Source organism: Salicibibacter cibi (assembly GCF_016495865.1).
Classification (GTDB): domain Bacteria; phylum Bacillota; class Bacilli; order Bacillales; family Marinococcaceae; genus Salicibibacter; species Salicibibacter cibi.
The window spans coordinates 1,264,285-1,321,955 of record NZ_CP054706.1 but is presented as its reverse complement, the minus strand read 5'-3'; the positions used below and the strand labels follow the sequence as shown (position 1 = coordinate 1,321,955).

The 57,671-nt window shown below is 46.7% G+C and carries 56 protein-coding genes, 1 other RNA gene and 1 other annotated feature (1 of these 58 running past the window's edge); of the genes, 13 read left to right on the top strand and 44 right to left on the bottom strand.

Annotated elements, in window-relative coordinates; all coding sequences use genetic code 11:
• The first annotated feature begins 87 nt into the window (after window positions 1–87).
• A complete protein-coding gene (locus HUG20_RS06710; RefSeq protein ID WP_200089458.1) occupies window positions 88–705 on the top strand; it encodes an NUDIX hydrolase in 618 nt (205 codons plus the stop codon).
• Here the strand turns inward: HUG20_RS06710 and HUG20_RS06705 are convergent.
• From HUG20_RS06705 to alaS, 10 genes are all read right to left on the bottom strand, one after another.
• Complete coding sequence (locus HUG20_RS06705) at window positions 700–933, bottom strand: YrhC family protein (protein WP_200089456.1); 234 nt, start codon at window positions 931–933, stop codon at window positions 700–702. The two genes, HUG20_RS06710 and HUG20_RS06705, sit on opposite strands and share 6 nt — an antisense overlap.
• Window positions 934–1,000: 67 nt before the next feature.
• A complete protein-coding gene (mtnN, locus tag HUG20_RS06700; RefSeq protein WP_200089454.1) occupies window positions 1,001–1,702 on the bottom strand; it encodes a 5'-methylthioadenosine/S-adenosylhomocysteine nucleosidase in 702 nt (233 codons plus the stop codon).
• Between the two features lie 399 nt (window positions 1,703–2,101).
• Window positions 2,102–2,791, bottom strand: a complete 690-nt coding sequence (locus tag HUG20_RS06695; RefSeq protein WP_200089445.1) for a YrrS family protein — start codon at window positions 2,789–2,791, stop codon at window positions 2,102–2,104.
• 67 nt (window positions 2,792–2,858) lie between these two features.
• Window positions 2,859–3,332 (bottom strand): transcription elongation factor GreA, encoded by a 474-nt coding sequence (greA, locus tag HUG20_RS06690; RefSeq protein WP_200089443.1) that lies wholly within the window; start codon window positions 3,330–3,332, stop codon window positions 2,859–2,861.
• A 137-nt stretch (window positions 3,333–3,469) separates the two neighbouring features.
• Window positions 3,470–4,108, bottom strand: coding sequence for an O-methyltransferase (locus HUG20_RS06685; RefSeq protein ID WP_200089441.1), 639 nt, complete (start codon window positions 4,106–4,108; stop codon window positions 3,470–3,472).
• Window positions 4,105–5,253, bottom strand: coding sequence for an endolytic transglycosylase MltG (gene mltG / locus HUG20_RS06680; RefSeq protein ID WP_200089439.1), 1,149 nt, complete (start codon window positions 5,251–5,253; stop codon window positions 4,105–4,107). Before mltG ends, HUG20_RS06685 begins: the two co-directional genes overlap by 4 nt.
• A 105-nt stretch (window positions 5,254–5,358) precedes the next feature.
• The gene (locus HUG20_RS06675; RefSeq protein WP_200089437.1) at window positions 5,359–5,679 is read right to left on the bottom strand and encodes a DUF1292 domain-containing protein; all 321 of its coding nucleotides are present in this window, start codon (window positions 5,677–5,679) and stop codon (window positions 5,359–5,361) included.
• A gap of 4 nt (window positions 5,680–5,683) precedes the next feature.
• Window positions 5,684–6,109 carry a Holliday junction resolvase RuvX gene (gene ruvX / locus HUG20_RS06670; RefSeq protein ID WP_200089435.1) on the bottom strand — a complete coding sequence of 142 codons (426 nt, stop codon included), beginning with the start codon at window positions 6,107–6,109 and terminating at the stop codon, window positions 5,684–5,686.
• Entirely contained in the window at window positions 6,106–6,375 is a 270-nt protein-coding gene (locus HUG20_RS06665; RefSeq protein ID WP_200089433.1) for an IreB family regulatory phosphoprotein, read from the bottom strand. Before HUG20_RS06665 ends, ruvX begins: the two co-directional genes overlap by 4 nt.
• Window positions 6,376–6,457: 82 nt before the next feature.
• The gene (alaS, locus tag HUG20_RS06660) at window positions 6,458–9,097 is read right to left on the bottom strand and encodes an alanine--tRNA ligase (RefSeq protein WP_200089425.1); all 2,640 of its coding nucleotides are present in this window, start codon (window positions 9,095–9,097) and stop codon (window positions 6,458–6,460) included.
• A 1,042-nt stretch (window positions 9,098–10,139) separates the two neighbouring features.
• On the opposite strand from alaS, the gene HUG20_RS06655 reads away from it, so the two are divergent.
• From HUG20_RS06655 to putP, 6 genes are all read left to right on the top strand, one after another.
• Entirely contained in the window at window positions 10,140–11,090 is a 951-nt protein-coding gene (locus HUG20_RS06655) for an alpha/beta hydrolase (RefSeq protein WP_200089423.1), read from the top strand.
• Between the two features lie 56 nt (window positions 11,091–11,146).
• A complete protein-coding gene (locus HUG20_RS06650; protein ID WP_425504099.1) occupies window positions 11,147–12,505 on the top strand; it encodes a sigma-54 interaction domain-containing protein in 1,359 nt (452 codons plus the stop codon).
• A 134-nt stretch (window positions 12,506–12,639) separates the two neighbouring features.
• Complete coding sequence (gene pruA / locus HUG20_RS06645) at window positions 12,640–14,187, top strand: L-glutamate gamma-semialdehyde dehydrogenase (RefSeq protein ID WP_200089414.1); 1,548 nt, start codon at window positions 12,640–12,642, stop codon at window positions 14,185–14,187.
• Between the two features lie 70 nt (window positions 14,188–14,257).
• Window positions 14,258–15,172, top strand: a complete 915-nt coding sequence (locus HUG20_RS06640; RefSeq protein WP_200090420.1) for a proline dehydrogenase family protein — start codon at window positions 14,258–14,260, stop codon at window positions 15,170–15,172.
• A gap of 54 nt (window positions 15,173–15,226) precedes the next feature.
• Window positions 15,227–15,916 (top strand): HAD-IA family hydrolase, encoded by a 690-nt coding sequence (locus tag HUG20_RS06635; protein WP_200089406.1) that lies wholly within the window; start codon window positions 15,227–15,229, stop codon window positions 15,914–15,916.
• 137 nt (window positions 15,917–16,053) lie between these two features.
• Window positions 16,054–17,580: a sodium/proline symporter PutP gene (gene putP / locus HUG20_RS06630; protein ID WP_200089404.1), complete on the top strand. Its 1,527-nt coding sequence runs from the start codon at window positions 16,054–16,056 to the stop codon at window positions 17,578–17,580.
• A 22-nt stretch (window positions 17,581–17,602) separates the two neighbouring features.
• Here putP and HUG20_RS06625 read toward each other — a convergent pair whose 3' ends face one another.
• A complete protein-coding gene (locus tag HUG20_RS06625) occupies window positions 17,603–18,667 on the bottom strand; it encodes an AI-2E family transporter (RefSeq protein ID WP_200089402.1) in 1,065 nt (354 codons plus the stop codon).
• A gap of 224 nt (window positions 18,668–18,891) precedes the next feature.
• On the opposite strand from HUG20_RS06625, the gene HUG20_RS19425 reads away from it, so the two are divergent.
• Window positions 18,892–19,023 (top strand): hypothetical protein, encoded by a 132-nt coding sequence (locus HUG20_RS19425; protein ID WP_281392430.1) that lies wholly within the window; start codon window positions 18,892–18,894, stop codon window positions 19,021–19,023.
• Window positions 19,024–19,425: 402 nt separating this feature from the next.
• Here the strand turns inward: HUG20_RS19425 and HUG20_RS19115 are convergent, their stop codons facing one another.
• The 7 genes from HUG20_RS19115 to HUG20_RS06595 all read right to left on the bottom strand — a co-directional run bounded on the left by HUG20_RS19115 (window position 19,426) and on the right by HUG20_RS06595 (window position 26,123).
• Window positions 19,426–19,656 (bottom strand): hypothetical protein, encoded by a 231-nt coding sequence (locus tag HUG20_RS19115; protein ID WP_246476566.1) that lies wholly within the window; start codon window positions 19,654–19,656, stop codon window positions 19,426–19,428.
• A 79-nt stretch (window positions 19,657–19,735) separates the two neighbouring features.
• Window positions 19,736–22,015 carry an SF1B family DNA helicase RecD2 gene (gene recD2 / locus HUG20_RS06620; protein WP_200089400.1) on the bottom strand — a complete coding sequence of 760 codons (2,280 nt, stop codon included), beginning with the start codon at window positions 22,013–22,015 and terminating at the stop codon, window positions 19,736–19,738.
• Window positions 22,016–22,040: 25 nt separating this feature from the next.
• Window positions 22,041–22,700 (bottom strand): tetratricopeptide repeat protein, encoded by a 660-nt coding sequence (locus HUG20_RS06615; RefSeq protein ID WP_200089398.1) that lies wholly within the window; start codon window positions 22,698–22,700, stop codon window positions 22,041–22,043.
• Between the two features lies 1 nt (window position 22,701).
• Complete coding sequence (mnmA, locus tag HUG20_RS06610) at window positions 22,702–23,823, bottom strand: tRNA 2-thiouridine(34) synthase MnmA (protein WP_200089383.1); 1,122 nt, start codon at window positions 23,821–23,823, stop codon at window positions 22,702–22,704.
• Window positions 23,807–24,991, bottom strand: coding sequence for a cysteine desulfurase family protein (locus tag HUG20_RS06605; RefSeq protein ID WP_200089382.1), 1,185 nt, complete (start codon window positions 24,989–24,991; stop codon window positions 23,807–23,809). The genes mnmA and HUG20_RS06605 overlap by 17 nt, the downstream gene beginning before the upstream one ends.
• A 78-nt stretch (window positions 24,992–25,069) precedes the next feature.
• Complete coding sequence (gene cymR / locus HUG20_RS06600; RefSeq protein WP_200089380.1) at window positions 25,070–25,489, bottom strand: cysteine metabolism transcriptional regulator CymR; 420 nt, start codon at window positions 25,487–25,489, stop codon at window positions 25,070–25,072.
• Window positions 25,434–26,123 carry a YczE/YyaS/YitT family protein gene (locus HUG20_RS06595; RefSeq protein ID WP_246476565.1) on the bottom strand — a complete coding sequence of 230 codons (690 nt, stop codon included), beginning with the start codon at window positions 26,121–26,123 and terminating at the stop codon, window positions 25,434–25,436. Before HUG20_RS06595 ends, cymR begins: the two co-directional genes overlap by 56 nt.
• A 263-nt stretch (window positions 26,124–26,386) precedes the next feature.
• Here HUG20_RS06595 and HUG20_RS06590 point away from each other — a divergent pair, with 263 nt between their 5' ends.
• Together HUG20_RS06590 and HUG20_RS06585 are read left to right on the top strand one after the other, a co-directional pair.
• Entirely contained in the window at window positions 26,387–27,673 is a 1,287-nt protein-coding gene (locus HUG20_RS06590) for a replication-associated recombination protein A (protein ID WP_200089378.1), read from the top strand.
• Window positions 27,674–28,077: 404 nt separating this feature from the next.
• The gene (locus tag HUG20_RS06585; RefSeq protein ID WP_200089376.1) at window positions 28,078–28,716 is read left to right on the top strand and encodes an RsfA family transcriptional regulator; all 639 of its coding nucleotides are present in this window, start codon (window positions 28,078–28,080) and stop codon (window positions 28,714–28,716) included.
• A gap of 67 nt (window positions 28,717–28,783) precedes the next feature.
• Here the strand turns inward: HUG20_RS06585 and ssrS are convergent.
• Window positions 28,784–28,964, bottom strand: a non-coding RNA gene (ssrS, locus tag HUG20_RS06580) — 6S RNA.
• A gap of 214 nt (window positions 28,965–29,178) precedes the next feature.
• On the opposite strand from ssrS, the gene HUG20_RS06575 reads away from it, so the two are divergent.
• Complete coding sequence (locus HUG20_RS06575) at window positions 29,179–29,469, top strand: hypothetical protein (RefSeq protein ID WP_200089374.1); 291 nt, start codon at window positions 29,179–29,181, stop codon at window positions 29,467–29,469.
• 270 nt (window positions 29,470–29,739) lie between these two features.
• Here HUG20_RS06575 and HUG20_RS06570 read toward each other — a convergent pair whose 3' ends face one another.
• The 15 genes from HUG20_RS06570 to HUG20_RS06500 form a co-directional block, all read right to left on the bottom strand.
• Window positions 29,740–30,450 (bottom strand): TetR/AcrR family transcriptional regulator, encoded by a 711-nt coding sequence (locus tag HUG20_RS06570; RefSeq protein ID WP_200089372.1) that lies wholly within the window; start codon window positions 30,448–30,450, stop codon window positions 29,740–29,742.
• Entirely contained in the window at window positions 30,440–31,960 is a 1,521-nt protein-coding gene (locus HUG20_RS06565; RefSeq protein ID WP_200089370.1) for a BCCT family transporter, read from the bottom strand. Before HUG20_RS06565 ends, HUG20_RS06570 begins: the two co-directional genes overlap by 11 nt.
• A gap of 62 nt (window positions 31,961–32,022) precedes the next feature.
• Window positions 32,023–33,171, bottom strand: a complete 1,149-nt coding sequence (locus tag HUG20_RS06560; RefSeq protein ID WP_200089368.1) for a M24 family metallopeptidase — start codon at window positions 33,169–33,171, stop codon at window positions 32,023–32,025.
• Window positions 33,172–33,463: 292 nt separating this feature from the next.
• Window positions 33,464–33,658 (bottom strand): hypothetical protein, encoded by a 195-nt coding sequence (locus HUG20_RS06555; RefSeq protein WP_211200012.1) that lies wholly within the window; start codon window positions 33,656–33,658, stop codon window positions 33,464–33,466.
• Window positions 33,659–34,253: 595 nt separating this feature from the next.
• A complete protein-coding gene (aspS, locus tag HUG20_RS06550) occupies window positions 34,254–36,038 on the bottom strand; it encodes an aspartate--tRNA ligase (protein ID WP_200089364.1) in 1,785 nt (594 codons plus the stop codon).
• A gap of 32 nt (window positions 36,039–36,070) precedes the next feature.
• Window positions 36,071–37,348: a histidine--tRNA ligase gene (gene hisS / locus HUG20_RS06545; protein ID WP_200089362.1), complete on the bottom strand. Its 1,278-nt coding sequence runs from the start codon at window positions 37,346–37,348 to the stop codon at window positions 36,071–36,073.
• 116 nt (window positions 37,349–37,464) lie between these two features.
• Window positions 37,465–37,697: a binding site (T-box leader), on the bottom strand.
• A gap of 95 nt (window positions 37,698–37,792) precedes the next feature.
• Window positions 37,793–38,233, bottom strand: coding sequence for a D-aminoacyl-tRNA deacylase (dtd, locus tag HUG20_RS06540; RefSeq protein WP_200089360.1), 441 nt, complete (start codon window positions 38,231–38,233; stop codon window positions 37,793–37,795).
• A 25-nt stretch (window positions 38,234–38,258) separates the two neighbouring features.
• A complete protein-coding gene (locus tag HUG20_RS06535) occupies window positions 38,259–40,433 on the bottom strand; it encodes a RelA/SpoT family protein (RefSeq protein WP_200089358.1) in 2,175 nt (724 codons plus the stop codon).
• Between the two features lie 109 nt (window positions 40,434–40,542).
• Window positions 40,543–41,058, bottom strand: coding sequence for an adenine phosphoribosyltransferase (locus HUG20_RS06530; RefSeq protein WP_200089356.1), 516 nt, complete (start codon window positions 41,056–41,058; stop codon window positions 40,543–40,545).
• Window positions 41,048–43,399, bottom strand: coding sequence for a single-stranded-DNA-specific exonuclease RecJ (gene recJ / locus HUG20_RS06525; RefSeq protein ID WP_200089354.1), 2,352 nt, complete (start codon window positions 43,397–43,399; stop codon window positions 41,048–41,050). Before recJ ends, HUG20_RS06530 begins: the two co-directional genes overlap by 11 nt.
• Window positions 43,400–43,479: 80 nt before the next feature.
• The gene (locus HUG20_RS06520; protein ID WP_200089352.1) at window positions 43,480–43,776 is read right to left on the bottom strand and encodes a LapA family protein; all 297 of its coding nucleotides are present in this window, start codon (window positions 43,774–43,776) and stop codon (window positions 43,480–43,482) included.
• Between the two features lie 17 nt (window positions 43,777–43,793).
• On the bottom strand, window positions 43,794–44,693 hold the full coding sequence (locus HUG20_RS06515) for a cation diffusion facilitator family transporter (RefSeq protein WP_200089351.1): 900 nt from the start codon (window positions 44,691–44,693) through the stop codon (window positions 43,794–43,796).
• A gap of 68 nt (window positions 44,694–44,761) precedes the next feature.
• Complete coding sequence (secF, locus tag HUG20_RS06510; RefSeq protein WP_200089348.1) at window positions 44,762–45,706, bottom strand: protein translocase subunit SecF; 945 nt, start codon at window positions 45,704–45,706, stop codon at window positions 44,762–44,764.
• Window positions 45,696–47,000, bottom strand: a complete 1,305-nt coding sequence (gene secD, locus HUG20_RS06505; protein ID WP_200089346.1) for a protein translocase subunit SecD — start codon at window positions 46,998–47,000, stop codon at window positions 45,696–45,698. Before secD ends, secF begins: the two co-directional genes overlap by 11 nt.
• Before the next feature lie 128 nt (window positions 47,001–47,128).
• Entirely contained in the window at window positions 47,129–47,464 is a 336-nt protein-coding gene (locus tag HUG20_RS06500) for a post-transcriptional regulator (RefSeq protein ID WP_200089344.1), read from the bottom strand.
• A 356-nt stretch (window positions 47,465–47,820) separates the two neighbouring features.
• Between HUG20_RS06500 and spoVB the strand changes: the two genes are divergently transcribed.
• Complete coding sequence (gene spoVB, locus HUG20_RS06495; protein WP_200089342.1) at window positions 47,821–49,374, top strand: stage V sporulation protein B; 1,554 nt, start codon at window positions 47,821–47,823, stop codon at window positions 49,372–49,374.
• A gap of 13 nt (window positions 49,375–49,387) precedes the next feature.
• On the opposite strand, the gene HUG20_RS06490 is transcribed toward spoVB, so the two are convergent.
• Window positions 49,388–50,041: a DUF421 domain-containing protein gene (locus HUG20_RS06490; RefSeq protein ID WP_246476564.1), complete on the bottom strand. Its 654-nt coding sequence runs from the start codon at window positions 50,039–50,041 to the stop codon at window positions 49,388–49,390.
• 397 nt (window positions 50,042–50,438) lie between these two features.
• On the opposite strand from HUG20_RS06490, the gene HUG20_RS06485 reads away from it, so the two are divergent.
• Window positions 50,439–50,816 (top strand): TIGR04086 family membrane protein, encoded by a 378-nt coding sequence (locus HUG20_RS06485; protein WP_200089340.1) that lies wholly within the window; start codon window positions 50,439–50,441, stop codon window positions 50,814–50,816.
• Between the two features lie 220 nt (window positions 50,817–51,036).
• Here the strand turns inward: HUG20_RS06485 and yajC are convergent, their stop codons facing one another.
• The 9 genes from yajC to safA form a co-directional block, all read right to left on the bottom strand.
• Window positions 51,037–51,291 carry a preprotein translocase subunit YajC gene (yajC, locus tag HUG20_RS06480; protein WP_142091317.1) on the bottom strand — a complete coding sequence of 85 codons (255 nt, stop codon included), beginning with the start codon at window positions 51,289–51,291 and terminating at the stop codon, window positions 51,037–51,039.
• Between the two features lie 88 nt (window positions 51,292–51,379).
• Window positions 51,380–52,525, bottom strand: coding sequence for a tRNA guanosine(34) transglycosylase Tgt (tgt, locus tag HUG20_RS06475; RefSeq protein ID WP_200089338.1), 1,146 nt, complete (start codon window positions 52,523–52,525; stop codon window positions 51,380–51,382).
• Entirely contained in the window at window positions 52,522–53,565 is a 1,044-nt protein-coding gene (gene queA / locus HUG20_RS06470) for a tRNA preQ1(34) S-adenosylmethionine ribosyltransferase-isomerase QueA (protein WP_200089336.1), read from the bottom strand. The genes tgt and queA overlap by 4 nt, the downstream gene beginning before the upstream one ends.
• Window positions 53,566–53,568: 3 nt before the next feature.
• Window positions 53,569–53,787 carry a DUF2905 domain-containing protein gene (locus HUG20_RS06465; protein ID WP_200089334.1) on the bottom strand — a complete coding sequence of 73 codons (219 nt, stop codon included), beginning with the start codon at window positions 53,785–53,787 and terminating at the stop codon, window positions 53,569–53,571.
• Window positions 53,780–54,793 carry a Holliday junction branch migration DNA helicase RuvB gene (ruvB, locus tag HUG20_RS06460; RefSeq protein WP_200089332.1) on the bottom strand — a complete coding sequence of 338 codons (1,014 nt, stop codon included), beginning with the start codon at window positions 54,791–54,793 and terminating at the stop codon, window positions 53,780–53,782. Before ruvB ends, HUG20_RS06465 begins: the two co-directional genes overlap by 8 nt.
• A gap of 12 nt (window positions 54,794–54,805) precedes the next feature.
• Complete coding sequence (gene ruvA, locus HUG20_RS06455) at window positions 54,806–55,408, bottom strand: Holliday junction branch migration protein RuvA (protein ID WP_200089325.1); 603 nt, start codon at window positions 55,406–55,408, stop codon at window positions 54,806–54,808.
• A gap of 135 nt (window positions 55,409–55,543) precedes the next feature.
• Entirely contained in the window at window positions 55,544–56,272 is a 729-nt protein-coding gene (locus HUG20_RS06450) for a YebC/PmpR family DNA-binding transcriptional regulator (RefSeq protein ID WP_200089323.1), read from the bottom strand.
• A 176-nt stretch (window positions 56,273–56,448) separates the two neighbouring features.
• On the bottom strand, window positions 56,449–57,126 hold the full coding sequence (locus HUG20_RS06445; protein WP_200089321.1) for a YhcN/YlaJ family sporulation lipoprotein: 678 nt from the start codon (window positions 57,124–57,126) through the stop codon (window positions 56,449–56,451).
• An 81-nt stretch (window positions 57,127–57,207) separates the two neighbouring features.
• Window positions 57,208–57,671 carry the 3' portion of a SafA/ExsA family spore coat assembly protein gene (gene safA / locus HUG20_RS19420; RefSeq protein WP_200089319.1) on the bottom strand. It continues 697 nt past the right edge of the window, so 464 of the gene's 1,161 nt are visible here — the last part of the coding sequence; the start codon falls outside the window, past its right edge — the gene reads right to left on this strand; its stop codon occupies window positions 57,208–57,210.

Below are 57,671 nucleotides of genomic sequence, written 5' to 3'. Positions count from 1 at the left end.
CAATTCCACGAATCGACGTATTTCAAACATGAGACATGCTAAACTAGAAGCAGAGATAAAGAACAATGTGAAGGGGTGTTCATCAAAATGACCACAGACATCAACGAGGTATTTTCTCGCCTAAAACATAGGGAACCGGGGATCATCGGTGAACGTGAAGCCCAGCATGCTGCTGTTGCCATTCCTATCGTACATGAAAAAGAACGGCCATCCATCCTTTTTCAAATCAGAAGCTACCGGTTAAAACAGCAACCCGGCGATATCAGTTTTCCGGGAGGAAAAATGGAAGCAGACGATTTGACTTCAGCAGAGACAGCCGCTCGGGAATTATGTGAGGAAACCGGGATCAAACGCTTCAATGCCGCCCACATCGCACCGATGGATAAATGGATGACCCCATACGGCGTCGTCATTTACCCTCATGTTTTCTCTGTCAGTGAAACGTCTTTCGCCCCTAATGAAGAAGTGGAAGAATTATTTACCGTTCCCCTTCATATCTTAATGACACAAACGCCGGAAACGTATCACATTTCTTCAACAGCGGATGTCCCTGAAGATTTTCCGTATGAAAAAATCGCCGGTGGCAAAAATTATCAATTCCGACGCACAGTCATCCCCGAAGTTTTCTATGAATATGAAGGGAAACACATTTGGGGACTTACCGCCCGAATCCTCCGGCATTTTCTTCGTATCGTAGAATCATGAGTTCCCCCATTCCCGGGTCCATTTGAGGCTGAGCGATAAACAGAAAACAGAGGCGCCAATCAAGCCGAACCATAAAGAAAGGCCAAAAATGGTGCCCATCTGCTCTGCCTGCTCAGGAATAAGCCAACCGATGGACATGAAAGCGGCAATCAGTAAAAAAATATTGGAAAAAGATCGATAATCATTTATTTTCATGGCTAAATGTTCGTCTTGTTTAGATGGTTCCATAACGATCGCCCTTCCCTTTTTCTACTATTCTATCATGGGCAGAGATCGATCGCAGAAGGTAATTCTTTCATCTGTATGCACTTGTTTCTTCCAAAAAAGCTTGCACGACGTTCGCTGATTGATTAGCGGCCTTTTCCAAAAACGTTTCATACGATTCTAAAGCGTCTTTCCCAACGATATCGCTTAACGCTCGTATAATGACAAAAGGTGTTCGAAAACGATGACAAACTTGCGCAATAGCTCCGGCTTCCATTTCCGAGCATTTCGCATCAGGAAATGCAGCGCGAAGATCAGCGACCCGCTTTTCATCACTCATAAACGAATCTCCGGAAAGAATCTGCCCGCTTGTTGCCTTCGCTCCCGTTTGTAGAGCCGCTGTGTTCGCATGCTCGATTAAATCTGCCTTTGCATAATATTCGCTTGGCATGCCGGGAACTTGCCCGAATGTATACCCGAATGCCGTAGCATCCACATCGTTGTAGCTGACATAGGTGGAAATAACAAGATCACCGATCACCATCTCCGTGTCAAATCCCCCCGCAACACCGGTATTGATGACAATGTCAGGAGCATGCATATCGATCAGTAACGTTGTGCCAATAGCCGCGTTTACTTTGCCGATCCCTGATTGCATAAGGACCACTTCATGGCCGTTAAGTTGCCCCTCATAAAATACACACCCTCCCTTTTTGATCGTCGTTGCGCGCTTCATTTTCGCCGCCAATATCTCAACTTCTTCTTCCATGGCACCGATAATTCCGTATTTCATTTTCCAGCTCCTCCATGTAAGGGTTTTATGTACTGTTCAGGACGAGATAAGAAAAGCAAAGACAAGCCTACATGCTTTTTTGTTATTCACAAGCCATTATGGATGGCGACCGTTTGATGGTTTTTCGAATGGTCTCGTGCTCCATGAGATGTTCATAAAACTTTTTTCAGCGCTTCCTGCCAGTTTTGGGCGCCATGAACCATCCATGAGGGCTTTATTCAAGGCTTTCTGACGGTTCCAGGTGCCATGAGCCATTCATGTAGACCTTTCCCGACACTTCCTGCCGAATTTCGGGCGTCATGAGGATCACACAGAGGTTACTTGTCCTTTCGATCCTTATAAACCGTACAGCGCTTTTCAATCATACGCCAAGCCCGGGCAATTGAACCCGGGCTTGGATTAATTCTCATCCACATTCGTTGGCTGCCAGCCTTCATCATCTTCCCACTCCATCGTAACGACATATTCCGTGCCATCTTCATGGACGAAAGTGCCTTCTGCCCCTTCCGGTCCATCATTGCCAAGAAATTCGATGTGTGACCAATCTTCTTCCGATGTGTCTGTGGCGTATTCCATGGCCATTACCATCTCGTCCCAATTTTGGCTATCACGTTCAAAACTGTCGGTAAATTCCTCTTGCTCTGTTCCGATCGGTTCATATTCTCCGTCTTCAGGCGGGGAAGGGGCAGAATCGCCGTTGTCCTCCGCCTCATCATCCGTTTCTGTTCCCTCTTCGGATTCTTCGTTTTCTTCACTTGCTTCATTTTCCTCGTTGTCTTCACTTGCTTCATTTTCCTCATTTTCTTCGCTTTCTTCGTTATCGTCCTCTGGAACGTCTTGACCGTTATCCGGCGCTTCTTCCGGCTCCGAAGATTCCTCGTCTTCAAACCCTACCTCAACATCATCTTCTTCTCCATCCTCAAATTCATCATCAGCAACCGGTTCGTCGTCTTGAAACAACAACGCAAACAAGAAAAAACCGATCAAGACAACGACAACGCCGATGGCTGTATTCAACAACCGATTTTTGGTTTTACGTTTGCGTAATTCCCTGCGACTATCCGCATTAAATTGATTAGGATTGTCCATTGCAATCACCTTTTTACTTATACTGGTTACATTCCTTGTCCGATACCATACGGGAAAAAACGATGCTTTATTGAATATTGACGATTTCCACTTCCATATCTCCGCCGGGGGTGCTTACCGTTACTTGTTCACCGACACGGCGGCCCAACAAGCTTTTTGCCATCGGGGAATCATTTGAAATTTTCCCTTCCAACGGATCGGATTCAGCGCTTCCGACGATTGTATATATTTCTTCATCCCCATCCGGCAATTCTTTAAAAGTAACGGACTTTCCCAGATTGACCTCATTCGTATCTCCGTTATCTTCAATAATAACAGAATTTCGAATCATATTTTCAATTTGTACAATCCGCCCTTCCACGAATGCTTGATCATCTTTGGCCGCATCATACTCCGAGTTCTCGGATAAATCGCCAAAGTCCCGAGCTACTTTTATTCGTTCAACGACTTCTTGCCGTCTCGTTGTTTTCAGATAGTCCAATTCCTCTTCCAACTTAGTCAGGCCATCTTGTGTCATGTAATATTTTTTTGGTTCCGCCATTTTCTTCACTCCTCCACCTAAGGTGAAAACATAATCAGAAGCAATATGTTGATTTTCTTTGCTCTATCATACGCAGGTCATTAAAAAAATACAATTCTTTTTTCTCCAATTTAAGCTAAAACACGTAAATTTGTTTGTTAGAAGAGAGTTTTCCGTTTTATTCCAACGGCCAGTCCATCTCCGACAGCATGAAACTTGGTAGCGAAGTCGGGATGGTTTTGAAACCATTCATTAAATGCGTGAATGTTTCTCGCAAGCTTTTGCAAACGCTTCGGGGCCTCCGTCGGATTGGCTGCCCATCCTTTAAACAAAACGTTATCGACGACGATCACTCCCCCTCGTTTCACATATGGAGCAAACGTGTCGATGAACGATTGATTATGGCTTTTAGCGGCATCGACGAACAATGCGTCATACGACGGGCCCTTTGCAATATCTTCAACATAATCAAACGCATCACCATATAGCAACGTAATCGATGGTCGATAATCGGAACGAGCCAAAAAGAACCGGGCTTGTTCGTAGCGTTCCCGTTCCCTTTCGACCGTCGTTACTTTTCGATGGCGACTGTCCGATGCCATACGCAGGGCAGAATAACCGATCGCGCTTCCGATTTCAAGCACGCGTTCGGCATTTGTCAATGCCAGGACTTGTAATAACAACTGCATGCTTTCTTCTTCCAAAATCGGAACATTTTCTTTTTCCGCGTACGAACGCATTTCGTTCAATTCCGGAAGGTCATTTTGTTTTCGCAGCATCTCTAAATACGCATTCATTCGCCTGATTCCTCTTCTTCCTGTGCATCAATCCACTCATCCCGATAGGTTTCATGAACATCCTGATGTTCCTCGTACGTCTGAGAGTAAATGACCTCTCCGGTTACACGGGCATAGAAAAAGAGATAATCGGTATCCTCGGGTTCAAAAACAGCTTTTATTGAATCTTCCCCTGGGCTCGCGATCGGCCCGGGAGGCAATCCGTCATTTTGATACGTATTAAACGAATCGTCGATCTCCGTATCCTCCAGGGAAGTCATGTATAGATGTTCGCCTTGCGCATAAGCCACAGTCGGATCCACTTCCAACGGCATCCCTTCCTCGAGACGGTTGAACAATACGCCCGAGATCAATCTGCGGTCTTCCTCTGTTTGTGCTTCCCGTTCCACAATCGAGGCCAACGTCAACGCTTCATGTAAATCATCTACTTGTTCGCCATCCACGTCATCTGCAGCTTGTTCGTAGATATCAAAGGTTTGTTGCAACATGGATTCCACCATCCATTCAACCGAAACGTCTTCGTCTAAAAACTCGTACGTAGCCGGGAATAAATAGCCTTCCAACGGATAGCGTATATCTTCGTCTAAAATTTCTTCATTTAATAATTCGTGTTCTTCAATTAGCCCTTCCGCATATTCCTCGCTATCGAGCACATCCATCACCTCATCTATATCATGAAGTGATTCTTCCGCAATTGTTGCTGCAATATCTTCCAGCCACCACCCTTCCGGAATCGTATAAGAAATCGCATACGATTCCCTGTGCGGCCCTTCTTGCATGGCATCGATGATTTCATCAAGATCCATCGATCGATTCAATTCGTAGACACCTGCCTGCAAACCGGATGCGTTTTGCAATCGTGAGTAATAATGAAAAAAAACGCTGTTGGAGATCAAACCTTCATCTTCCAAAACCTCGCCGATGTCTCTCATCGACGAATTATTCGGTATTTCAACTTCAATCGTTGAATCATCACGCTCGTCCATCGGAGCGATCGTTGCCCGAACGAAGAAATACCCGGATACCAAACCGATGATCACGAGTGTAACGAAAACAAGCACAATCCCAAGTACAATCCGGCGTACCACTCGCGCATTCAATGCCCGTTGTTTCTTTTGGTCGTTCAATTCCTGATTATCGTTCAAGGAAACCTCCTCTTCGAGAATAATTTAGAAAAAATCATCCCCAGATTAAAAAGAATACCCGGTCCGTGAATGCATCACGGTCCAGGTGGTATTTCCCTATCATCATTAGTGGTTATGGTCGTCTCCCTCAACATGAAGGGTTTCATCCTCGTCGAGCATCGTGGCAATCATTTCTTCAACCATTTCCCATTCTTCATCGGATTCAATCGGATAAAGCGCAAATCCTGATGGTTCATCACTTGATTCTTCATATTGAAAGGCAAAAATTTCTACCTCTTCATCTTCATCCGTTTCTTCAACGATGGGGGTGACAACCATATAGGACTTCTCTGTTTCATCAATATCAAACGTAAACAGAATTTCAAATACATGGTCATTCCCGTCTTCATCGGGAATAATCACGCGTTCGTTTTCTTCTTCGGCCATCTTTTCACCTCATTTTAGTCGCATGGGCATGATCAAGGTATCCTTGTAAGATCAGCACTGCGGCAAGTTTATCAACGACTTTTTTTCGTTTTTTGCGGCTCACATCTGCGGATATTAACGTTCGTTCTGCCGCTTTCGTCGTTAGCCGTTCATCCCAAAACTGTACAGGAATCGTTGCGTTCTTTTCAAGGGAAGCAGCAAATTGTTGCGATTTTTCTGCACGAGGGCCTAGCGTCCCGTTCATATTTTTTGGCAAGCCTACCACAATTTTTTCAACATCATGTTCACAAACGACCTTTAAAATCTTTGCGATCGTCGACTCATGCCCTTTTACAGCAATTGTCTCAAGTCCTTGCGCCGTCAATCCCAACGCGTCACTGATCGCTACTCCGATTCGTTTATCTCCCACATCCAGACCGAGAATCTTCATGCGCGACGCTTGGCTTTCTGCAAGTACGTACGAACGAGTTCTTCAATGAGCTCGTCTCTTTCAAGACGGCGAATCAACGTGCGTGCGTCGTTATGTCGCGGAATGTACGCCGGATCCCCGGATAATAAATACCCGACGATTTGATTAATGGGATTATACCCTTTTTCTTCAAGAGCTTGATGAACATTGACCAAAACTTCTTTGACGTCTGCTTGCGCGGAGTCTTCCTGTACATTAAATTGGACGGTGTTATCTTTTGAGCTCATCCTCTCTCACCTCGCAATCAAATTCACGGATCGTTATTGCCCGCTTCCTGTATTTGACCTTATTGTACATGATTTGGTGAAATTATGAAACGGAGGCGACGATTTCATCGACCGCTGCCAACGCTTCCGGTAACTTTTCCGGGCTTTTGCCCCCGGCCTGGGCCATGTCCGGACGGCCTCCTCCGCCACCATCACAAATGGCCGCAACTTTTTTGACGATGTCGCCGGCCTTATAGCCGTCGGAAACCAAGTCTTTGCTCACCGTAGCGACAATGTTGACTTTGCCGTCTCTCGCTGTACCGAGAACAATAATTCCTGTAGGGAGTTTTTGTTTTAACCGGTCCGCAGTCGTTCGAAGGGTGTCCATATCACTGTTATCCAGTTGACCCGCCAACACCGAGATGCCATTGATATCATGCACATCGTCCAATAACTGCATAGCCTCCATGTTCCCCAATTTTGCCGCGATTGATTCGTTTTCCTTTTCTTTTTCGCGGACATCCTGTTGAAGTTGGTCCACTCTTTGAGGAACGTCTTCCGTCGATTTTGCTTTCAGCTGTTCTTTTACTAGTCCCAATACTTGCAGTTTCTGCTCGATATAATGGTATGCTGCTTGGCCGGTAACGGCTTCAATTCGTCGAATACCGGCGCCAATCCCCGTTTCGGAGATCCATTTAACGATGCCAACCTCTGCGCTGTTGGCCACATGTGTTCCTCCGCATAGTTCAATGCTATAGTCCCCGATATGAACGACACGAACGTTGCTGCCATATTTTTCGCCAAACAGGGCCATGGCTCCTTTCGCTTTTGCGTCTTCCAAGGTTGTTTCTTCAATAACCAGTTTTGTAGCGTCAGCGACTTTTTCATTGACGATGGCCTCAATGTCCTGTAACTCAGCGTTTGACACTTGTCCAAAATGGGAGAAATCAAAACGCAAACGATCCGGTCCGACATACGATCCTGCTTGATTCACGTGATCGCCGAGCACATCTTTTAGCGCTTGATGGAGCAAGTGGGTGGCAGTATGGTTTTTTTGAATCGCGGCACGGTCTTTTCCATTGATCGAAGCAGTGATCGGCTTGCCCGTTGTTAACGTGCCTTCGACGACGGTTACCCTATGTAACGGTTGTCCATTGGGCGCTTGTTGGACATCGATCACTTCTGCTTTTGCCCCGTCGGAAAACAGTAGTCCTTGATCCGCCACTTGCCCGCCGCTTTCTGCGTAAAAAGGAGTTTCTTTTAACAGGACAAACGCTTCTTCCCCGGCGCTCGCCGCTTCCACACGTGCATCATTTCGCACGATTGCTTGTATTTTCGTAGCAATCTCGGCTTGTACATATCCAACGAATGTGCTAGTTTCGTGAAGCGAACGAAGCGCCTCATTTTGGCTTTGCATCGAGTCGCCTTCTTTGCGAGCGGCTCTTGCCCGTTCCCGTTGCGCTTCCATTGCGCTTTCAAATCCTTCAAGATCCACATGGAGACCGGCATCCGTTACGTATTCCTCCGTCAAATCGACCGGAAATCCATACGTATCGTAAAGGCGGAAGACATCGTCCCCGTTGATTTGGGTTGCTCCTGCTTGCTTGGCGCCTGCGATTAAATCATTTAAAATCGCCAATCCATCGCTTAAGGTTTCATGAAAACGCTCTTCCTCATTCCGCACGACTTTTTGAATAAACGCTTCCTTTTCCTTCACGTTCGGATAGTGACGTTCCATAATGCTCGCAACGACCGGAACGAGACGATACATGAACGGATCATGAATACCGAGCGATTGCGCATAACGAACCGCGCGCCGCAACAACCTGCGTTGCACATACCCCCTTCCTTCATTTGACGGAAGAGCTCCGTCGGCGATCGTGAACGAAACAGTACGGATATGGTCAGCAATGACTTTAAAAGCCGTATCATACGTCTCTTTTTTCCCATAAGAAGCATTCGCCAACGTTTCCGTCTCTTTTATTATCGGCAAAAACAAGTCGGTTTCGTAGTTTGTTTTTGTATCCTGAATAACCGAAACGAGACGCTCGAGCCCTAATCCGGTATCGATGTTTTGATTTGGAAGCGGTGTGTATGTCCCGTCGGGATTGTGATTGAACTGGGAAAAAACAAGGTTCCAAATCTCCAAATACCGTTCGTTTTCGCCCCCCGGGTAAAGTTCCGGGTCCGACGGATCGTTGCCGTAAGCAGGCCCACGATCATAAAAAATTTCTGCGTTCGGTCCGCTCGGCCCTTCTCCGATATCCCAGAAATTTTCCTCCAGGCGAATGATCCTCTCTTCCGGAAGCCCAATATCCTCTTTCCAATAACGGTACGCCTCATCGTCCTCCGGATGAACCGTTGCGGATAAGCGTTCCGGATCAAATCCGATCCACCGCTCATCGGTCAGAAATTCCCATGCAAATGCAATGGCTTCTTTTTTAAAATAATCGCCGATCGAGAAATTGCCTAGCATCTCAAAAAACGTATGATGGCGTGCCGTTTTGCCTACGTTTTCAATATCGTTCGTCCGAATCGCTTTCTGAACGTTGACGATCCGTGGGTTTTCCGGAACGATTCGTCCGTCAAAATATTTTTTTAACGTCGCCACCCCGCTGTTGATCCACAACAACGAGGGGTCTGCATGAGGCACGAGAGAAGCGCTCGGTTCTATGTCATGGCCTTTTTCTTTAAAAAAATCAAGAAAAAGCTGACGCACGTCAGCTGACGTTAAGCGTGTCATTTCGTTTTTCCTCCTTTTTTCCACATATAAAACCCCGCCCCAAAAAAGGGACGAGGTTGTTTATTTACTCGCGGTACCACCCTTGTTAACGCATTCGCTTATATCGATATCGCGAATGGTTCGCTTGGATGCCTTAACGCGGCGAACGGCAGGGGTTAGCTGCACTCCGGAATAGCCTTCAATCAATCCATGTTTGGATCCTCTCAGCCGTGAGACCCTTTTCTGTACAACAGGGGTTGATTTACTCGTTCCATCAACGTATCTTTCATTTGTGTTAATGTGTTATTTTCTTTCTTTATATCGGATTTATTGTGGGATGTCAAGGGTGGGCGTTGTGATTCTTAAAGTGTCTGCGTTCATGACAGTTACATCGGTCGGTTATTGTTGATGAATTCATTCTCGGAAGTTACAATTAAATTCGTTTCTTGTCGTCAAAGGCATCCAATTGAATAATTACGTCAAGTAGCCTAATCATTAAGTGAAGACCCCAAACTTTTAAATAAAGGTCTCGAGTAGAGTAAACCCCCATTCCACTCTATTTTCTCTCCTAACACTGGGGAAATTGGGAGAAGCCAAACGTGATGCTCCGGATGCATTTGGTACACGCTTGATGCATGGCAGGCGCGAGCGCTTGGTAAGAATCCAAATCCGAAAGCTGCGTCCGTTGGTAACCGACGACGCCAAGGTTCCCGTCATTCCCGTTTCATGAGGTTCATCCACCATATTTAAGACATTATTCTTGCCCACATTTGAAGAATAGTCGGAATTATGCTGTTTTGCGCCGGCTGAAATGTTCGTCAGCCCATGCTCGGCCGATCCGTACGTGCCTTTATTTCATTCACATTATTCCTCCGTCCGTTCGATTGATCTAATCCCTAGCGTAAAATACCAACCAAAGAATGAAAAGAGTTGAAAAGGAATTATCTATTGGTTTTATCAGACCTGCGGATAAAATTCGGCAGCACAAGCGTGATGATAGAACTCATCACTTCAGAAACGATATAATGAATCCAGACGCGTATCGTGAGGAGGGAGCCGACGCATGAAAAAGAAAATTTTCCTTTTTTCAGGTATCTTTATCGGGATTATGATCGTTGGACTACTACTGGCGAGCAACTATTTTTATCAGGAAAGTGTGCAGCGGAGCGGTGATGTTGAACTGCACAGCGAGGATACGGATACGGATGCGTTGGCTGATCCGGAAGATCAACAATTGCTTGAAGAGGCACAAGATTGGTATGACGAGCAAGAACAAATCGAGGTAGCGCTCACCAGCTTTGATGATCTGCAATTGGCCGCAAGTTTCATGCCGACTGAGGGTTCCGATGGCAATGCCGTCATCCTCGCCCATGGGTACCGCAGTCAAAAAGAAAATATGGATGAATACGTGGAATTTTATCACGACCAAGGCTTTGACGTCTTAAAACCGGACGCACGGGGGCACGGGGAAAGTGAAGGCGATTATATCGGTTTTGGTTGGCATGACCGTCTCGATTATCTTGACTGGATCGATATGCTCATCGACGAGCATAATGCTGAAAACATTCTTTTGCACGGAGAATCGATGGGAGCGGCTACCGTTTTAATGGCGAGCGGGGAAGATCTTCCCGACGAAGTTCGGGGGATTGTGGCTGACAGCGCCTACACAACCGTGGAAGAAGAACTGACGCATCAACTGCAGCATTTATACGGCCTGCCTGCTTTTCCGCTATTGAATATTACCAGTCTCGTCACCAATATTCGGGCCGGATATACGTTTACGGAAGCTTCTACGATTGAGCAAATAAAAGCTAACACGCTCCCTTTATTTCTCATCCATGGCAGTGAGGATGAGCTCGTTCCGACGGACATGGCCGATGAACTCTACGAGGCTGCCGGGGGTGAACCGGAATTATGGATCGTCCCGGATGCCGGTCATACGGAAGCGTATACGGTGACGACGATGGAATTTCAGGAACGGCTGCAGACTTTCATCGAAGACATAGGAATGTAGCAGGATGAAAGCCGCAAAACATTTTGCTACGATGCTCTTAGAAGGGAGGGCTAATGATGGCTAATTCCATTTATGAGCAATTGTTCGACAAACTCGACCTCGGCATACGGGTCATCGACCAAGAAAGAAAGCCGCTCATTTATAACGAAAAAATGCGCGCGATTGAATCAATGACCTTTTCCGATTTTACCGACCGCCCGTTTATGGATGTCTTTAACTTTCGCACCGAAAAAGAAAGCCGGCTCATCCAAGCCTTAAACTATGCTCGTGTCGTTGAAAACAAAAAACAAACGTATTTTAATGCCAAAGGGGAGATCATCACGACGATCAACCACGTTTACCCATTAATGGAAAATAATAAAGTAATCGCCGCCGTGGAAATCGCCAAAGATGTCAGTCAAATGGAACAAATTCTGCGCGACAAACGCACAAACGAGGAAGGGACCCGTTTTCAGTTTTCGGATTTACTCGGAGAGTCCCAAAATTTCCTAGAGGTCGTTGAGCAGGCGCGACGTGCCTCACGCACATCTTCTCCCGTCATGATTATCGGTGAAACCGGTACCGGGAAAGAACTGTTCGCACAAAGCATTCATAACGAGAGCGAACGCGAAGGCAAGGCGTTCGTTACCCAAAACTGCGCCGCCCTTCCGGAAAGTCTTGTGGAAGGCATTCTGTTCGGAACAGCAAAAGGCGCGTTTACCGGTGCGATTGACCGCCCCGGCTTATTTGAACAAGCGGATGGCGGAACATTGCTCTTGGATGAAGTGAATGCCCTACCGCTTCATTTGCAGCCTAAGCTTTTGCGCGTCCTCCAGGAAAAGAAAGTCACTCGCGTCGGTGAGGCGAAGGAACGTCCCTTTGACGTTCGCTTGCTGGCGACGTTAAATGAAGACCCGCTGGAAGCGATTGAAGCTGAACGCTTGCGGAAAGATCTTTATTACCGCTTAAGCGTCGTCAGTTTGTTTATTCCCCCGTTGCGCGAACGCGAGGATGATGCGACCACGCTCGCACACTTTTTTTTACGAAAATATAATAACCGCTTTCATTTAAACGTACAACAATTTTCCGATGAAGTTTTCAGAGTGCTGCGAGGCTATCACTGGCCGGGAAACGTTCGGGAGCTCGAACACATCATTGAAGGGTCGATGAATTTTTTAAGCGAGGAAACCGTTTTTGATATTCAGCACTTGCCAACCCATATTCGCGAGCGCCAGTCACATTCATATCCCGCCCATACAGGATTATCTAAACACTTGCATCAGGAAGAATCCTTGCCGGAGCGCCTAGCCCTCATCGAACACAACTTGATCTTCCAGGCGATGAAAGCGAACAAAGACAATGTATCCCAAGCAGCAAAATCTCTCGGTATTAGTCGACAGAATTTGCAGTACAAGTTGGACAAATATAGCAAATAATTTTGCGTATCCGCCGAAAATTATTTTGCATTTATGGATCTTCATTTTTTAGATGCTGCTCTCAAACACCCTTTTATTTTGGCATACAAATTGCATATGTTTATGGTGTACCTTAATTTAAAGGAGTGATCGCAATGGTCGTCTCGTACACCCACGAACCATTTACAAATTTTCAAAATAGCAATAACATAGCCGAATATGAAGCAGCGCTTCATTTGGTGAAAAGTGAGCTCGGCAAAGAATACCCGCTTATCATTGGCGGAGAGCGGGTGACGACAGACGAAAAAATTGTATCGATAAATCCTTCCGACAAGAACGAAGTCGTCGGCACCGTTTCCAAAGCTAATCAAGCGCTTGCGGAACAAGCGATGGAAAAAGCACAAGAGGCATTTAAAGTGTGGAGTGGCTGGGATCCGGAAGCTCGCGCGAACGTACTCTTCCGAGCAGCAGCCATCGCTCGCCGTCGCAAACATGAATTTTCGGCCTGGATGGCTTATGAAATCGGGAAAACACGAACAGAAGCAGACGCTGATTCAGCGGAAGCGATCGACTTTCTGGAATATTACGCCCGGCAAATGATCGAGCTTAAAGATGGTGAACCGGTGAACAGCCGTTGGTTTGAAAACAACCAGTATGCGTATCAACCCCTGGGCGTAGGTCTCACCGTTTCCCCGTGGAATCTGCCATTCGCGATCATGGCGGGGACAACTGTAGGTCCGATGGTAGCCGGAAATACGATCTTGCTTAAACCTGCGAGTCTCACCCCGGTGATCACGTATAAATTCATGGAAGTGCTCGAAGAGGCCGGAATGCCGGCAGGCGTCGTCAATTACATCCCGGGAAGCGGGAGCGAAATCGGCGATTATCTCGTTGAACATCCGCAAACGCGCTTTATCAATTTCACCGGATCCAAAGAAGTGGGCATCGGCATTTACGAGAAAGCGGCAAAAGTTCAGCCTGGCCAAAATTTCCTGAAAAAGACTGCGATTGAAATGGGCGGAAAAGATACGATTATCGTTGATGATGATGCTGATCTAGCCCTTGCCGCGGACGCCATCGTGCAATCGGCGTACGGTTTCAGCGGCCAAAAATGTTCTGCATGTTCACGCGTCGTCGTTCACGAAGACGTTTACGATGAGGTTCTCGACAAAGTGACAAAAATAACCGAAGAACTGACCGTCGGCGATCCGGAAAGCGCGGAGACGTACATGGGTCCTGTGAGCGAGCAAGCCGCCTATGATAAAATTCTCGATTACATTGACATAGGAAAACAGGAAGCACGCCTCGTGACCGGTGGAACCGGCAATAATGAAGAAGGCTATTTCATCCAGCCGACGATCTTTGCCGACGTGAATCCACACGCGCGCATCATGCAGGAAGAAATCTTCGGACCGGTCGTAGCCTTCGCAAAAGCGAAAGATTTTCAGGAACTTATCGACATCGCCAATAACACCGACTATGGATTAACCGGATCGGTCATTTCGAACGACCGCGCCCACCTGGAAAAAGCTCGTCGGGAATTTCATGTCGGCAACCTCTACTTCAACCGTGGATGCACGGCCGCGATCGTTGGTTATCAACCATTCGGCGGTTTTAAATTATCCGGTACCGACTCCAAAGCCGGTGGCCCGGGCTATATTCTCCACTTCATGGATCCAAAAACCGTTTGTGATCAGTTTTAATGGAATCAAAAATAGGCTCTGTCTCAGCGACAGAGTCCTTATTTAAAAACCGTAATGAGGGGTTACCATGATGATACAGAAACTATCCCGTAATTTCTTTAGCTCGTTATCAAACAATAAAGTCTTGAATAGAGGAGCAAAACGATGGGGATTGAAACTCGGGGCTTCGAAAGTCGTTGCCGGTTTGACCGTCGAGAGCGCGATCGAAAAAATCAAAGATTTGAATGACAGCGCTCGCTTGGTCACCCTTGATCATCTTGGCGAGTTTGTCAATGAAACCCAGGAAGCGCGCGAGTCCTTGCAAGAAGGCTTGCATACTCTGGATGTTCTCCACGAGCATGGCGTCCATTGCACCCTTTCCGTTAAACTCACCAAACTCGGACTGGATGTTGATGAAGCGCTTTGTTGGCAACAGATCTCAGCGCTTTGCGAACGTGCAGCCATCTATGACAATACGATTAACATCGATATGGAAGATTACGCTCATTATGACCAGACACTGGATATCTTAAGAGCCTTACGAAAAAAATATGACAACGTGGGCACCGTTTTGCAATCCTACCTGCATAGGGGCATCGAGGATACCGAACAGTTAGCGGGGATCCCGCTTCGCATCGTCAAAGGAGCGTATAAAGAATCACCAACTATCGCCTATCAAGATAAAAAAGATATTGGCAAAAACTTTGTGAACATGGTGCAAACGCATCTGCTTAATGAAAGCTATACAGCCATCGGCACCCATGACCATGAAATCATCGCGGAAATTAAAGCGTTTACAGAAAAAAACCATATCCCGAGAGACATGTTCGAATTTCAAATGCTCTACGGTTTCCGCAACGATTTGCAACAAGCCCTCGTCGATGAAGGCTATCGTTTCCGCACTTACGTTCCATTTGGCAGGGATTGGTACGGCTATTTCATGCGACGATTGGCGGAGCGACCGCAAAACGTTACATTTGCCATTCGGGGAATGTTTTCGAAATAAAGCACCATGACAAGGCATATAGTAACGATATACATTTATCTAGGGAGGTTAATCATGGCGATACCCAAAGCAATCACTTTCGACTGTTATGGAACGATCATCGACTGGGATCGGGCCGTGCAACATTATTTTAAGAATATTTTGAGTCAGTATGATATAAACGAGGCTGATGTTGTCGCTCTTCAAAAACATTGGGAAAGCATCCAGTTCACCTATATCCAAGATCACTACCGTCCATATAAGGAAGTCTTGAAACATACAATGGCGATGGCGTTTCGGGACTATGGTTATTCTTTTAGCACGGATGATTGTATCGCATTTTCTGAATCCATGGGAAGCTGGGAACCTTTTCCGGATGCGAAAGAAGCTTTGCTGGAACTAAAAAAACTCACCAAAATAGCTCTGATTACGAATACGGACGACGCTATTATTAATGAAACCGTGAAGCATTTAGAGGTTGATTTTGATGAAATCATTACGGCTGAACAGGCGGGCGCTTATAAAGCCAATCACCATGGGTTCCATTTGGCGCTTGAACGATTGGGTATCGAGCGATCAGAGCTTCTCCACGTCGGATTCGGTTTCAAATATGATGTCGTCCCTGCCAACGAATTAAACATTCAATCCTGCTGGGTGAACCGCTACGGGGAAACTCGGCCTGCCAATGTAAAAGAAACCTTTTTAGTCGGGGATATGGCCACACTTGCTTTATTAATCAAAGGGATGGCTCATTCCGCACGATAAAGGGAGGAAAAGTGATTCTGAGAGGTAGTAAGGGAGGGGTACGATGTCATTTGCCACCTGGTTCTGGTTACTCGTTCCGATGTTAGCCACGGTCGTTCTGTCTTTCATTAGTTTGTTAAGGGTAAGGAGGGGCGAGAATGGATCTTGATATTCCTACGTTAATCACCTTTATCATCTATATTGTCGGTATGGTGATCATCGGGATTATCTTTTACCGTACTACTTCTACTTTATCGGATTATGTGTTGGGCGGCAGAAGATTGAACAGTTGGGTGGCGGCTTTAAGCGCCGGAGCCTCTGACATGAGTGCGTTCATGATCCTCGGGCTTCCCGGCGCCGTCTACTTGTCGGGGATGAGCGAAATGTGGCTGCCGATAGGGTTAACGATCGGTGCTTACCTGAATTGGCAATTTCTTGCCAAGCGGCTGCGCCGCTATACGGAAATCGCCCGTAATGCAATTACGCTTCCCGACTTTCTGGATAAACGTTTTCGTGATGAAACAATGATCGTGCAAACAAAAATCTTGCGCATTGTATCTGCTTTTTTCATTCTGCTGTTCTTTACGTTTTACACCTCTTCGGGGCTTGTCGGAGGGGCAACGCTTTTCGCCAGCACATTTGGGTGGGAGTATCATACCGCCTTATGGATCGGTGCGATCGTCGTTATCTCCTATACGTTTTTAGGTGGGTTTCTTGCGGTCAGTTACACCGACTTTATTCAAGGTATCCTGATGTTTTCGGGTCTCATCATCGTTCCGATTGTTGCCGTGATCGAAATGGGAGGATGGGATAGTACTGTTTCCAGTATTGCCAACGTCAACCCTGTTTATCTGGATGCTTTCGCAGGCACCTCGGCGATCGCGATCATTTCTTTGCTCGCCTGGGGCCTTGGTTACTTTGGGCAACCGCATATCATTACCCGTTTTATGGCCATTCGTTCCGAAAAAGACATCCCCGCTGCCCGTTTTATCGGCATCACATGGATGACTTTCGGCCTTCTGGGAGCAGTTTTTGTGGGCCTTGTTGGGATCGCTTACTTTGAAGGGGGAGGCGCAGGTTCGTCATTAGCGGATGAAGAAACCGTGTTCATCTTTTTTTCACAAGTACTCTTTAACCCTTGGGTTGCCGGGATTTTACTTGCCGCCATACTGGCAGCAATTATGAGTACGATTGATTCACAACTGCTCGTGTCATCAAGCGCGCTTACCGAGGATTTCTACCGAGGTTTCCTTAAACCCAATGCTTCTGCCGCTGAACTCGTTTGGATCGGCCGTGCCGGTGTCATCGTAATTGCACTCATTGCCACCTTTTTGGCGTACGACCCAGAGAGCACGGTGCTGGAACTGGTGGAATATGCCTGGGCAGGTTTCGGCGCGGCCTTTGGACCGGTGATGTTATTCAGTGTTTTCTGGCGCCGAATGACTGCATGGGGAGCCATTGCCGGCATCGCCACTGGAGGGCTCACCGTTATCGTATGGAATTTCTTTGAAGGCGGGTTTTTCGACCTTTATGAAATTGTTCCCGGGTTTGTGCTGGGCAGCTTGGCAATTATCATCGTGAGCTTACTCAATCAGCGACCGGCCGATCATATTCTGGAAGAATTTGATTTCGTGGAGAACGCAACTTACGACGAAGAAAAGAAAAAATATGTACGTAAAGACTGATTAAACAAAGAAAATGAGGAACTCAATAAGCTTCCTCATTTTCTTCTTTTTTACGGAAGACCCGCACGACTTCACCGATGATGACAAATAACGGAACGGCAATGAGGAGTCCGATGAACCCCGCGAATTCGTAACCGATCAACAGTGCGAGTAAAATCAACAGTGGATGAAGGTGGGCACTTTTCCCCATGATATAGGGCGACAGGACATTGCTTTCCAACTGCTGCACAATGGTAATGGCGATAACCGTGAATAAAACAGTTTTCCAGGACATGCCAAGCGCCACAATAACAGCGGGAACCGCACCGATATAAGGCCCGACATAAGGGATCAAGTCGGTCATTCCCATGAAGATCCCAAGGATCAATGGATAAGGGAGCTGAACGATCCACAGTGCGACAATCGAAAGCACACCTACGCAAAGAGAAACGACGATTTGTCCCCGAATATAAAAGCCGAGCGCGTGATCCACAGCCTGTACAAATTTTTTTCCATTTTTCTGCCACCGTTCAGGGATGACATACGTGGCCGCTTTTTCAAAGGCATGCAAATCCTTCAGCAAATAGAAGACTAAAAAAGGAAGCAAAAAAAGCATGACCACCCCTTCAACAATCGCCGGCCATTGCTCCACCACCCTATCCAGCATATCTTCTCCGTTGGTTTCCAGTTGCACGACGCCCTCTTCGACCTGATCGTGAATGACGGGAGGCAGTGTATCGATCTGGCGGTGCATGGATAGCCATCCGGATTCGAAGGCTTGAATCCACCCCGGCAATTCATTGACGATCTCCCGATATTGACGAGCCAAAACGGGAGCCATTTCAATCAATAGCCAAATACCCCCGCCAAAAAACAGCAGGTAAATGAGTAATACTGACGCCCACCGTGGTAACCCCTTTCGCTGCAAAAAGGCAATGACAGGATGCAAGAGATACGCAAATAATCCGGCAAGCAAAAACGGTAAGAGTATTTTTCCAATACTGAACAACACCGGTTTCCATACAGGCGCAAGTAAGTACAAAAAATATAAACAAGCCAACAATATTAGTAAAAAAAGTGACCGAAGCAAGCCTTTCCGTGATGTCATCCCTACCTCCACAGCGTCTTATTATGATTAGCATTTACTGTTGAGGAGTGATTATTCGAGAAAGTGGACGACCGCTGAGAATTTCGGCATATTTAGGGACTGCTGAATAACGGAAAAAGACTGGCACATAAGCATTTTCCGTTGGTGTTGTCAAAGCTGGATGCAAGGAAATCCATCCTATAAGCAAAAAAACCCTTGCACTTCTGGCAACGTACGGAGAGATGGTGCTGCAATGGCGAGACTCCAGCGGAAAAACGGACGCGTCAAGACCCCGCAGCGCCGGTTTTGCGCGAGGAGGCTTGACCGTTCGTCCGCGGAAAGCGAAGCCATGGAAGCGGCATCCCGGCTTCAGCTGATGGCTGCACGTTGTTCAGCAATCCCTATTTACTATGTGGCATGGCGACATTTGCTCCGGGATTCGATCCATTCGGTCGCCATAATCCTTTCATGACGACCGCATACTCTTTTTTTCACCGCTTTCGAGCTCCATGAACAGAGAACTCCTACGTGAAAATCGCCCGTTTTCGTGAGACGGGCGATTTTCACGCTAGAAAGTGCGCCTGTATGCTCTGCGCAATTGTTTGTAGTACCTGTTTTTCTTAAGTTTTGACATCCAATTAGGGTTTGAGCGTCGTTGCTGAGCGTTGTACATATAAATGGCTGTACCGACAGATCCGATTCCTGCAATAAGCAGTGAAGAGGCGGCTTTGTTATTCATGGGCGACCCTCCATTCATACATCATATTGGCAAATGGCATTTACCGTCCTGACGCTTTTTGTATGAGCTGGGGACGCTCCTCCATCTTTATCCGTCGCTCCTCATTACTAAAGAGGTCATCCAATGAACTAAGCGACCCGTCTTCCTCGACTTGGAAAACAGCTAAATGTTCCCCTTGAATGACGATTTCTATGCAACAGCGCCCACAATAATATTGTGAGCTTCCAATTTTCCCTAAATCTTTTAAATGGCAATTGGGACAATGAACCATACAGACCCTCCTGTAAAAAATCACCTTTTTCACAGAATGGTCAAATCATCCTCCAGCTATACATAAAAGGCCAGGAGGCTTAGTATTGTCCTTCCTTGACGTTTTCATGATTGGTACTTGCTTCCTGTATACGATGGTACAAATGGGAATAGCGGCTGTATTGGTCATTTTTCTCCACAGCCAATGCAAATGCCCGCTGTTCGCCGACCATGATTAATGAATCACGCGCCCTCGTGATCGCTGTATAAAGCAAATTCCTTTTTAACATCCGTCGGTAGGACATGGATAAGGGAACGATAACAATCGGGAATTCGCTTCCTTGGGCTTTATGAATCGAGGAACAATACGCAAGTGTGATTTGTTTTAAGTCCTGTTTTTCATAGTACACCTCAATGCCGTCAAACGTAACGACGAGTTTTTCTTTTCCATCTTCGGTTTCTTTTTCTTTTAAAAGAGCGATGATTTCGCCGCGGTCTCCGTTAAAAACATTGTCCTCGGGATTATTGACGAGTTGCAGGACGATATCGCCACTGCGAAAGACGACATCGCCATACGTCATAGACCGCTTCCCTTGTTTCGGCGGATTAAATAGGGCTTGCAGTTTTTCATTCAGCAAATGAATGCCCGCCGTCCCTTTATACATCGGGGCGAGCACTTGAATTTCACGCGCAGAATAGCCTTTTTCCATCGCTTTTTGGCATATTTGAAGAATAACGTCAGGCATGCTCGTTCCTTGGCATGCAATGAACGATCGATCCGGTTTCGTTTCTTTAAAATCAGCGGATAACTGACCCTCTTTTAAATCGTGGGCCAAATCGATGATCGAGGAACCTTCGGCCTGGCGGTAAACCGACGACAACGATATCGACGGAATTTTTTCCGATCTAAGCAAATCCCCGAGCACTTGCCCCGGTCCTACGGATGGCAATTGATCTTCGTCGCCGACGATAATCACTTGCATCCCGGCCGGTATCGCCTTAAATAGTTGATTCGCGAGCCATAGGTCAATCATGGACGCTTCATCGATGATCAACAGCTCCCCTTCGAGCGGATTTTCTTCATCGTGTTCAAGAAATTCCTCTTCTTCGCCGCGCCAACCAAGCCATTTGTGAATAGTAAACGCTTTCAGTCCGGTTGTCTCTGCCATTCGTTTCGCAGCTCTTCCCGTAGGCGCGGCAAGCAGAACCGGAAGCTTTTTTTCTTTTCGTTGGTTCCAACCGCGCAAGCGTTTGAACATCTCCACAATTGCGCGAATAACCGTTGTTTTCCCCGTTCCTGGTCCACCGGTTAAAATCATGAGCGGAGACTTGAGGGCGAGCTCTACCGCTTCTTTTTGACGATCGGCGTATGTGATCTTGAAATCATTTTCCAACTCACCCAACATTTTCAAATACAGGTCTTCAGCAAACGTTTCCTGAACTTCCGTGTCCAACAAACGATTCACGTTCGTTGCCAGCCCCTTCTCCGCAAAAAAGAGCGATAATAAATAAGCTCGTTCGTCCGGAACAGCAACCGTACCTTCCTCGTCAAGTTCAACAATTTCTTTTTGCAACATTGTGGCATCCACTTCAAGGTTTCGATAATTCAGCACTTTCAACGCCTCTTCAATCCATACGTCTACCGGCAAATAGACGTGTCCGATGCTTTGGGACATTTGCCACAAAGAAAATAGCAACCCTGCCCTAAGCCGCTTCTTTTCCGTCGGTGCAATGCCTAATTGAACGCCAAGTGCATCGGCCTTTTGAAAACCGATGCCTTCAATATCCTGAACGAGTTGATAAGGGTCTTTTTCAACTACCTCTAGCGTCTCCCCTTTATACGCCTGAATAATTTTTGTGGCCAATTCCGTACCGAACCCATATGTAATCAAGCGGCTCATCACACCGGCGATCTCTTGTTCTTCCATTAACCGCTCGGTGAGCACATCCGCTTGTTGACGCTTAATATCGGGAATGTCATACAAAAGGCTAGGCTGGTGGAGGATTTTATCAATCGCCGATTCGCCTAATTCAGCAACGATACGGGAGGCGGTTTTCTTTCCTATGCCGGGGAAGCGATCGCTGGATAAATACTGGATTACCGCCGGTTTTCCTTCGGGGATATAAGGTTCGTATAGTTCCATGTTGAACTGTTGACCATAACGTTCATGTTCGCGAAATTGCCCGTAAAACGTCAATAGATCTTCTTCGGGGGGGTAAGGAAAATGGCCGACAACAGAAATGGAGGAGGCGTCAACAGCAGGAGTTGCGTCATCGACACGGATGTTTAAAACCGTATAGCCATTTTTTTCATTCCGAAAAATAACATGGCTTACCGTTCCGGTGATTTTATCCATCGATGACTTCCATTCCTCGTTCATGATTGGCCTCCTCATCAATCAGCGCTTAATTCTCCGTCGCTTTTTTCACTTGCTTTTTCCCGTGTGCAGCCAAATAATGATCCGGTTGCAACTCTAATGTCTTGTTGAAATAATCAAGCGCCTTCTTATTTTCCGCTTTGGAAAAATAGGCAATCCCCAAATTATAATGGGCGTCGGCGTGGCCTTCATTTTTGCCGATAACCGTCTGAAAAGCTTCGATGGCTTCGGCTATGAGCTCTGATTTTGCAAGCGTCAACCCAAAATAAAAGCGTGCATCTTCATCGTCGGGGTCCAATTCCACCGCCCGTTGCAAGCGAGCCATCGCAAACGGAAGGTTGTCTAACTGGTATTCGCACATTCCGATCATCATGTGCAGACTCTGGTCATCCATGCCCACCGCCTCAGCTTGCCTATAAAACTGTAGTGCTTCCTGATAATTTTCGACGTTATAGGAGATATTTCCTGCCCCGTAGTATGCGCCTGCCTGCTTGTCATCCAACTGGATCGCGCGCTGATAACAGGCAAGTGCCTGTTTATATTCCCCTGCACGCGCAAGCAAACTGCCCATGTTTGTATAAAGCAAAGGATTGTCAGGGGCGCTTTCAAGCGCTTGCCGGAAATGAGTGATCGCTTCTTCGTAGTTTCCGGCTTGCATTGCGTCCATCCCTTTTTGGTATGCGTTCACCTTACCCACTTCCCGATAGCATTTCGACTTCTTCATTTACGGCGGTTGACTCAATCGTGCCCCCGCCTAAACATACGTCTCCATCGTAAAAAACGACCGCTTGTCCGGGGGTAACCGCTCGTTGGGCTTCTTTAAACGCCACAAAGAATTCATTTTCATCGTTCACGTACAACGTAACTTCTTGATCCGCTTGTCGATATCGAAATTTCGCCGTGCATGGAAAGGCCTCCGTTGGCAATGAGGAAGAAAGCCAATTTAAACCGGATCCATAAAGCCCGTCAGACATGAGTGCGGGGTGTTTACTTCCTTGAGCAACGATTAGTACATTTTCCTCGAGATCTTTATCGACGACGAACCAAGGTTCGCCGGCGCCGCCGATGCCAAGGCCTTGGCGTTGCCCGAGCGTATAATACATCAATCCTTCGTGACGCCCTTTCCGCTCGCCTTGGGGCGTACGCATTTCCCCCGGTTGCGCGGGCAAATATTGTTGGAGAAAAGATTTAAAATCACGTTCGCCGATAAAGCAAATGCCGGTACTGTCTTTTTTCGACGCCGTCGCCAGCGCTCGTTCTTCCGCCATGTTTCTTACTTCTTTTTTATCATAAGAACCAAGCGGAAACATGACTTGCGAGAGCTGCTCCTGGGTTAGTTGGCTCAAAAAGTACGTTTGGTCTTTGTTGCCATCAACGCCGCGCATAAGTTCCACCGTGCCATCCCTAGACTCAGCCAGACGTGCATAATGGCCGGTAGCTAAATAGTCGGCACCGAGCAGCAACGCATAGTCCAAGAACGCTTTAAATTTAATTTCTTTGTTGCACACGATATCCGGGTTTGGGGTGCGCCCTTTCCGGTATTCTTCCAGAAAATACGTAAACACGCTGTCCCAATATTGCTGTTCAAAGTTCACCGAATAATAAGGGATACCGATTTGGTCACACACACGTGCCACATCTTGGTAATCAACAGTCGCTGTGCAGACGCCGTTTTCATCCGTGTCATCCCAATTTTTCATAAAAATGCCGACGACGTCATAACCTTCTTCTTTAAGCAAAGCCGCGGCCACTGATGAATCAACGCCTCCGGACATGCCCACGACGACACGGGTATCATTGTTTGTTGCCATTGGTTTCACCTCGCTTTTTTGCCAACAGACGACGGTGTTGATCGGCAATGTTCGCGATCGCTTTCGCTGCTTCGTTCAGTTGTTCCTCATCATTCCCATAGCCAACACTAACCCGAACGGAAGAGCGTACTCGGCCATCATCCTCGCCATACATTGCTTTCAATACGTGCGATGGCTGAAAGCTTCCCGCCGTACAGGCAGACCCACTCGAGACCGCGATTCCCTTCAGATCAAGTTGCGTCAAAAGGGCTTCCGTCGATATGCCGGGAAGATGGAGGTTGATAATATGGGGCAGCCTTTGTCCTTGTCCATTTATTTCATATGCCACATTTTCATCCTCAAGCGCGGACAACAGGTGATTCACAAGCCTTGTATACGTTATTGCCCGTTCCCGTTTTTCGTTCATCAGCAATTGAACGGCTTCGCCGAAACCGGCAATTGCCGGGACATTTTCAGTCCCCGGGCGCAATCGTCTTTCTTGTTCTCCTCCGAAAAACAACGGATGAAGCTGTGTTTCTTTTTTTACGTACAAAAAACCCGACCCTTTAGGTCCGTTGATTTTATGGGCGGAAGCGGTGAGCAAGTCGACTTGAAGGGACGCTACATCGAGGGGTAATACCCCATAAGCTTGTACCGCATCGGTATGGAACAGCGCGTTGTGCACGCGCAAATGCTCGCCGATAGCCTTGATCGGATTAATGGCTCCCGTTTCATTGTTTCCGTACATAATTGTCACTAAAATGGTATCTTCCCGCAAAGCTTCCTGCAAAGCGTCCATGCGAACTGTTCCGTCCGACATGACCGGTAAATATGTGACATCATATCCTTCCCGCTCCAACTGCTTGCAAGCGTGAAGCACCGCGTGGTGTTCGGCTTCCGTCGTAATTACGTGAGTGCCTTCATGCTTTCGGGATCTGGCAACACCGGTGATGGCAAGGTTATCCGCTTCCGTTCCACCGCTCGTAAAGATGATTTCCTCTGTGTTTGCTCCCAAGCTTTCAGCTATGCTCATCCTGGCGGCATCCACTGCTTTTCGCGCTTCTCGTCCAAAATGGTGAATGCTGGATGGATTGCCCGCTATCGTCCCATCAAGATAAGGTTTCATCGCTTCCCATGCTTCCGGTCGCACAGGCGTTGTCGCGGCATGGTCCAAATAAATATCCGTCATGCTTATCACCTTTAATTCCGGATACGAGAGAAATAGGAAATCCCAATCTATAAATCTTCTCTCTTTGTGTTCCCCCGGCTAAATATAAAACATATAGTCTTCCATATCGCCTGTCTCTTCATAGTTCGCCAAATCATCGAGCGTCGTGGAATCGAGTACGTCTTTTACAGCATCCCTGATCTTAATCCAAAGGTCACGTTTGGCCGGCTCTTCATCCTCCACCACTTCTACCGGGCTGATCGGCCCTTCAAGGACGCGGATAATGTCTCCCGCGGTAATCTCTTTCGGATCTTTTGTCAGCATGTAACCGCCATAAGCGCCGCGGACACTTTTTACGTACATCGCATTACGGAGCGGCGCAATTAATTGCTCGAGGTAGTGCTCCGATAAGTTATACTCTTTCGCGATCGATCGTAAAGAAATCGGTCCATCTCCATGCTTTTTAGCTAACGCGATCATGATGGTAAGTCCGTATCGACCTTTCGTCGAAATTTTCATTTTCGCCCCCTCTTTCTAGCCAAGCATTAAATAGTCGTTGGCAGTAAGGCAATGTATAGCCAACGACCGGCCCAATTGTCAATGAAAAAATAATGGTGCCGATAAAAACCGGTCCGCCCAACATCCAGCCGCATAGGAGAATCGTGATTTCCATGAATAAACGGACACGGCCAATCGGTATTTCTGTTTTATTTGCGATTGACAGCATAAGCATATCCCGTGGGCCGGCACCGCATTTTGGTGCAATATAAATGCCGATGCCTGCCCCCATAATGAGTACGCCCATGATTAACATGAAAAATTGTATACCTAAGTGATCCGGTGTGGAAATGACATGAAGAAAAAGGTCAATAAACACACCGACAAATACCATATTAAGGACGCTTCCCAATTGTGGAAGCCTGCGGTCCAACAGCGCCGATGTCGCTATAATTGCCGTTCCGACGATAATGCTCCAACTTCCCACCGTTAACCCTAGGTTCATCATCAAGCCAATGTGAAACACGTCCCAAGGTGCAGCGCCAAGATCCGCCCGAATCATTAAGGCAATCCCTGCCGACATGATCATGATCCCTGCGGTAAATATTCCCCAACGCAAGAAGTCTCTCTTCACTCTCCCAAGTGAGTGTTGCACAGTTATTCCTTCTCTCTTTTTGTTTAGCAGGTAAGAAAGTATAAATCAACTTTATTACCTGCATAAGTGCAACTAAAGCTTTTCGCCATAAAAGCTTGGCGAAAAGCCAAGTTTTCTAAAAGACCCAATAATCCTATAGTATTATAGCATATTTTCCATACCCATGCATTCGAAGCGGTTTTGTTGTTGATTGCAAGTATCTGTGTTACTCTAATGAAAAAGAACGTGTATTCCCTGTGTAAATACATGCCAGGAGGTCAACGATGAGCAGCCCACCACTTGCCTATCGCATGCGTCCCAAAACCGTTGATGAAGTTTACGGCCAGAATCACCTGTTAGGAGAGGGAGCCCTTATTCAAAGAATGGTGCAGGCGAACAAGTTGCATCCAATGATTTTGCACGGTCCGCCCGGCACCGGGAAAACGTCACTTGCGACCGCACTTGCCGGGAGCACAAACATTCATTATAAACTGCTGAATGCTGCGGAACATCAAAAAAAAGATCTGCAAACCGCGGCGGAAGAAGCACGTATGTACGGAAGCTTAATTCTCATTCTTGACGAGTTCCATCGATTGGATAAAAGCAAACAGGATTTCTTGCTCCCCCATCTGGAAAGTGGGGAATTACTTGTGATCGGCGCAACGACCGCCAATCCCTATCATTCGATTAATCCCGCAATACGCAGTCGTTGCCATGTTTTCGAACTTCATAAACCCGAAACAACAGACATTCGTAAAATGCTCGAAACCGCGCTTGCAAACGACGACAAAGGGTTGGGTGAACATCTGACAAAAGTGGATGAAGATGCACTTGAACATATGGCCGCCTCTTCCGGCGGCGATATGAGAGCAGCCCTGAATGCGCTTGAACTCGCTGTTTTATCTACCCCTACGGGCGATGATGGTATCATTCACATTGATGTAACGATTGCCGAAACATGTACACAAAAGAAAAATTTCGATCATGACAAAGACGGCGATCATCATTACGACGTACTTTCCGCCTTCCAAAAATCCATCCGCGGAAGTGATGCGGATGCTGCCCTTCATTATTTAGCACGATTAATCAAGGTAGGCGACCTCACGAGCATTGGGCGCCGACTGCTCGTCATGGCATACGAAGATATCGGACTTGCCAATCCGCAAGCCGGGGCACGGACGTTGGCAGCTATTGAAACGGCAGAACGTTTGGGATTTCCGGAAGCACGGATCCCACTTGCAAATGCCGTCGTCGAACTCGCGCTCTCCCCAAAATCCAACGCTGCTTACCGGGCGATGAACACTGCTTTGCAAGACATTGACAAGCACGGATCAGCACCGATTCCCGCGCATATCCGGGACAGCAGTTACCAAGGGGCAAAACATTTAAATCGAGGAATCGGATACCTCTATCCGCATGATTACAAAGACGGGCTAATCCAACAGCAATATCTTCCTGACCCGTTAAAACACCACCGTTATTTGCGCTTCCAAGGCAACAGCAAATTTGAACAAGCATTTCGGGAAGCGCAAACGAAGATTAACCAGACGATTAAACCTTCACAGCGATAACGTGGAACTTTCATCAGAGGAGAGGGTTACCCCCTGATGGATTAAGGGTACGCTGGCTAAATTGGCCACGTCCTGTGGCAACGCCGGCACTAGCCCGTCCTGGGCGTCGCAATCCAGATAACAGAAATCAGATAGCCAGAGAACAGATGACGATAGATCGCAGAAGCGAAGGGATGCTGGGAAATAACTTTCATCTGACTTCCGGCTTCCGATGTCTGACCTCCAGAATAGCGGGCGCCTACCAGCGGGATAATTTCGATTTCTTTTCCTTCTTTTCATTTTGGGAAGTATAGAGATTATGAATATGGTCCATATTAATACCAGAAAGTAAAACTACCATCAAAGGCATCGCCCATTGATGGGATAAGGTAAAAACTATGAACCTCAAGGAAGAAGGGATAGAAATGACGAAAGTACGCCAAGATGCTTGGTCACACGAGGACGATGTATTACTGGCCGAAACAGTATTAAAACACATAAGAGAAGGAAGCACGCAATTAAAAGCCTTTGAAGAAGTCGGCGATATATTAAATCGCACGGCTGCTGCCTGCGGTTTCCGTTGGAATGCAGTTGTACGAGATCGTTATGAAGGGAAAATAAGCGAAGCAAAACGGGACCGGAAAAACTTTCAACGGCGAGATGCCGCAAACGCCGTGCAACAAACGCTAGGAATGAAAACGGCGAACGCGATGGAAACATCCTCCGAAAACAAGGCAAATCCCGGTAATGACGAAGACTTGTCACTCGAGCAGGTGATTGTCTTTTTGGAAACATTGAAAAACAAACGGGAAAATACCGGTATCGACGAAGAGAAAGTGACGGTGTTAGAAGAAGAAAATCAGCAACTGCAAACAGCGGTAAACGCTTGGCGCTATAAACACGAAGAACTGGAAAAAGAATATCAGTCTTTGCTCACCGTCATTAACCGTGCACGAAAAATGACGTTTATGGATGAAACCAACGCTGAGCCTTTCATGAGATCCAACGATTTTCGACTGGACCATGACGGTAACATTGAAAATATCGCCAAAGATTCAGTCTGAGAAAATTTTGCTTTTAACGGGAAAAGGCTGCCAATCATTCCTTGGCAGCCTTACTTATGTAATAACAAGAAGTCCCGTTGTGCCGTAAAGATCACCAAGTTTTGAAGCCTGCAATGGCAGGTGGGTGCCCTGCTCAGCCTTCCGTAAGTCCCTGTGAAGGGCATTTACTTCCAGTTGAAACGTCAGGCTCCCTATCAAAAAGTGTTGGCTTTAAAACGAATAGTGTTGTACGCACACTACAGGACCTCTTTATAATGTGATTATAGCATGATTGGAACACCTCTGCAAGAACGGAAGTCAGATTTCAGAAGCCGTAGGAAATCGAAAAGTGATGGCTGACCACCCGAAATAACGGCACTTACATCTGGATTAAATTAAACTGCTAACAGCAAAACGACATTAAAAACAGTGTTTTTAATTTAACCGTTTGCTGGTTATAATGAGAAACAGGAGGGATTCTTCATGGATAATCAACTGGTAAACAGCCAACCGATCACGCACATTGAACAAAAAATCGGGGCCATTGAAAAACATACCGAGCAATATAAGACCGATATGAATTTGTATCGGGATCGAATAGATATTGACGGAGATAGTTACCCGCTCGCTGAAATTTTCGACATTTCTTACCGTTATAAAGAAAACGAGGTCGGGTTTCTTTATTTACACACGTCTCACGGCGTACGTTCTTATTTTATCACGGAAAACCCCGAACCTTTTATTTCCTCTTTTCGCGAAGTTGAACAAAAATAACATGCGCCTGGGGACAGACCATAACAATGACTAAACCGCATGAAATCAAATGTAAAAACTTTTCTTGATTTCACGCGGTTTTATTTTCACGATTTGTACTAAAATCATAATTGCTCAGCAGTGATATTTCTGTGCACGCGCGACGGGTACTGCCATAAACAATACGCTACACTAATTGACAGTTAGCACATCCCTTTAAGTGTCGTATAAAATAAACGATTCTTTTTAAAAAACCAAGGGGTGCCGGCAACGAAATTACCAATGATAATTTCACACACATGCTTCATGATCAAAATGAAATACCACCTTTACATCATTTTGTTTTTCTTCCGGAACAACCTTCATTACCGTTTTTTGGATAAGTTGAAGTGTTTGTTGCATCGCTTCTGTTTCCGAATATGTCCTACGTTGATTTAACACATTCATCATCATGCCTTTCCAAATTAAAAGGGTGACTTCTGAAATATAATTCACATCTCCTTGACTTAGCATTTCTTCATCCACCGCTTGCTGTACATATAGGGAACTTCGTATGGAGAGTGTATGCTCCAATATAATGGATTGAAGATGTTCAGGTAATCTTACGAGATCATTTTTGTATATACTGTAGTAATGATTGAGCAAATTTTCAGGAATGGAACCTAAATGATTAATAAAAATACTTGCATAGATCTGTGGGTGTTTAAACGATTCTTTGCAAAAGCATTCCCACCCGTACAACCATTTTTCTAGCGTATTCCTTCCTTGAGCCATATACAGCGGCAAATGTTCAAGATACGGTTTTGTGTAACGCATAGATGCGAAAAATATAACATGGGAAAGCTCTTGAAAATAATTATAGATCGTGGAAGTTGTAAATCCTGCTCTCTCGGCAACTTTACGAGCTGTGATTTTTTCAATCCCTACTTCTTCTATCAAATCAGCCGCCGCATTAATAAAATAGTGCCACATTCGTTCTCTTTGTATTTCTTTACTCGACATGGTTTTTTCTCCTTTTCTTTTCATCTTCATGAAGCCAACGATAGAGAGAGGAAGCTAACAATACATACATGATTAACACCGGTACGGAAACGAGTACGGCTGATGATTGAACGACTTGCAATTCCCCTGCGAGCGTTAAGCTAATGGCCAGTGTGGCTAAGATAAACCCCCATAACAAGCGGTTCCATCGTGCTGGCTGCTCAGTCCCTCCTAACCTTTCCGTTGTAATCCCCGCGAGTACGTATGCAGCAGAGTCAATAGAGGTTGACAAGAAAATAAAACCGAGAACCGCAAAGAAGATGAGAAACAGTGAAGCCAAAGGCAAGGAACTTAAAACTTCTACGATAACAGCCTGCTCACTTTCCTGAACGATTTCTGAGAAATTAAGTTGTCCCGTAAGTTCTAAATTTATGCCATAGCCACCGAAGACCCCAAAATAAAGCCAACTTCCAAATGACCCCCATAATATAACGGTACTCAAAAGATCACGAATGGTACGACCTTTGGAAATACGGGCCACAAATAGACCAATAAATGGGGCCGTCGCCGCGAACCATGCAAAATAGAAGACGGTCCAGTCTTGCGGAAATCCACTTTGACTAATAGGATCTGTATGCAAGCTCATACGCATAAAATTGTCGAACATTAAACCTAGACTATTGGCAAAATAGGAGAGAAGAAACATTGTCGGACCTACAACGATAACAAATAAAGCCAATCCCAGGGCTATATATACATTCCAATCACTTAGTCGTCGAATGCCTTTGTATAAGCCGATATAAGCACTTATACTAAAGATGACCGTAAACACTAAAAGGACCAATACATTCATCATCATAGATGGTTCTACCCCAATGATCTCCGATATAACATTAGAAACCATAGGTACGCCAAGACCTAATGACGTTCCCAAACCTCCAACAAGGCTCCATATCACAAGAATGTCGATTCCTTTCCCGATTAAACCATCAGCATGCTTCCCCAAAATACCTCGACAAGCAGTGCTGATCCTTAATGATCGTTCTTTTCGAACATAGAGGCTATAGGCAATCACGAGTGCCGGGAGGGCGTATAAAGCCCATGCAGATATACCCCAATGGAATAAACCATAAGTAACAGCATAATCGCCGGCTTCTGCTGTTTCAGGTTCAATCCCGAATGGAGGATCCGTATAATAGTAAAGGGGCTCAACAATGGACCAAAACATAATGCTTGTTCCCATACTAGCCGTAAAAAGCATGCCACCCCAACTAAATCTTGAAAATTCGGGCTTATCATCGGGATCCCCTAGCTTCACTTTGCCAAAACGTCCGAATATCAACCATATAAACAGGATAAATAAACCTATTGTCAGAAACTCAAACGCCCAGTCCAAATTGGTCGTAACCATTGCCAGCATCTCTTCAATCACAGGCTCTGCTGTTTCTCGAAATCCGATTAGCAACCCAATGGCTATTAATACGACAAGTATTGATGGATAAAAGATAGTCTTGTCAATTTTCTCACTCATGTTAAAATCAATCTCCTTTGAAGAAATAATGACCCCCTCTTTACGAGGGGGCTACCGTTTGCTTAAAACATCAGCTTTTCCATTTCCCGAGGATATGCTGTAATACTTCGGCACCCGTCTTTTGTAACAATAACTGTATCAGAGTGACGAAAGCCGCCAACACCCGGTACATAAATGCCCGGTTCGATCGTATAAACCATGCCTTCTTCTAAAACAAGATCATTGTCAAAACGAAGGTAAGGTTCTTCATGCTCTGTCAAACCAAGCCCATGTCCAATTCGATGCTGCACATATTTTCCGTAGCCTTTTTCCTCAAAAATATCAAAGGAAGCAATATCCACATCTTTGGCCTTCACACCTGGCTTGACCATGTCAAAACCAGCTTGTTGAGCATCTACAGCAAGTTGAAAGCATTTTTTTTGCTCTTCCGTGGGTTCTCCCATAAAAAAAGTTCGTTCATTTTCCGCGCGATATCCATTGATCCATACTTGCCGACTATGTATAATCACGTCATTATTTTCGTATTTACGCGTGCTGGAGTGAAGATGAGGCATCACACTACGCTCGATTCCGGAACACGTCCAGTTTTCATAACCAACAATTAAACCAGGAAACTCTTTTGAAGCCATTTCTAATAATTTCTGATCGCCAAAAGAATCAAATTCCAGTTCACTCATCCCGACTCTTACATTTGCAAATGACGCTTCTAACGCTGCATCTGACAAACGACCTGCTTGTTCAAGCCAATAAATTTCCTCTTGATCTTTCACACTACGTAATTCAATGAGATCTTGTTCTATATCTTTCATTCTAAACCCTTGTTCATGCAATATTTGATATATCGAGGCAGGCAGTATGTCCATTTCAACACCCACAACAACATCTTTAGGCCAATCATTCATGATATTGCATAAAGGCTCTTTATAATCTGTATTCAAGTGACTATTTTGTACTTTTTCATGGTAAATAAAAAACTCATCAACATTTGTCTTTTCCTTCGCGTGATCTTCCTCTAAAGCCGGGATAATGTATTGGGATTTTTTCTGTTCAATGAGCAGCACAATGGGCCTGGAATAGGAAATCGCTTGAAAATTACTCAAATAATATTGGTTATCAGGGTCCCATAACAACGTGTAATCGATGCTCTTGTCAGCCATACGGGAGCGAAACATTGACATTCGCATTTCTACTATTTCTTGATTTATAGACATTATAACCCTCCGTAAATATTCAATGAACATGTTCATAATAAGAACATGTTCATATTAACACATCAAATCATTAATACAAAGTCTAAATGTATTTTTGTCAGGACTTGCATAGCTTTTTGAACTTTTGAATGTGATAGTCCGGCAGTATTGGTCTTCGTTCAATACTAGTAGGGCCACTGACACAGCACATTCTATCAACCATTTGTTACGAAACGTCACATTGTAACACCCTCTTCCCTAAAAGAAATTGTGTCGTATGTACATATAGGGAATGCTAAACAACTTGCAGCTATCAGCTGAAGCCGGGATGTCGCTTCCATGGCTTCGCTTTCCGCGGACGAACGGTCAAGCCTCCTCGCGCAAAACCGGCGCTTCCGGGTCTTGACGCGTCCGTTTTTCCGCTGGAGTCTCGCCATTGCAGCACCGTCCCTCCGTGTGTTGCCAGACGTGCAAGGGTTTTTTGATTATAGGATGGATTTCCTTGCATCCAGCTTCGACAACACCAACGGAAAATGCTTATGTGCCAGTCTTTTTCCATTATTCAGCAGTCCCTACATATGGGGCAACACTAAAATCTATGGTTAACAAGCCAATGCATGGATAACGCTTGATCAGCGCTATGGGAAAGCGCAGGGCGAAGACCCCGCAGGAAAAAAGCGAACTTCTTTTTTCCGAGGAAGCTGAGCTCGGGGCCCACGGAAAGCGTAGTGTTTTTCCGTAACGGTCACTACCAATCATAATTGCCCCTAGTTTGTCAGCCATAGATTTTGGTGAAGAGCCCAAAAAAACGTTGTCTTTCATTATCATAGGAGAAATTTAGATAGACAAGAAACTAGTTCTAAGCCAATTATGGCCGTTCATATGAAATTGTAGACGAAAATTTCATGCCTTCTTTGAATAAGGAAACAAGTTGAAACCGTCACCTTCTGTGACAACGCCGACACTAGCACCTCTTGTGCGTCGGACAAACCGGGGAGTAGCTCCCGTAATCTCTGAGCTTACGAGGGTTTACGAGGGTTTACGAGAGCTTACCGCGAGGATAATAGGAGAATACGTCGCTAATATTCCCAACCCAGCGCCTCTTATTGTCCGGGTTGTTGTCTCGGACGCAAATGCAATTCTTTCCATTGTTCTTCGCTAACGCTGCTTGGCGCCCCCGTTAATAAGTCGCCTGCACTTGCCGTCTTCGGAAAGGCAATAACCTCGCGCAAATTATCGGCCTCGGCAAGGAGCATAACAATTCGGTCCAGACCAAGAGCAATGCCTCCGTGTGGGGGAGCGCCATAAGAGAGGGCGTCAATGAGAAAACCAAATTGCTCTTTCGCTTTTTCTTCACTAAATCCAAGCGTTCGAAACATTTTCATTTGCAGGTCAGGCTCATGAATACGCTGTGAACCGCCACCAAGTTCGTAGCCATTCAAAACGAGATCATAGGCATCTGCCGTAACTTCTTCCGGAGCCGTTTCCAGTTTGTCAATATCTTCTTCAACCGGTCGCGTAAATGGATGGTGAAGAGCAACATGGCGATTGGTATCTTTGTCATATTCAACGAGCGGGAAGTCGGTCACCCAAAGGAAATGGAAAGCTTTTTCATCAATGAGCCCAAGTTCCTTTCCGAATTTTAAGCGCAATGCGCCTAACACATCAAACACAACGCTTGACTCATCGGCAGCAAACAACAGTAAATCTCCTTGCTCTGCCTCCATTGCTTCCATCACTTGACGTTGCTCGTCTTCATTTAAAAATTTCGCAATCGGCCCTTTTAACGAGTCGGGGCTCTCAACCCTCAACCAGGCAAGCCCTTTCGCTCCGTAAATCGCGGCAAATTCGGCGAGATCATCGATCTCTTTTCTGGACATGCCATCCCCCTGTCCTTTTGCATTCAACCCTTTCACGATGCCGTTGTTTTCAAGCGCTTTTGTGAAAACTTGAAAACGACTGTTCTTAACAATGTCGGAAAGCTCCACCAATTCCATACCGAAGCGTGTATCGGGTTTATCCGAACCATACCGATGCATCGCTTCATGATAGGTCATGCGTGGAAAAGGCGTCGTCACATCGAAATCATGGCTAATTTTTAATAACCGCGCCATCATTTCTTCGGTCATGGAAAACAGCGCTTCTTTATCCATGAACGATGCTTCGATATCAATTTGCGTAAACTCCGGTTGCCGGTCCGCGCGAAGATCTTCGTCACGGAAACAGCGGGCAATTTGATAGTAGCGCTCAAAACCGGCAATCATAAACAGCTGTTTAAAAAGCTGCGGCGATTGCGGAAGCGCAAAGAATTCGTGCTCATGCACACGGCTTGGGACCAAATAGTCACGTGCGCCTTCCGGCGTGCTTTTCGTCAACATCGGCGTCTCCGCCTCCATAAATGAATGCTCATTTAAGTAATTGCGGGTTTCCTGGGTAATTTTGTGACGCAATTGAAAAATGCGTTGCATTTCCGGTCGCCGCAAATCAAGATACCGATGGGACAAACGCACATCTTCGGAGACGTTGATATCTTCGTCCATTGAAAAAGGCAACGGTTTTGATTTGTTTAGAATGGCTATTTCCTCGACTTGCACTTCCACAGTTCCGGTAGCAATCTTTTCATTCACCGTTTCCTCGTCCCGGAGAACGACTTTCCCTTGCACATCAAGCACATATTCACTACGGACGCCATCAGCAATCGTTAAAGCTTTTTCACTAATATCAGGGTTAAAAACCGTTTGGACGATCCCGCTGGAATCGCCGAGGTCAATAAAAATAACTTGCCCCAAATCTCTCCTCGTTCTCGCCCAACCTTTGAGCCGAACATTTTCGCCGATCATGCTTTCCGTAATCTCACCGCAATAATGGCTTCTTTCCTTTTTTGCCATCGCTATCATTCTCCTTTTCTTTTTCACAAGGGTTATTGCATCTTTTGGAGCTGTTTAATGTGTCCTGCGAGCCTTTTCATCGGGATATTTTCTTCTTCGCCCGTAGACATGTCCCGGAGCTTCACCATAGCGGCTGCCAATTCTTCTTCCCCTATGATGGCTGTATAAGCAGCTTGCAGACGATTTGCCGCCTTGAACTGTGCCTTTACCTTTTTTCCAAGGTAATCTTTGTCTGCCGACAGCCCTTCATGGCGCAATTCTCTCAGTATGCCTGCGCCTTTTTCGGCAGCAACATCCCCGACCGTTACAAGATAAACGTCAAGCGCGTTTTCAACATTCGGGAGTGCATCACGAGCGTTTAGCGCCATTAGTAACCGTTCGATGCTTAAGGCAAATCCAATGCCGGAGACGGATGGTCCACCCAACTCTTCAATCAATCCTTCATAACGCCCCCCGCCGGCGAGGGTTGTAGTTGCTCCAAATTCGGGTTCTTCAAGCATAATCTCAAACGATGTATTCGTGTAATAGTCAAGTCCCCGTACAAGATTGTCATCAATGACAAAAGGGATATCCATATCGCGGAGCAAGCGTTGCACGGTTTCAAAGTACAGCTTTGAATCTTCATTTAGATAGTCAAGAATGGACGGTGCCGTTTCCTGTAAAGGGTGTTCACGGTCCACCTTGCAGTCCAGTATTCGCAACGGGTTTTGCGCAAGCCGTGCCTGGCAATCCTCACAAAACTCATCAATGCGCGGGGAAAAGTGCTCGATCAGCGCGTGTTTGTGGGAGGCGCGGCTTTCTTGATCACCCAAGCTATTGATCACCAGTTTCAAGTTATCCAGCCCGCAAGCTTGGTAGAAATCCATCGCCATCGCGATCACTTCAGCGTCTATCGCAGGATCATCGCTTCCGATCGCTTCCACGCCAAATTGGTAGAACTCCCGCATCCGGCCTGATTCCGGACGTTCATAGCGAAACATCGGACCGAAATAATAAAGCTTCAACGGTTGCTGCGGAGCGCCGTGGAGCTTATTTTCCACATAAGACCGTACGACTGGAGCTGTCCCTTCCGGTCGTAGCGTGATTAAACGCCCACTGCGATCCTGAAACGTATACATCTCCTTTTGCACAATATCCGTACTGTCACCTACCCCGCGTTGAAACAGTTCTGTAGCCTCAAAAATCGGCGTGCGGATTTCCTTATAATTGTACTTGCGACTAATTTCTTTGGCGATTTCTGTCACGTATTGCCACTGGGCGCTTTGATCGGGCAAAACATCCTGGGTTCCTCTCGGGATATTAATGTTCATAAGACATCCTGCACTTCCCTTCTTTTATGAATTTGTGTTAGCAATGTGTTTGCTTATTCGACTACACTTCTTTTTTGTAACTAGCATCCCATTAAAAAAATCCCCCTGAAACGAATCAGAGGGACGAGCACAAGCCCGCGGTACCACCCACATTGAAGCGATCCCCGACGGCAATCGCTTCCGCTTCCGCGGTTAACGCCCGCGCTGCGTTTAGATCTATTAATGGCTTCACGTTCGATCAAAAACCTACGAAGTGTCTTTCCCCGACATTGCACAGAAGGGCTTGCAGCCATGGCCCGTCCTCTCTGCCTGCAAGGGGTCGCGTACTTTTCTCCATCATCGGCTTGCTATTCTCTTGTATTTTATCATACGTACCTCTGTTTAAGATGTCAACTTTTCCGCGATTTCATCCATCAACGATCCAAGTCGCGGTAGTTTGATACCCTATGGGGATTCAAGCATAAGGGTCACCGGGCCATCATTGGTTAAATCCACTTGCATTGCGGCCCCGAATTCCCCGGTTTCAACGGCAATGCCGATGTCGCTCAGTTGTGCATTAAAGTAATCGTAGAGCTCTTCTGCTTGTGCCGGCTTCGCTGCTTGCACAAAACTTGGGCGTCTTCCTTTTTTGGCTTCCCCGTAAAGGGTAAATTGAGAAATCGATAAAACCGAACCGGCCGTATCGATAAGCGATAGGTTCATCTTTCCATCGGTATCTTCGAAAAGGCGAAGGTTGGCAATTTTATCCGCAAGCCAGCGGGCGTCGTGTTTCGTATCTTCATGGGTGATACCAAGAAACACAACATAGCCATGTTCGATCGTTCCAACGGTTTTGTCATCGACGCTCACCTTCGCACTTCTGCTCCGTTGTATTAAAGCTTTCACTCCCGCTTCTCCTTTGCTGATGTTATTAGTGCAGCACTCGCCGTACGGAATAAATATCGGGCAACCGCTTGATTTTTTCCACGACTTTTCGTAAGTGGTCGAGATTGCTGATAGCAATCGTGATATCAATCACGGCCATTTTATTTTTATCCGAGCGCCCGTTCACAGCGTTAATGTTCGTTTTTGATTCTGCGATTGCATTCAGCACTTCATTTAAAAGCCCCCGGCGATCATAGCCGGTAACTTCAATATCAACGTTATAGTTTTTTACTTTTTCCTGTGAGGGCTCCCATTCAACCTCGATCAAGCGGGTTTGATTTTCCTCTGTATCAGCAACATTCGGGCAATCGGCGCGATGAACAGAAACCCCGCGCCCTTTCGTGATAAAACCGCGAATATTGTCTCCGGGTACCGGGTTGCAGCATTTGGAGAGTCGGATAAGGAGGTTGTCCGCTCCTTTCACACGTATACCGGTATTTGAACGGCGGGTTCTCGCCGGGACCGGTATATCTTTGATCGCTTCGGTCACCGTCTTTTTTTCTTGTTCTTTCGTTTTGTTGCGTATTTTTTCCGTCAACCGTGTCACGACTTGCTTCGCGGATATTCCATTGTAACCGACAGCCGCAAACATATCCGCCTGGCCGGAAAAACTGAATTTCACCACTGTATCCTGGAGGTTGTTTTCGGTTAAAACCTCTTTCGGAGTGAAATCCTGGGCGCGCAATTCTTTTTCAATCGCCTCGCGGCCTTTTTGTTCATTTTCTTCCCGACGTTCTTTTTTAAAGAATTGCTTGATTTTGTTTTTGGCATGGGAGCTTTGCGTCAGTTTTAACCAGTCTTGAGACGGACCGTACGAATGTTTGGAAGTCATGATGTCAACGATGTCGCCGGTGTTCAGTTGATGATCAAGGGGAACCATCTTTCCGTTCACTTTGGCGCCAATGGTTTGGTTCCCGATCTCCGTATGAATACGATAGGAAAAATCGATCGGCACCGACCCTCTCGGCAATTCAATGACATCCCCTTTTGGGGTGAAAACGAAAACCATATCGGAAAATAAGTCAATTTTAAGGGATTCCATAAATTCTTGCGCGTTGGAAGTATCTTTTTGCCACTCCAAAATTTCACGGAACCAACCGAGTTTATCGAGCGATTGTTGGTTAATCGTTTCTCCTTCTTTGTATGCCCAATGGGCGGCCACACCATATTCCGCTATGCGATGCATTTCTTCGGAGCGTATCTGCACTTCCAGCGGTTCCCCTTTTGGTCCGAGTACTGTCGTGTGCAACGATTGATACATGTTGGCTTTCGGCATGGCGATGTAGTCTTTAAACCTGCCCGGCATTGGTTTCCAACGAGTATGGATAATGCCGAGCACCCCATAGCAATCTTTGATGCTTCGGACGATAATACGCACCGCAAGCAGGTCATAAATTTCATTGAATTGTTTTTTCTGGATCGTCATTTTGCGATAAATACTATAAATATGCTTCGGGCGTCCGGATATGTCCGCTTCCACATTTAATTCTTTGACACTCTCCCGGATATCATCCATCACTTCTTCAATATATTGCTCTCGCTCCGCACGTTTTTGTTTCATTAGATTGACGATCCGATAGTATTGTTGTGGATCCAAGTAACGGAGGGCGATGTCTTCCATTTCCCATTTTATGGTGGAAATACCGAGCCTGTGGGCAAGGGGGGCAAAGATTTCAAGGGTTTCTTTCGCAATACGCCTCTGCTTTTCAGGACGCAAGTATTTAAGTGTCCGTAGATTGTGAAGGCGATCAGCAAGCTTTATCATAATCACGCGGATGTCACGAGCCATGGCAACAACCATTTTGCGGTGATTTTCCGCTTGTTGTTCCGCTTTCGATTTATATTTGATCTTTTTTAATTTCGTCACACCATCCACAAGCATGGCAACTTCTTCCCCGAACAATTCGGTAAGATCTTCAACGGTCACTTCCGTATCTTCAACCACATCATGCAAAAAAGCAGCGGCAATGGTCGCGGGTTCCAATTGAAGATCAACCAATATTCCCGCGACCTGAACTGGATGACGGATATACGGCTCCCCTGATTTTCGATATTGGCCGTCGTGATATTTTTCAGCATAATGATAGGCACGTTCAACAAAATCCACTTGCTCTTCGGATAGATATTCGCCCATCTTCTCCATTACTTGTTCTTTCGTCATAGAATCACCTTCAACCTGCTCACAAACTCTATTTCGTCTATTATCCAGAAAAAGTCACGACCTGTAAAGCCTATAGGCACTCTTTGTCTACCGCCCGCGAAAAGATTCCTCAATCATACGTCATAAGCGAATAAACATCATAGTTTTTCAATTTTTCTCCGTGATCCAAATAAGCAAGCTCAATGAGAAACGCACAGCCAACGACTTCTCCGCCTAGCTCCTCCACGAGCTGGATCGTCGCTTCAATCGTGCCGCCGGTTGCGAGAAGGTCATCGGTAATCAGCACCCGATCCCCCGGATTAATGGCGTCTTTATGAATGGCAAGGCTGGCTTTCCCGTATTCAAGGCCGTAATTCGTCTCGACGACCATTCGCGGCAACTTCCCCGATTTACGTACAGGCACGAAACTTTTGTTCAATGTATATGCGATCGGACAACCAACAACAAATCCCCGTGCTTCCGGTGCTGCAATGACATCGACATGTTTTAATTTTACATACTCTGCCATTTCATCGATTGCTTGTTGATAAACTTCCCCATTTTGCATGAGGGGGGTGATATCTTTAAATTGCACGCCTTTCACCGGGTAATCATTGATGATTTCAATATGTTCTTTATAATCCATCGGTCAGCACCTCTGCTTGTTTCTTTTCATCTGGCATACAGGCAAGTAAAAATGCTTTTAACGCTTGGTAGGTGGAATACTTCAACGTTTCTTCGATTTCCCGTTTTTCTTCATAGGATTGATACGTCGGTGATGCTTGCAAATCTTGTTTAAACGGATTATCGTTTACGACTAGCTTTCCTTCGCGCATCGCCACGAATTCCAGTTCCATAAACACTTGAAGCATGAAATGAATAGTATCTGTCGACCAACCTTGGTACCTTGTAATGACCGGCTCGTGTTCCCGGATATACAGGGGGGCATATTTTTTAAAATAAACATACAACCATTTAAAAGCCTCACGTGTTGGTTTTGCCGTGAAAAAAGTTTGGCCCTTTTCCATAAAACCTGTGTAGATCGAACGAATGAACGACTCGTTTTCATTTAGGAACCGTGTTAAATCAGATAGGTGTTTCGGAAGATCCAAAAATAAGATATCCGTTGGCGCAGTTAAGCTTTCCTCAACGGGAAATAAAAAGTCAGAGGAGAAAAACCCTTGTTCAATCGCATCGCTTTCGTGTTCTTGTTGAAAAATAACAATGGTAAGCGAATCTGTTGGATGAGCATTACGGGTGAGTGATTGTAAATCTTTCCCTCCGCGAACATCGAAAACTTGTCGCTCTTTGATGGCGACGTCTCTGAGAATGATTTGCGGCTTTTCATTCCCCTTCCATTCATTCACGGACAATTCACCGACCAGATGGATGTTTGCATCGTTCTGAATTCGATCATGAAGGTGGCCTAAGCGGAAGCCGACGCAATCCAGAGGACCAGCATCTCCTACCGACATCTTTAAGTGATTTTGCATGCTTCCAATTTTTCGTTTTTGTTGAATCGGAACATCCGCAATCTGCACCAACGGCTTGGGATTTCCAACGCCAAATGGTGCCAGATTTTCGATTTCCCTAATCAGCTTCGTAGTGATTTCCTCGACGGAAAGCGTTAATTCAATATCGGTCGTTGGCACGAAGCTTTCAGCCGACAATGTATGATTCACTTCTTCGCCGAGGGTCGCCCGAAGGTCTGGGATCTTATCTTCATCAATGGATAATCCTGCCGCCATCCGATGCCCGCCGAAACGACGGAAAAGATGAACGTGTTTGGAAAGCGATCGATAGAGGTCAAACCCTTCAATACTGCGGGCAGACCCTTTGCCGTTTCCTTCGTCGTCAATAGCGATAACAATCGTCGGCCGGTAATACTTTTCCACAAGTCTCGAGGCAACGATCCCGGTCACCCCGGAGTTCCACCCTTTCCCGGCCACAACAATTGCAGGCAGATCTTCTTCCTTTGCCTGCAATTGGGCAAGTGCTTCCTCCGTGATTTTTTCCACCGTTTGTTGCCGTTCACGGTTGTATCCATCGATCATTTCTGCAGAGGAATGCGCCTGTTCGGGGTCGGAAGTTAACAGCAGTTGTACCGCCGGGGTCGCAGCATCCATTCTACCGGCGGCATTAAGCCGCGGCCCAAACCCAAAACCGACCGTTTCTTCCGTAAAAGGAGGGCCTTTGATCCCGGATATTTCTTTTAATGCCTGCACACCCGGACGGTTGAGCTGATCTAATGTTTCTAATCCGGCTTTGGCAAAGAAACGATTTTCATCCACGAGCGGAACGAGATCACTGATGGTCCCTAGCGCGATAAGATCAAGCCCGTCCTCGGGAAAAACATCGAGCAAGGCATGGGCAAGTTTACTCACAACGCCAACGCCTGCCAATTCTTTGAAAGGATACGGACAATGGATTTGTTTTGGATTAATGATCGCTAAAGCGTCAGGGAGTTCCGGAGGCGCCTCGTGGTGGTCCGTAATGATGATATCCAGACCGTTTTTCTGCGCAACGTTAATCGGTTCAATGGCCGCAATTCCCGTATCGACTGTGATCACGAGCGTACAGCCATCATCCTGCATTTTTTGAAATACTGCGCTGTTGGGTCCATACCCTTCGGTAAAGCGATTGGGCACGTACCAATCATATCTCGCGCCCATTTTTTCAAGCGTTTCACACATTAGCGCCGTGCTGGACACCCCGTCCACATCATAATCCCCGAAAACGACGATTTTTTCATCCTCATTCACCGCGCGTTTGATACGGTCGACTGCATCCTCCATACCCGCCAATGTAAAAGGATCATGGAGGACCGATTCATCTGTATGTAAAAAAACACGCGCGTCCTCTACGTGCTCCATCCCCCGACGGCACAGGAGGTGGGCGGTACGTTCAGAGACGCGGAGTTCATCTGCCAGTGCCTTGGCCCGTGTATCTAATGGCCAGATCTTCCACCTCGTTTTTGCATCTAACATTTTCTAACCAATACTCCTCCCCTTGCCGCCCTCTATTATACAGAACCGGCGGTAGAACACAATCACTCTTTGGCACTACGCTAATCCCTATGCTTGCTTTCTTGCTCCGGTTCCGGATGATCGTTTGCCTGGCGGCCTTCCGCATTGTCCCTTTTCAGGCGCCGAACTTCTTGCTGCAGGCGATACACTTTCAGCATCCCAACGCCGCCAACGGCAAGCCCGCCCATCAGCACTGAACCGAGGATGATAAGAATTAAAGGAATTTGCGTTGTTCCGAACAGAAAGTTGACGGCTACGCTTTCTACATTAATCACTGCAAATATCGAAATCAACAATGCGGCAACCAGCCCCATGATGAGTGTCCATTGCCCTCTCATTTCTTTTTTCCTCCCCATTATTCGTCATTATAAGGGTTCACATGAACAAGTACGTTTCGCACACTCTCCTCTTCCATTAATAAGCCCTTTACATCTGTGGCAATGTCATGACCGGCACGAACACTAATTTCCGGGTCTACGACTATTTTAATATCAATGATTGCATAATGTCCATGCTGACGAGCGTGAAACTCGTCAATTCCGAGTACTCCATCAATCCCGAGCACCTTGTTTTTCAAACCTGCCGTATCTTCCTCATGCCAAACATGGTCGAGGGCGTTATGGATGGTTTCCCTGCCCAATTTCCAGGCCATGATCATGACAAGACCGGCAACGAACACTCCCGCGACCAAATCTCCGTATAGGAGCCAGTAAATATCAAAATTTGAACCGAGAATGGATGCGCCAACTCCGGCTAGGGCAGCGATCGACGAAATGGCGTCCGAACGGTGATGCCAGGCATCGGTGATAATCGCTTCACTGTTATACTTTTTTCCGATGCGCACTTTGAGGCGAAACAAGGCTTCTTTGACGATGATAGATGCAATGATGACATACAGGGCGATGGTACCAGGAGCCTCGTTCCCCCCTCTCATTTCCCCGATCGTGCTCAGCGCAATTTCCAAACCGACGATGAACAAAAGCACGCTCACAATGATGGCAGTAATCGATTCCGCTTTTCCGTGCCCATAAGGATGGTCTTCATCCGGTGGTAGTTCCGCTGCCCGAATGCCGATCAAAACAGCAAAAGATGTGACGACATCAGCAGCCGAATGGGCAGCATCAGCGATTAATGCCCGGCTGTTGGCCAACACACCGAAGATGCCCTTGGCGATGGCAAGGCCAATGTTAACAATGATGCCTATCCAAGCTGCATGTTTGACCCGTTTATATCGTATCTCATCAAAGTCCGCCATCCTAATCACGACCTTACTTACTGACTGTGGGAGGTGGGAGGTGGGAAGTGAGAGAGGAGAGCCCCCTCTTAAGACTCGCTTCCTTCCATTTCCGTTGCTGCTTTTTCCCTTTGTTTTTGCATATGCTTATTTTTCCATACGAGCCACAATTGTGCGGCCAGAAAAAGAGAGGAGTACGTACCAGCCACGAGCCCGATCACAATTGCGAAGGCAAATGAAGTGATCGCCTCACTTCCCAAGAGCCAGATGGCCACCGCGGCAAACAACACCGTTAAGACTGTGTTAATCGAACGGGTGAGCGTTTGTAACAAACTTTTATTTACAATTCCCGCCAAGTGGTCAAAATCCTCAATGTCCCTCTCCTCTTCTTCCTTCCGAACGTTTTCCCTCATACGGTCAAAGGTTACAATCGTATCATTAATCGAGTAACCGATAACGGTGAGTATCGCTGCAATAAATGGGATATTGATTTCCAACTGCAACAAACTAAAAACGGATATGACAAAAAAAGCATCATAAAGAAGCGCGGCGATGGCCGCAAGCCCATATAAAAATTCAAAACGAATCGCAACGTAAATAACGATTCCGAGCGAAGCCAATCCGGTAGCAATCAACGCATTGATGGCGAGCTCGCGTCCAATTTGGGGGGAAACAGTGCTCACATTCGGTTCATGTCCGAATGCTTCTTCAAAATGCCCTTGTAATTCGAGTGCTTCCTCTTGATCAAGATCGCCGATAAATTGGACAGAAGCTTCTTCATTGTTTTCTCCGGCAAGCGTAATATCATCCGCTGTCAATCCGACGGCGGCGATCTCATTTTCAATTTCCTCTTCCGTTAACGGCTCTTCCGACATGAGATCGACGCGCGTGCCGCTTTCAAAATCGATACCTAAATTAAGGCCGAGCGTTGACAACAAAATGGCACCGGCGAGCACGATCGCAATCGTAAAGAAAAAATACGTTTTTCTGTGTTTAATCAGATCAATATCTTTATCGGCAAAATTAAAGTCCACGGCGAACATCACGCTCCTTTACACCAAACAGCCAATATTTACGATTTAACGTTCGACTGTTAATCCATAGCCCCAGCAAGAGTCGTGTGCCATATACCGCAGTAATAAAACTTATCAAAATGCTGACGATGAGCATGACGGCAAATCCTTGTACCGCGCTTGTACCGAAATAAAATAAAACGGCGGCAGCGATGATCGTTGTTATATTGGCATCGATGATAGTTCCGAGGGCACGCCTGCTTCCCAATTTAAACGCGGATTTCATGGACCTTCCCTCTTTTAACTCTTCCTTGATGCGCTCGTACGTTAAAATATTGGCATCCACCGCCATCCCGACCCCAAGAATTAAAGCGGCAATGCCCGGCAAGGTCAGCACCCCTTGAATGGAGTTAAAAAGAATCATCACCAGATAAATATAGACCAACAATGTAAGCGAGGCGATCACACCCATAAAACGGTAATAAGCCATCATATATAAAAGAATAAGCGCCACACCGACCATTCCTGCGAACAGTGTTTGCTCCAATGCTTGTTCCCCTAGAGATGCCCCCACCGTGTTGGAGTATATTTCCTCGATTTGAACAGGAAGCGAACCAGCATTGAGCATCTCCGCCAAAAATTCGGCTTCCTCAAGGGACTCCATGCCTTCAATGGAAACATTTTCGGTGTACAGAGGCTGGCTTACGCTCGGTGCCGACAAAAACTCCGGCTCAGGTTCATTCGCTTCTTCATAAAAGGAATTCTCCTCCTCGTCATAATCAAGCCAGATAACGAGCAAGTTTTCCGGTTCCGGGCGTTGGCTTAATTCACTGGTGATATCTCCAAACTCCTCACCATCTTGTAACGTCACTTGCACAATTGGTTGGTTTGCTTCATCAAAACCGGCACTTGCGCCCCCTTGCTCAAGTTCTTCCCCGGAAAGCACTAGCTCATCATCAACCGTTCGAAAAGAGAGGTCCGCTTCTGTGGCCAAGAGTTCGCGGGCCTCTTCCTGGTCTTCGATGCCCGGAAGCTGCACACGTATGCGATCGTCTCCCTCAACGGTAATCGAAGGTTCCGAAACGCCCAGCACGTCCACCCGTTCGTTCAATGCCGAAGCGGTTGCCTGAATGTCATCCTCGGTTAATTCTCTCTCTCCATCCGGTTCCAGTTCATACAGAACTTCAAATCCTCCTTGAAGATCAAGGCCGAGGTTTGTATCGCGGGCAACATCAAATGCCGTTTGTGAGATCAATACGCCGAGCGCGATGATAATGGCGAAAAAAGCCCCGATTCTTCCCCATTTTTTTCCCATACGTTGTTCCTCCTTCAATCGTCACTCCAGTCGCAACGATAGACAGCTCCCTCGCGGAAGCGAATATATCTAAAACGGTTTAAGCGGGCTGATGCAAACGGATCGTACACCGGAAACCAATAACCACCCTATTTCCGGTTATCCGCTTCTGATTCGTTGCCGAGAACCTCATCAAGGATCCCTTCCAACTCATCATCGGTATCTTTTAACCAACCTTCCGTTCCTTTATAGGCATTGATCGTCTTTTCATTCATATAATCCGTGACAGACAAACGCATCAAGACGTTTACAAATCGATTAAAAGGCGTATATTCCGATTCTTTGCGTAGCTTCTCAATCCCCAGTCTCCAGATATCTTCTTCTGAAGCTTTGTCATGCCCGAACAGGTGAAATTCATCTCTTTTTAATTCAAGTATTGGCTTTACATCCGTTTTCCATACCTCAAACTGTTGGACATTTGCCATGGTTTTCCCCTCACTTTATCCCGGTGGTATTCCGGAGGTCAGACATCAGAAGCCGGAATGTCAGATAGAAGAAAGTTATTTCCCGGAAACCCTTCCCCTCTTCGGTCTAACATGCATCTGATCTCTGGCTATCTGATTTCTGTCATCTGGATTGCGACGCCTAGGACAGGCTAGTGCCGGCATTGCCACAGGACGTGGCGAATTTAGCCGGTGTACTTTAATCCATCAGAGGGGGCCCCTCTCTGATGGAAGGTTCACTTTATCATTGCTTGTCATGCTTGGCCCTTCTCTTTGCATAGATATGTAGTGGCGGACAATCCCTTGGATTTTGCCGGCCATAAGGAAGGGGCACGAATATGACAAGGCAAACGTTTTTCGCAGGTGCTTTCATTCTTATTATCGCAGGTTTAATCACCCGTATCCTCGGGTTCATCAATAAAATTGTCATGGCCCGGGTGATGGGATCTGAAGGCATGGGGCTTTATATGATGGCCGTCCCCAGTCTTTTGCTTATTATTACACTTACCCAACTCGGGCTTCCGGTTGCGATTTCCAAATTAATTGCGGAAGCCGAAGCCCATGGCGAACACGAACGGAAAAAAAGAATTTTGATCGTTTCCCTTATCATTACAGGCACATTAAGTGCTGTATTAACGACCGCCATGCTCGCGGTTGCACCGCTTCTGGCGAGTATGCTGTTAACGGATACCCGTGCGCTTTATCCGCTTCTTGCCATTATCCCGATCGTCCCGATTGTGGCCGTTTCCGCGGTATTAAGAGGCTACTTTCAAGGAATGCAAAACATGCGCCCGATCGCTTATTCCCAAGTGATCGAACAAGTCATCCGCATCACCCTCGTTGCCTTTTGTACGAGCATCTTTTTGCCATTTGGGGTCGAATATGCGGCCGCAGGAGCGATGATCTCGGTTGTTGCCGGTGAACTGGCCTCTTTGCTCTACGTCATTTATGTGTTTAAGAATAAAAAAACGATGCAAATCCGCAGAAACTTCCTTTCCGCTTTGGAAGGGGGAAAGAACACATTAAAAGACTTAATGACGATTGCGCTTCCCACGACCGGAAGCAGGCTCGTCGGATCGATTTCTCAGTTTCTTGAGCCGATCATCGTCGCCCAAAGCTTGGCTATTGCCGGAGTGGCAACCGTTACAGCTACGAGCCAATACGGGGAATTGGTCGGATTTGTCGTCCCCCTGCTTTTTTTGCCTTCTTTTATTACGCAAAGTTTATCGGTTTCGCTCGTCCCGGCTATCAGCGAGGCCCATAGCAAAGGCGATCATGCCACCATTCAAAAACGTTTGCAGCAAACGACGAAAATTGCCCTGCTGTCCGGCGGTATTTCCGTTGTCATTTTGTACGTATTCGCTGTCCCGATCCTATCACTTATGTATGAAGCGCCACAAGCGGCGGTGTACTTAAAAGTGATCGCACCCTTTTGTATCTTTCTCTATTTTCAAATGCCGTTGCAATCCGTGCTGCAAGCGTTAAATTTGGCAAAAGCGGCTATGTACAACAGTCTCATCGGCGCAGGTGTTAAAATGACTGCCATAGCCTTTTTGGCATCTCGTCCGGAACTTGGCATCATGGGAGCTGCACTCGCGATCTGCGCGAGCCTTATGGTTGTTACGCTTCTCCATTTTGTCAGTGTTTCAAGAGCGATAGGATTCACATTAAAAGTGAGAGACTGGACCGGCACACTGCTTGTCACAATATTGACCGCGGGGGTGGCCGTTCACTCATTCCGCACATTTATTTCATCCGATGACATGCTCGTCGGAACCATTATCAGCCTAACGATTACAGTCGTCTTTTACATGATTGGATTAATGTTATTCCGTCTCCTCCCTATTAAGAATATCAGCCGAATCCCAATCCTTCAATCTTTCTTTCGTTAGTTTTTTACAAAGATTACCGTTCATCCTTTTCATCGACAATGAGGGCGCCGTTTTTCTTTGAGACGCACAAGGCGATACTTTTCACATTGGTATACCCGCGCGCTTGCAGTTTGTCCATTAGCTTTCCCGCATCCAAACCGATTTGTTGCAAGTGATCATGTTGTATATCGCCATCAATGATCATTGGTAGAGGATAAACAATGTCATTGGGATCGTCTCCACGCTCTTTTTTTATCACCGATAGATCCCCGGACGGCTCCAAGACAGCATATTCAACGTCGGTAAAATTACTGATGCCTTGCGTGCGCAAATGCTGTAATAAATCGTCAAAGTTATATCGCTGGGTGCGCATCGCTTCCTCATCGATTTTTCCATTTTGAATGATCATTGTCGGCTCACCGTCTAACACATCGCGAAGACGATTGCTTTTCAGCGATACGTACGCGAGGCCGATCTGGATACATGCCAAGATTAGAATCGGCACCATACCTTGGATCAGCGATTGCTCCTGGACAGCCATCGCTGCAAATTCAGCGATCATAATCGAAACAATAAAATCAAGGATCGTGAGCTCTCCAACTTCACGTTTCCCCATCACACGAAGAGCAGCCAAAAGAAAAAAATAGAAAAACAGCGTCCGCCAGGCCAGTCCAAATAACTCTGTCACTCACTTCACCTCAATCATTCTTCCTAGGATGCCCAATGAGAAAAAGTGCATGCTCCATGTTTTTTACGATGACTGACCTGACCAACACGCTCGGTGAGCATAAAGGTGCCGTGAGTGGTTGAAAGGAAAGGTGTGCGTTCAGGGATTATGAACCGCTTATGAGGCTCGTGAGTGGAGAAATGGCTCAGATCCGGGCGCTACATAACACAGCGTCCATGAAGACCGAAATCTCGGTTCAGGCTTGCGTTCGGGCGCCATGAAACACTCATGTAGACCGTACCCTCCAAAATGTAACATGTGTCCGAACTAACCTCTGTCAAAACAATTCCATTTCCCTCTTCTATATGCTTGTTTCAATCATAAGCTATAGCAATACGTGAAATAAGGGGGGCTTCCTATGCAAACACGTTTTCTGCGGGCGCTCGGCACTTCGTTCATTACCATGCTTTCGCTCGTGCTATTTGCCGGATTAATCATCGCCACGCTATTACGTTTCGGTTCAGTGATGGAACAGTCGATGATAGGAATAACGATCGGAATTACAATTGTAGTCACATTAATTGGCGGGTTCATAGCAGGGTTACAATCTCGATCGAAGGGCTGGCTAGTCGGGCTAAGTGCGGGTCTATTATTTGCATGTGTTGCTGCTTTCATGCAATACCTGGGATACGGCATTCACCTAAGCCTAAATCAGATCATCGTTTTTCTCGCCGCTATTTTTAGTGCTTCATTCGGAGGAATGGTCGCTGTCTCGCTTTTCGGTTCTGTGCGATAAAAAAGATGCTGTCCTCAGCTAGGTCAGAAGTCGGTGAAAAGAACCAATTCCTTCATCTTAGAAAACTGGGCTTTTCGCCAAGCTTTTATGGCGAAAAGCCTTCGCCCAACTTATGCAGGTAATAAAGTTGATTTATACTTTCTTACCTGCCAAACAAAAAAGGCCGGAGCAAAAGGCATTTCTTGCCCTGCATCCGGTCTTTGTTCTTTTTAAAATCATGCTAATTCTGGTTGACAACTTCCCTTACCGCTGAACGGTCATACGTAAGTTTGCGGTTTTCATCCACGAGCAAAACGAGTTTGTCTTCGTCAATTGCGTCAATCTTGCCGTGCAACCCACCGATCGTGATCACATCATCACCTTTTTGCAAGTTTGAATGCATTTCCCGAATCTGCTTTTGCCGCTTTTGCTGCGGGCGAATAAGTAGGAAATAAACAATCGCAAACATCAATACTAACATAATAATCGCTTCCATGTTGGATACACTCCCTTCTCATTTTCTTTCATGAAGCTTCAACCTGTACAAAAATGAAGCATGCTTGCCAAAAGAAGCAGTAACAGCCCTAAAAGTTCTTTGCATCCGGGCGGTTAAATCCATATTGCTCGAAAAAAGAAGCGCGGAAATCCAGAAGACGGTCTTCTTTTATCGCTTGGCGAACCTTCCGCATTAATTCTATCAGGAAATAAAGATTATGATAAGAGGTAAGCCTAAACCCGAACGTTTCTTTGCTTTTGATAAGATGGCGGATGTACGCCCGCGTATAATTGCGGCAGGTATAGCAACCACATGTTTCATCGATAGGGCGGAAATCACGTGCGAATGCCGCGTTTCGAATGACTTTTCGCCCTTCGGAAGTCATGCATGTCCCGTTACGTCCGATCCTGGTCGGCAACACACAATCAAACATATCAACCCCGCGGATCGCCCCGTCAATCAATGCATCTGCAGAACCGACCCCCATCAAATACCGCGGTTTGTCTCTTGGCAAATACCGGGTCGTCTGTTCCAGCACTTCGTTCATTACGGATTTTGGCTCTCCTACCGAAAGCCCGCCGATCGCATAGCCCGGAAAATCCAGAGAGACTAAATCCTCCACACTTTCACGGCGCAAATCTTCATACTCCCCGCCTTGAACAATGCCAAACAACGCTTGCCGCTCATTATTTTCCTCTTGGGCTTTCAAGCATCGTTCCGCCCAGCGGCTCGTTCGTGCGACAGAATCACGCATATAAGCATAGGAAGCGGGATAAGGCGGGCATTCATCAAAAGACATGATAATATCCGCACCGAGGCTTTGCTGAATGTGCACGGCTTTCTCCGGCGTTAAAAAAAGCCGCTCGCCGCTGATGTGATTCCGAAACCGTACCCCTTCCTCATCAATGTCACGCAAATCACTCAAGCTAAAGACTTGAAAGCCACCGGAATCCGTTAGCATGGGGCGGTCCCAATTCATGAACTTGTGCAGTCCTCCTGCTTCTTTGACCAAGTCTTCTCCGGGACGCAACCATAAGTGATAGGTGTTGGAGAGAATAATTTGCGCGCCCATTTCTTCCAATTCCTCGGGGCTCATCATTTTAACGGTGGCCAGTGTGCCGACAGGCATAAAGACCGGCGTGTCGATCACTCCGTGCGGCGTATGAATGCGGCCGAGCCTCGCCCCCGACTGGCGACATGTTTTTAAATGTTCGTAACGAATGGCTGCTGTCAAACTGAAGTGGCCCCTTTCCCAATGTACATCGCATCGCCAAAACTAAAAAAACGATACTGCTCGTCAATCGCTGCCCGATAGGCGCGCATGACCGCTTCCTTGCCCGCAAACGCGCTTACAAGCATGATGAGCGTTGATTTTGGCAAGTGGAAATTCGTAATCAAACCATCCACACCTCGGAAATCAAAACCCGGGTAGATAAAAATATCTGTCCAACCTGCGGTTTGTTTAAATTCCCCGTATGTATGCATGATCGTTTCCAACGTGCGGGCGGAAGTCGTTCCGCAGGCAACAATCCCTTTCCCGCTTTTTTTTGCCTCATTTAACGTTGCTGCCGTCCCTGCACTTATCTCATAATATTCCGCATGCATCTCATGGTCCTCCACGCGTTCGACGGATACCGGCCGGAATGTGCCTAAGCCCACATGTAAAGTAATATAGCAAATTTTCACGCCGATTGCACGCAATTCGTCCAGGCGTTCTTCCGTAAAATGAAGGCCGGCGGTCGGTGCCGCTGCCGATCCCTGTTTTTTTGCATACACCGTCTGGTAACGTTCCGGTTCATCCAGTTGCTCGGTTATATACGGGGGGAGCGGCATCGTGCCAAGCGCATCGAGGACCTCCATAAAAATACCGTTATAATGAAAACGGAGCACGCGAGCCCCGTGATCATGAAGGCCAATGCAAATCGCTGTTAACCGGCCATCGCCAAAAACGATTTCGGTACCCACTTTCACTCGTTTCGCCGGTTTTACGAGTGTTTCCCATTCATCTGCATCTTCTTCGTTCAGAAGTAATACTTCGATATTAGCACCCGTCTCTTTTTTTTTGCCAAAAAGCCTTGCCGGGAGCACGCGTGTATCATTAAGCACCAAGCAATCGCCTGCTTGTAAAAAAGCGCCGATATCCGAAAAATGCCGATGGGCAATGTCTCCGGTCACCCGGTCCAAGACGAGCATACGGGAAGCGTCCCGATCCGGAAGCGGCCGTTGCGCGATCAAAGACGCTGGCAACTCAAAATCAAATGTATCTATATCCATCTTTTATCTAAACCTTCCAATGATAAGAAAAATAAGGGAAAGCACAACGCTTATTATAATGCTCGTCATGATCGGAATGTACACGGTCGTATTTTCACCTTTGAACAAAAAGTCGCCCGGCAAACGACCGATCGGCAAAAACCGACCGCCCACTTGCCAGAGCAAACCGACCGCGATTAGCACAATGCCGATAATAATGAGCCATCGTGGTATGTCAGCCATTGGACTTGCCCTTCTCCGCCCAGCCGAAATGCTCATACGCTGACGGGGCGACAACCCGCCCGCGCGGGGTTCTTTGCAAAAAACCGATCTGCAAAAGATAAGGCTCATATACATCTTCAATTGTCTCTGCTTCTTCCCCAACGACCGCCGCCATCGTATCAATGCCGACCGGACCGCCCGCGAACTTATCCACGAGCATTTTCAAAAGCCGGTGGTCGATTTGGTCAAGCCCGAGACGATCCACTTCAAGGTGGCCCAAAGCCGATTCCGCTTCTTGCACAGTGATCGTTTCCGCCCGATTGACTTGCGCAAAATCCCGTACACGACGCAAAAGCCGATTGGCGATACGCGGGGTCCCCCGTGCCCGCCTTGCAATTTCATCAGCGGCATCTTGCTCCAAACCGATCCCTAGCAGTTCACTCGTGCGTAGGATAATACTCGCCAACTCTTCAAGCTTGTAAAATTCCAAGCGGCTCATGACGCCAAACCGATCCCGTAACGGTGCGCTCAAAAGCCCTGCACGCGTCGTCGCACCGACAAGTGTAAACGGCGGCAAGTCCAGACGAACAGATTTTGCCCCGGATCCTTGCCCGATAACAATGTCGATGGAAAAATCTTCCATGGCGGGATACAGCACTTCCTCGACCGGACGTTGCAAGCGGTGAACCTCATCGATGAATAAAACATCCCCCGGCTCCAATGTCGTCAAAATGGTGGCCAGGTCGCCGGGACGTTCAATCGCCGGACCGGAAGTTGTTCGCAAATGGACATTCATTTCATGGGCGATAATCATTGCGAGTGTCGTCTTCCCTAAGCCGGGGGGACCGTATAATAACACATGGTCAAGGCTTTCTTCTCTCATTTTGGCGGCTTCGATAAAAACTTGCAAATTACGCTTCACCTGTTCCTGGCCAATATAACGATCCAGCGACAGAGGGCGTATACTTTCTTCCCGTCCTTCTTCCTCATCCCCCAAACGCTCTTGGGAGATTAACCGCTCATCCATGCGATCCCTCCTTTAACGCTCAACCATGAGGCGGAGCGAACGTCTGACATATTCATCTGCTTCAAGTTCTTCATGCTGCAAAGCTTTCTCGCATTTTTTGATTTCTTTTTCCCCGTACCCGAGGGCACGAAGCGCTTCCATCGCTTCCTGCAATGCTCCGGATTGCATCGGCATCACCGTTTGCGCGTGAACAGCTTCTGATTCATTCGACACCGTAACATCAAGCGTTCCTTTAAGGTCCAGAATCATTTGCCGCGCCGTTTTTTTTCCTATGCCCGGGAATTTGACGAGCATTGCTTCATTCTCTTCTTCAATCGCCTGCACGACAAGCGCTGCATTCCCTTCAGCCAATATGGCGAGCCCGCCTTTGGGGCCGATGCCCGACACTTGCAAAAGTTTGCTAAAAAGCACCCGCTCTTCCCGGGTGGAAAAACCGTATAAACGGATGGCATCCTCGCGTACGTGCTGATACGTATAAATGTGCCTTTCTTTTTCATCGTTTATGTCATATGCAAATGGATTTGCACAATAAATTAAATACCCAACCCCGTTAACATCAAGCGTGATCGATTCATGATCGCGAAAGACGACTTGTCCCCTTAACCGTTCAATCAAAGATGTCCCCTCATTTCCAGTGAAAACTTACTCCCATTTTAACATATACGGCTCAAGCGGCGGGATCGGTTCGGGCACCGTGGCACCTCATGGCGACCGTTTCGATTGGTTCATCAGGCACCATGCTTACGTAACTTACCCTTCCCGGAACTCCCCATTGTGATAGACATCTTGTACATCATCATTGTCTTCAAGCATATCGATCAAAGCTTCCATTTTTTTTGCGTCTTCTCCTTCAAGCGCTGAAGTGGTGTTCGGGATCATGGTTTGCTCGGCGGTATCGATTGGGTAGCCGTTATTCGCAAGTGCTTCCCTGACTTGTTCCAGCTCCTTGTCATCTGTCCAGATCAAATAATGCCCATCTTCCGTTTCCATATCCTCAGCGCCTGCTTCAATCGCTTCAAGCATGACTGTGTCTTCATCAAATTCTTCGCTTTTAAGCAAAATCAGTCCCTTTTCGGCAAATAAAAAAGAAACACAACCATCTTCCCCGAGATTGCCGCCGTTTCTGGAAAAAGCATGACGGATATCCGCGACTGTGCGATTGCGATTATCCGTTAAGGTTTTCACAAAAACCGCGACACCTCCAGGTCCATACCCTTCATAACTGATTTGTTCATATTGTACATTTCCGCTGTCACCGCTTGCTCTTTTGATCGTTCGGTCAATATTGTTTATAGGAACGTTGGCGTTTTTTGCTTTTTGTACCGCAGTCCGCAATCGAAGATTAGTCGCGGGATCATCCCCTTGCGCCCGAACAGCCGCAAAAATTTCTTTGGACATTTTTGTGAAGATTTTCGCACGTTTTGTATCCTGTGCTTCTTTCCTTCGTTTTATATTATTCCATTTGGAATGGCCTGCCATTTGATCAAAACCTCCTCCGTTCTTCAATATATCATGTACGGAGGTTATACTCCAGGGGCATCGATTGATTTCCCCCGTTGACATGGCTGGACTTTCGCCAAGCCTTCATGGTGGAAGCCTTCGTTGCACTTTCTTATCTGCCAAAAAAGAGGCCCTTTCGGCCTCTTTTTTGTTCGTTATCGGCTCTGCTCAAACGGACGTTGTGCGGCATCGCTCAAGTCTTCAATAATCCCTTCAATGGTTGCGCCAGTCTCATCCAAAGCTTCGCCGGTACCTTCAGCCAAGTCATTTTCGACTCCGCGGATATCGTCATAAATATCCTCATCGTCTGAGACGTATACCTCTTTATCGGTTTCATCTTCCAAATCTTCACGGATGTTATCTACAGTTTCATCGCCATCATTACCAGACGTTCTGACCCCTACAAGAACGTGGTCATCATCAACAACCACATGACTGTTCTCTATATTATCCATCTCCGAGATCATTTCCTGGATTTCGTCCTGTTCTCCATTTCCGCCGTTATTGTTGTGGTTCATCGTTCCGCCCGGACGATCCATGGTTTGGTTTTGACCGTCGGTACCAGTGCCTTGCCCCATACCTTGGCCTTGTTGCTGTTGCCCCTGTCGATCATCTACGGTAAACATATCCGTGATCGGGCCTTCTCCGCGATCACCACGATCCGTTCGATCCCAGCCAGCATAACCTGCATCTTGTTGCTCGGTTTGATTCCCCACATGATTCACTCCGGTATTATTCCCAGGACCAGCGGCATTATCGTCTGCAGTTCCACAGCCCGCTACCCCTGCTGTAATTACCGAAAAAGCGGCCAGTGAAAGTGCCATCTTCTTCATAAATTATAGCCCCCCTTCACGCTTTAAGTTGTGAAGAAAAAAGGGGGATTACTCCTGTCAGTTGAAGGAAGACCGGCCAAATTATTCGTTCTCCTCATTTTCTTCAGCCCGCGGCCCCTCATATTGTCTCGGATCATACGGATAATATACTGGTTCGTAATAGGGGACAACAGGCGGATAGTATCCATACCCTTGCTCATATGGATGAACGGGCAACGGGGGTGGCGCCGGCATTGTATAACGGTACGGGGCCATAGCATGTGATTCAGTCCCGTATCCCGGCTCTAAACCGTTTTTCCCATAATTCCCATTCCCATAGCCATATGCATGGTAATATTGATCATATCCTTCTTGAAATTCCGGCTGCTGTTTGTAGCCGCCGGGATGCTCATATTGTGAATACGGCACGGCCGGGTAGCCTTGCTGTTGAACCGGGACAAAACAATATTGCATTAGATGCGGCGGGATCTGTTGGACTCCATATGGAGGCGGCATTGGCGGCTGTTGGGAAGCCTGTGCGTACATCCCGGTCGGTTGTCCACACG

Excerpts from the sequence above, each read along its gene's own strand:
- HUG20_RS06625 (WP_200089402.1), bottom strand. The coding sequence starts at position 18,667 with ATGACATCACGGAAAGGCTTGCTTCGGTCACTTTTTTTACTAATATTG.
- HUG20_RS06515 (WP_200089351.1), bottom strand. The coding sequence starts at position 44,693 with ATGGCGGACTTTGATGAGATACGATATAAACGGGTCAAACATGCAGCT.
- pruA (WP_200089414.1), top strand. The coding sequence starts at position 12,640 with ATGGTCGTCTCGTACACCCACGAACCATTTACAAATTTTCAAAATAGC.
- HUG20_RS06450 (WP_200089323.1), bottom strand. The coding sequence starts at position 56,272 with ATGGCAGGCCATTCCAAATGGAATAATATAAAACGAAGGAAAGAAGCA.
- HUG20_RS06575 (WP_200089374.1), top strand. The coding sequence starts at position 29,179 with ATGGATAATCAACTGGTAAACAGCCAACCGATCACGCACATTGAACAA.
- hisS (WP_200089362.1), bottom strand. The coding sequence starts at position 37,348 with ATGAACATTAATATCCCGAGAGGAACCCAGGATGTTTTGCCCGATCAA.
- HUG20_RS06585 (WP_200089376.1), top strand. The coding sequence starts at position 28,078 with ATGACGAAAGTACGCCAAGATGCTTGGTCACACGAGGACGATGTATTA.
- secD (WP_200089346.1), bottom strand. The coding sequence starts at position 47,000 with ATGGGAAAAAAATGGGGAAGAATCGGGGCTTTTTTCGCCATTATCATC.
- queA (WP_200089336.1), bottom strand. The coding sequence starts at position 53,565 with ATGGATATAGATACATTTGATTTTGAGTTGCCAGCGTCTTTGATCGCG.
- mnmA (WP_200089383.1), bottom strand. The coding sequence starts at position 23,823 with ATGGCAACAAACAATGATACCCGTGTCGTCGTGGGCATGTCCGGAGGC.
- HUG20_RS06560 (WP_200089368.1), bottom strand. The coding sequence starts at position 33,171 with ATGTCTATAAATCAAGAAATAGTAGAAATGCGAATGTCAATGTTTCGC.
- HUG20_RS06570 (WP_200089372.1), bottom strand. The coding sequence starts at position 30,450 with ATGTCGAGTAAAGAAATACAAAGAGAACGAATGTGGCACTATTTTATT.
- HUG20_RS06465 (WP_200089334.1), bottom strand. The coding sequence starts at position 53,787 with ATGGCTGACATACCACGATGGCTCATTATTATCGGCATTGTGCTAATC.
- HUG20_RS19115 (WP_246476566.1), bottom strand. The coding sequence starts at position 19,656 with ATGGTTCATTGTCCCAATTGCCATTTAAAAGATTTAGGGAAAATTGGA.
- ruvX (WP_200089435.1), bottom strand. The coding sequence starts at position 6,109 with ATGAAGATTCTCGGTCTGGATGTGGGAGATAAACGAATCGGAGTAGCG.
- HUG20_RS06530 (WP_200089356.1), bottom strand. The coding sequence starts at position 41,058 with ATGGATTATAAAGAACATATTGAAATCATCAATGATTACCCGGTGAAA.
- HUG20_RS06605 (WP_200089382.1), bottom strand. The coding sequence starts at position 24,991 with ATGACGGATATTTATTTGGACCATGCCGCGACAACGCCTGTGCGACCG.
- HUG20_RS06650 (WP_425504099.1), top strand. The coding sequence starts at position 11,147 with ATGGCTAATTCCATTTATGAGCAATTGTTCGACAAACTCGACCTCGGC.
- HUG20_RS06640 (WP_200090420.1), top strand. The coding sequence starts at position 14,258 with ATGATACAGAAACTATCCCGTAATTTCTTTAGCTCGTTATCAAACAAT.
- greA (WP_200089443.1), bottom strand. The coding sequence starts at position 3,332 with ATGGCGGAACCAAAAAAATATTACATGACACAAGATGGCCTGACTAAG.
- HUG20_RS06710 (WP_200089458.1), top strand. The coding sequence starts at position 88 with ATGACCACAGACATCAACGAGGTATTTTCTCGCCTAAAACATAGGGAA.
- HUG20_RS06445 (WP_200089321.1), bottom strand. The coding sequence starts at position 57,126 with ATGAAGAAGATGGCACTTTCACTGGCCGCTTTTTCGGTAATTACAGCA.
- yajC (WP_142091317.1), bottom strand. The coding sequence starts at position 51,291 with ATGGAAGCGATTATTATGTTAGTATTGATGTTTGCGATTGTTTATTTC.
- HUG20_RS06485 (WP_200089340.1), top strand. The coding sequence starts at position 50,439 with ATGCAAACACGTTTTCTGCGGGCGCTCGGCACTTCGTTCATTACCATG.
- HUG20_RS06695 (WP_200089445.1), bottom strand. The coding sequence starts at position 2,791 with ATGGACAATCCTAATCAATTTAATGCGGATAGTCGCAGGGAATTACGC.
- HUG20_RS06665 (WP_200089433.1), bottom strand. The coding sequence starts at position 6,375 with ATGAGCTCAAAAGATAACACCGTCCAATTTAATGTACAGGAAGACTCC.
- aspS (WP_200089364.1), bottom strand. The coding sequence starts at position 36,038 with ATGGCAAAAAAGGAAAGAAGCCATTATTGCGGTGAGATTACGGAAAGC.
- HUG20_RS06565 (WP_200089370.1), bottom strand. The coding sequence starts at position 31,960 with ATGAGTGAGAAAATTGACAAGACTATCTTTTATCCATCAATACTTGTC.
- mtnN (WP_200089454.1), bottom strand. The coding sequence starts at position 1,702 with ATGAAATACGGAATTATCGGTGCCATGGAAGAAGAAGTTGAGATATTG.
- HUG20_RS06635 (WP_200089406.1), top strand. The coding sequence starts at position 15,227 with ATGGCGATACCCAAAGCAATCACTTTCGACTGTTATGGAACGATCATC.
- HUG20_RS06555 (WP_211200012.1), bottom strand. The coding sequence starts at position 33,658 with ATGCAAGGAAATCCATCCTATAATCAAAAAACCCTTGCACGTCTGGCA.
- alaS (WP_200089425.1), bottom strand. The coding sequence starts at position 9,097 with ATGACACGCTTAACGTCAGCTGACGTGCGTCAGCTTTTTCTTGATTTT.
- HUG20_RS06705 (WP_200089456.1), bottom strand. The coding sequence starts at position 933 with ATGGAACCATCTAAACAAGACGAACATTTAGCCATGAAAATAAATGAT.
- putP (WP_200089404.1), top strand. The coding sequence starts at position 16,054 with ATGGATCTTGATATTCCTACGTTAATCACCTTTATCATCTATATTGTC.
- recJ (WP_200089354.1), bottom strand. The coding sequence starts at position 43,399 with ATGTTAGATGCAAAAACGAGGTGGAAGATCTGGCCATTAGATACACGG.
- HUG20_RS06685 (WP_200089441.1), bottom strand. The coding sequence starts at position 4,108 with ATGAATGCGTATTTAGAGATGCTGCGAAAACAAAATGACCTTCCGGAA.
- recD2 (WP_200089400.1), bottom strand. The coding sequence starts at position 22,015 with ATGAACGAGGAATGGAAGTCATCGATGGATAAAATCACCGGAACGGTA.
- spoVB (WP_200089342.1), top strand. The coding sequence starts at position 47,821 with ATGACAAGGCAAACGTTTTTCGCAGGTGCTTTCATTCTTATTATCGCA.
- HUG20_RS06520 (WP_200089352.1), bottom strand. The coding sequence starts at position 43,776 with ATGAGAGGGCAATGGACACTCATCATGGGGCTGGTTGCCGCATTGTTG.
- HUG20_RS06535 (WP_200089358.1), bottom strand. The coding sequence starts at position 40,433 with ATGACGAAAGAACAAGTAATGGAGAAGATGGGCGAATATCTATCCGAA.
- ruvB (WP_200089332.1), bottom strand. The coding sequence starts at position 54,793 with ATGGATGAGCGGTTAATCTCCCAAGAGCGTTTGGGGGATGAGGAAGAA.
- cymR (WP_200089380.1), bottom strand. The coding sequence starts at position 25,489 with ATGAAAATTTCGACGAAAGGTCGATACGGACTTACCATCATGATCGCG.
- HUG20_RS06655 (WP_200089423.1), top strand. The coding sequence starts at position 10,140 with ATGAAAAAGAAAATTTTCCTTTTTTCAGGTATCTTTATCGGGATTATG.
- HUG20_RS06590 (WP_200089378.1), top strand. The coding sequence starts at position 26,387 with ATGAGCAGCCCACCACTTGCCTATCGCATGCGTCCCAAAACCGTTGAT.
- HUG20_RS06675 (WP_200089437.1), bottom strand. The coding sequence starts at position 5,679 with ATGGCCGAAGAAGAAAACGAACGCGTGATTATTCCCGATGAAGACGGG.
- HUG20_RS06500 (WP_200089344.1), bottom strand. The coding sequence starts at position 47,464 with ATGGCAAATGTCCAACAGTTTGAGGTATGGAAAACGGATGTAAAGCCA.